This window comes from Nocardiopsis sp. NRRL B-16309 (assembly GCF_001279585.1).
Lineage (GTDB): Bacteria > Actinomycetota > Actinomycetes > Streptosporangiales > Streptosporangiaceae > Nocardiopsis.
In genome coordinates this window covers 1-44,115 of record NZ_LGEC01000086.1, presented here as the reverse complement: position 1 = coordinate 44,115, position 44,115 = coordinate 1, and the positions used below count along the sequence as shown (strand labels likewise).

Annotated in this window: 33 protein-coding genes and 2 pseudogenes; 26 read left to right on the top strand and 9 right to left on the bottom strand. The window is 72.4% G+C overall.

Going from position 1 to position 44,115, the window contains the following annotated elements:
* Positions 1-342 precede the first annotated feature (342 nt).
* The 4 genes from ADL05_RS19445 (at position 343) to ADL05_RS19430 (ending at position 8,194) form a co-directional block, all read left to right on the top strand.
* Entirely contained in the window at positions 343-2,793 is a 2,451-nt protein-coding gene (locus tag ADL05_RS19445; RefSeq protein WP_053618424.1) for an FAD-dependent oxidoreductase, read from the top strand.
* Positions 2,794-2,947: 154 nt separating this feature from the next.
* Positions 2,948-4,096: an aromatic ring-hydroxylating dioxygenase subunit alpha gene (locus ADL05_RS19440; RefSeq protein ID WP_156365928.1), complete on the top strand. Its 1,149-nt coding sequence runs from the start codon at positions 2,948-2,950 to the stop codon at positions 4,094-4,096.
* The gene (locus ADL05_RS19435; protein WP_053618422.1) at positions 4,097-5,866 is read left to right on the top strand and encodes a BCCT family transporter; all 1,770 of its coding nucleotides are present in this window, start codon (positions 4,097-4,099) and stop codon (positions 5,864-5,866) included.
* A gap of 3 nt (positions 5,867-5,869) precedes the next feature.
* Positions 5,870-8,194: an FdhF/YdeP family oxidoreductase gene (locus ADL05_RS19430; RefSeq protein ID WP_053618421.1), complete on the top strand. Its 2,325-nt coding sequence runs from the start codon at positions 5,870-5,872 to the stop codon at positions 8,192-8,194.
* Positions 8,195-8,211: 17 nt separating this feature from the next.
* Here ADL05_RS19430 and ADL05_RS19425 read toward each other — a convergent pair whose 3' ends face one another.
* Entirely contained in the window at positions 8,212-8,754 is a 543-nt protein-coding gene (locus tag ADL05_RS19425) for a class IV adenylate cyclase (protein WP_053618420.1), read from the bottom strand.
* A 549-nt stretch (positions 8,755-9,303) separates the two neighbouring features.
* Positions 9,304-9,810: pseudogene (locus ADL05_RS31870) on the bottom strand (radical SAM protein); the annotation flags it as partial.
* Positions 9,811-10,055: 245 nt separating this feature from the next.
* Between ADL05_RS31870 and ADL05_RS19415 the strand changes: the two are divergent.
* Positions 10,056-11,330, top strand: a complete 1,275-nt coding sequence (locus ADL05_RS19415) for a helix-turn-helix transcriptional regulator (RefSeq protein WP_053618419.1) — start codon at positions 10,056-10,058, stop codon at positions 11,328-11,330.
* Here ADL05_RS19415 and ADL05_RS19410 read toward each other — a convergent pair.
* From ADL05_RS19410 to ADL05_RS19405, 3 genes are all read right to left on the bottom strand, one after another.
* Positions 11,289-11,834, bottom strand: a complete 546-nt coding sequence (locus ADL05_RS19410) for an NUDIX hydrolase (protein WP_053618418.1) — start codon at positions 11,832-11,834, stop codon at positions 11,289-11,291. The two genes, ADL05_RS19415 and ADL05_RS19410, sit on opposite strands and share 42 nt — an antisense overlap.
* Positions 11,835-12,013: 179 nt before the next feature.
* On the bottom strand, positions 12,014-12,295 hold the full coding sequence (locus ADL05_RS30645) for a hypothetical protein (RefSeq protein ID WP_156365926.1): 282 nt from the start codon (positions 12,293-12,295) through the stop codon (positions 12,014-12,016).
* A gap of 116 nt (positions 12,296-12,411) precedes the next feature.
* Positions 12,412-12,957, bottom strand: a complete 546-nt coding sequence (locus ADL05_RS19405) for a carboxymuconolactone decarboxylase family protein (protein ID WP_053618417.1) — start codon at positions 12,955-12,957, stop codon at positions 12,412-12,414.
* Between the two features lie 139 nt (positions 12,958-13,096).
* Here ADL05_RS19405 and ADL05_RS19400 point away from each other — a divergent pair, with 139 nt between their 5' ends.
* The 6 genes from ADL05_RS19400 (at position 13,097) to ADL05_RS19375 (ending at position 21,130) form a co-directional block, all read left to right on the top strand.
* Entirely contained in the window at positions 13,097-13,948 is an 852-nt protein-coding gene (locus ADL05_RS19400) for an AraC family transcriptional regulator (RefSeq protein WP_053618416.1), read from the top strand.
* A 293-nt stretch (positions 13,949-14,241) separates the two neighbouring features.
* Positions 14,242-15,144, top strand: a complete 903-nt coding sequence (locus ADL05_RS19395; protein ID WP_053618415.1) for a LysR family transcriptional regulator — start codon at positions 14,242-14,244, stop codon at positions 15,142-15,144.
* Between the two features lie 205 nt (positions 15,145-15,349).
* Positions 15,350-16,261: an ABC transporter substrate-binding protein gene (locus tag ADL05_RS19390; protein ID WP_197285859.1), complete on the top strand. Its 912-nt coding sequence runs from the start codon at positions 15,350-15,352 to the stop codon at positions 16,259-16,261.
* A 289-nt stretch (positions 16,262-16,550) separates the two neighbouring features.
* Entirely contained in the window at positions 16,551-18,908 is a 2,358-nt protein-coding gene (locus ADL05_RS19385; RefSeq protein ID WP_053618413.1) for an arylsulfatase, read from the top strand.
* A 169-nt stretch (positions 18,909-19,077) separates the two neighbouring features.
* Positions 19,078-19,929, top strand: coding sequence for a formylglycine-generating enzyme family protein (locus tag ADL05_RS19380; RefSeq protein WP_369800972.1), 852 nt, complete (start codon positions 19,078-19,080; stop codon positions 19,927-19,929).
* A 247-nt stretch (positions 19,930-20,176) separates the two neighbouring features.
* Positions 20,177-21,130, top strand: coding sequence for a GNAT family N-acetyltransferase (locus ADL05_RS19375; protein ID WP_053618412.1), 954 nt, complete (start codon positions 20,177-20,179; stop codon positions 21,128-21,130).
* A 172-nt stretch (positions 21,131-21,302) separates the two neighbouring features.
* Here the strand turns inward: ADL05_RS19375 and ADL05_RS19370 are convergent, their stop codons facing one another.
* Positions 21,303-21,959, bottom strand: a complete 657-nt coding sequence (locus ADL05_RS19370) for a GntR family transcriptional regulator (RefSeq protein WP_053618411.1) — start codon at positions 21,957-21,959, stop codon at positions 21,303-21,305.
* Positions 21,960-22,041: 82 nt separating this feature from the next.
* On the opposite strand from ADL05_RS19370, the gene ADL05_RS19365 reads away from it, so the two are divergent.
* The 8 genes from ADL05_RS19365 (at position 22,042) to ADL05_RS19330 (ending at position 30,651) form a co-directional block, all read left to right on the top strand.
* Entirely contained in the window at positions 22,042-23,289 is a 1,248-nt protein-coding gene (locus ADL05_RS19365) for a sarcosine oxidase subunit beta family protein (RefSeq protein WP_156365925.1), read from the top strand.
* A 16-nt stretch (positions 23,290-23,305) separates the two neighbouring features.
* Positions 23,306-23,605, top strand: coding sequence for a sarcosine oxidase subunit delta (locus ADL05_RS19360; RefSeq protein WP_053618410.1), 300 nt, complete (start codon positions 23,306-23,308; stop codon positions 23,603-23,605).
* A complete protein-coding gene (locus tag ADL05_RS19355) occupies positions 23,602-26,496 on the top strand; it encodes a 2Fe-2S iron-sulfur cluster-binding protein (RefSeq protein WP_053618409.1) in 2,895 nt (964 codons plus the stop codon). The genes ADL05_RS19360 and ADL05_RS19355 overlap by 4 nt, the downstream gene beginning before the upstream one ends.
* On the top strand, positions 26,486-27,091 hold the full coding sequence (locus ADL05_RS19350; RefSeq protein WP_053618408.1) for a sarcosine oxidase subunit gamma: 606 nt from the start codon (positions 26,486-26,488) through the stop codon (positions 27,089-27,091). Before ADL05_RS19355 ends, ADL05_RS19350 begins: the two co-directional genes overlap by 11 nt.
* Positions 27,088-28,461, top strand: a complete 1,374-nt coding sequence (locus tag ADL05_RS19345) for an L-serine ammonia-lyase (protein ID WP_053618407.1) — start codon at positions 27,088-27,090, stop codon at positions 28,459-28,461. Before ADL05_RS19350 ends, ADL05_RS19345 begins: the two co-directional genes overlap by 4 nt.
* Before the next feature lie 55 nt (positions 28,462-28,516).
* Positions 28,517-29,368 carry a formyltetrahydrofolate deformylase gene (gene purU / locus ADL05_RS19340; protein ID WP_053618426.1) on the top strand — a complete coding sequence of 284 codons (852 nt, stop codon included), beginning with the start codon at positions 28,517-28,519 and terminating at the stop codon, positions 29,366-29,368.
* 135 nt (positions 29,369-29,503) lie between these two features.
* Positions 29,504-30,322, top strand: a complete 819-nt coding sequence (locus ADL05_RS19335) for a glucose 1-dehydrogenase (RefSeq protein WP_197285858.1) — start codon at positions 29,504-29,506, stop codon at positions 30,320-30,322.
* Positions 30,323-30,429: 107 nt separating this feature from the next.
* Complete coding sequence (locus ADL05_RS19330) at positions 30,430-30,651, top strand: hypothetical protein (RefSeq protein ID WP_053618406.1); 222 nt, start codon at positions 30,430-30,432, stop codon at positions 30,649-30,651.
* Positions 30,652-30,770: 119 nt separating this feature from the next.
* Here ADL05_RS19330 and ADL05_RS19325 read toward each other — a convergent pair whose 3' ends face one another.
* Together ADL05_RS19325 and ADL05_RS32485 are read right to left on the bottom strand one after the other, a co-directional pair.
* On the bottom strand, positions 30,771-31,475 hold the full coding sequence (locus tag ADL05_RS19325) for a DedA family protein (protein WP_231640820.1): 705 nt from the start codon (positions 31,473-31,475) through the stop codon (positions 30,771-30,773).
* A gap of 380 nt (positions 31,476-31,855) precedes the next feature.
* Positions 31,856-31,948 (bottom strand): annotated as a pseudogene (locus tag ADL05_RS32485) (DNA-binding response regulator); the annotation flags it as partial.
* 307 nt (positions 31,949-32,255) lie between these two features.
* Here ADL05_RS32485 and ADL05_RS32305 point away from each other — a divergent pair.
* Entirely contained in the window at positions 32,256-32,789 is a 534-nt protein-coding gene (locus ADL05_RS32305; RefSeq protein WP_197285857.1) for a metalloregulator ArsR/SmtB family transcription factor, read from the top strand.
* Positions 32,789-34,705, top strand: coding sequence for a heavy metal translocating P-type ATPase (locus ADL05_RS19310; protein WP_053618403.1), 1,917 nt, complete (start codon positions 32,789-32,791; stop codon positions 34,703-34,705). The genes ADL05_RS32305 and ADL05_RS19310 overlap by 1 nt, the downstream gene beginning before the upstream one ends.
* A gap of 207 nt (positions 34,706-34,912) precedes the next feature.
* Here the strand turns inward: ADL05_RS19310 and ADL05_RS19305 are convergent, their stop codons facing one another.
* Positions 34,913-35,479: a type I-E CRISPR-associated protein Cas6/Cse3/CasE gene (locus ADL05_RS19305; RefSeq protein WP_053618402.1), complete on the bottom strand. Its 567-nt coding sequence runs from the start codon at positions 35,477-35,479 to the stop codon at positions 34,913-34,915.
* 630 nt (positions 35,480-36,109) lie between these two features.
* Here ADL05_RS19305 and ilvA point away from each other — a divergent pair.
* The 5 genes from ilvA to ADL05_RS19280 all read left to right on the top strand — a co-directional run.
* Positions 36,110-37,375, top strand: coding sequence for a threonine ammonia-lyase IlvA (gene ilvA / locus ADL05_RS19300; RefSeq protein WP_231640819.1), 1,266 nt, complete (start codon positions 36,110-36,112; stop codon positions 37,373-37,375).
* A gap of 123 nt (positions 37,376-37,498) precedes the next feature.
* Complete coding sequence (locus tag ADL05_RS19295) at positions 37,499-37,918, top strand: YciI family protein (RefSeq protein WP_053618400.1); 420 nt, start codon at positions 37,499-37,501, stop codon at positions 37,916-37,918.
* A gap of 15 nt (positions 37,919-37,933) precedes the next feature.
* Entirely contained in the window at positions 37,934-39,226 is a 1,293-nt protein-coding gene (locus ADL05_RS19290; RefSeq protein WP_053618399.1) for an RNA polymerase sigma factor, read from the top strand.
* A gap of 31 nt (positions 39,227-39,257) precedes the next feature.
* Positions 39,258-39,482 carry a hypothetical protein gene (locus ADL05_RS19285; RefSeq protein WP_053618398.1) on the top strand — a complete coding sequence of 75 codons (225 nt, stop codon included), beginning with the start codon at positions 39,258-39,260 and terminating at the stop codon, positions 39,480-39,482.
* 285 nt (positions 39,483-39,767) lie between these two features.
* Positions 39,768-44,115: non-ribosomal peptide synthetase (locus tag ADL05_RS19280; RefSeq protein ID WP_053618397.1), on the top strand; the 4,348-nt coding region annotated here is incomplete at its 3' end.

Below are 44,115 nucleotides of genomic sequence, written 5' to 3'. Positions count from 1 at the left end.
ACGTCATCGCCCAGGCCCTCAAGCCCGACTTCGACGCCCAGGCGCTGAGCGCGCGCGTGCGCGCGCTGGCCGCCAAGCACCCGCTCTACCCCAACCTGTGACCCACCGCGGCCACCCGCGCGGGCCGGTGGTCCGACCCCCGGCGAGCCCCGGACCCGGCACAGCCACCGGACCCGGCCCAGCCACAGCCACAGCCACAGCCACAGCCACAGCCACAGCCACCAGCACCCCTACCTCCACCGGCAGCCGGCGCCCCACCGGGGGCGACCGGGCGCCGTGTCTCGACGACTGGCTCCAGCGCGGGTTCGGACGCGCTACGACCACATGATCAGGAGAGCTTCCATGCCGACCCAACCACGCGTTGTGCTCATCGGGGCGGGCATCGTCGGCTGCGCGCTGGCCGACGAGCTGACCGAGCGCGGGTGGACCAACGTCACCGTGCTCGAACAGGGGCCGCTGTTCGCCACCGGTGGGTCCAGTTCGCACGCACCCGGCCTGGTGTACCAGACCGTCGGGTGCAGGACCATGACGCGGCTGGCCACGTACACCGTCGAGAAGTACACGGCGCTGACGCTGGACGGCCAGTGGTGCTTCCAGCAGCTCGGCGGCCTGGAGGTGGCGACCACGCCCGAGCGCTGGGCGGACCTGAAGCGCAGGCACGGCTGGGCGACGTCGTGGGGCGTCGAGAGCCACCTGCGCGACCCCGGCGAGTGCGCGGAGCTGCACCCGCTGCTCGACCCCGCCAAGATCCTGGGCGGGTTCCACATCCCCGGCGACGGCCTGGCCAAGCCGGTACGCGCGGGCGAGGCCCAGGCCAGGCGGGCGATCGATCGCGGAGCCCGGTTCCTGGCCCACCACAAGGTCACCGGCATCGAGCGCCACGGCGGGCGGGTCCGTGCCGTGGTCACCGAGCACGACACCTTCGCGGCCGACATCGTCGTCTCCTGCGTCGGCATGTGGGGGCCGCGGATCGGCCGCATGGTCGACCTCGACATCCCGCTGGTCCCGATGGCGCACCAGTACGTCAGGACCACTCCGCTGCCGGTGCTCAGGGGCGTCAACGACGAACGGCGCGAGATGAGCAAACCGCTGCTGCGGCACCAGGAGGCCGGCCTCTACTTCCGCGAGCACGTCGACCGGATCGGGATCGGGGCCTACGAGCACCGCCCGATGCCGATCTCCGCCGACGACATCCTCGACCCCGGCGTCGCGCCGACCATGCCGTCCGAACTGCCGTTCACCCCCGAGGACTTCGGCCAGTCCTGGAAGGACGCCGTCGACCTGCTGCCGTGCCTGGCCGACGCCGGCGTCGACGAGGGGATCAACGGGCTGTTCTCCTTCACCCCGGACGGCAACCCCCTGCTCGGCGAGCACCCCGACCTCCAGGGCTTCTGGGTCGCCGAGGCGGTGTGGATCACGCACTCCGCGGGCGTGGCCAGGGCGATGGCGGAGTGGCTGGTGGACGGCCAGCCCGGCCTGGACCTGCACAACTGCGACCTCAACCGGTTCGAGGAGGTCGAGCGGGGACCGGAGTACGTCCACCTGCGCAGCTGCCAGGCCTTCGACGAGGTCTACGACGTACTGCACCCCCTGCAGCCCGCCGAACGCCCCCGCCCCCTGCGCACCAGCCCCTTCCACGAGCGCCAGGTGGAACTCGGGGCGGTGTTCCTCGAAGCGTCCGGCTGGGAGCGGCCGCAGTGGTACGAGGCCAACGCGGACCTGCCCGAGGTCGAGCAGATCCCCGAGCGGGGCGAGTGGGCCTCCCGGTACTGGTCGCCGATCGCGGGCGCGGAGGCCCTGGTGGCGCGCGAGCGGGTGGCGATGTTCGACATGACGCCCCTGAAGCGCCTGGAGGTCACCGGCCCGGAGGCGCTGACGTTCCTCCAGGCGATGACGACCAACCAGCTCGACCGCAGGGTCGGTTCGGTCGTCTACACCCTGATGCTCAACGAGGACGGCGGGATCCGCAGCGACCTCACCGTCGCCCGGCTCGCCGAGGACCGCTTCCAGGTGGGCGCCAACGGCCCGATCGACCTGGACTGGCTGCGCCGCCACCTGCCCCGCAGCGGCACCGTCCAGCTGCGCGACATCACCGCGGGCACGTGCTGCATCGGACTGTGGGGGCCGGCCGCGCGCGACCTCCTCCAGCCGCTGACCCGCGAGGACTTCTCACACCGGGCGCTGGGCTACTTCAAGGCGAAGCAGGCCTTCGTCGGCGACGTCCCGGTGACCGCGATGCGCCTGTCCTACGTCGGTGAGCTGGGCTGGGAGCTCTACACCACCGCCGACATGGGCCGCCGCCTGTGGGACACCCTCTGGGAGGCGGGACAGGAGCACGGCGTGATCGCCGCGGGCCGCGGCGCCTTCACCAGCATGCGGTTGGAGAAGGGCTACCGGGCCTGGGGCTCGGACATGAGCACCGAGCACGACCCCTACGAGGCCGGGGTCGGATTCGCGGTGCGCATGAACAAGGGCTTCTTCCACGGGAGGAACGCCCTGCGGGGCCGCTCCGCGGACACCGTCACTCGCAAGCTCACCTGCCTGACCATCGACGACCCCCGCCAGGTCGTCATGGGCTCCGAGCCGGTCCGCGTGGACGGTGTGCCGGCCGGCTACGTCACCAGCGCGGCGCGCGGCTACACCATCGGCAGGAACATCGCCTACGCGTGGCTGCCCGCGAGCGCCTCCGTGCCCGGGACGGCCGTCGAGATCGAGTACTTCGGCGAACGCGTCCCCGCGGTGGTGGCGGCCGAGCCGCTCTTCGACCCCGACATGGTACGGATCCGGTCGTGAGGCGCCCACCCGCCGCCTGATACCGGGGCGGTGCCCGCCGCGCACCGCCCCCACCGAAGACCCGCCCCGGCTCCCCCCGACCACCGGCGCCCCGCGCGCCGACCCTCGGAGACCGCTCAGCACAGAGACGGAGTCAGCTTTGACCGAGAACCTCATGACCCGCGCCGCCGGTTCCGCGCTGCCCGAGAGCCTGATCCCGACCCTGCCCGGACACAGCTACACCGACCCCGGCGTCTTCTCCCGCGAACAGGACAGGATCTTCGAGCGGATGTGGTTCTGCTCGGTCCGCGCCGCCGACCTGCCCGAGCCGGGCGACTTCCGCACGGTCCAGATCGGCCGCGAGAGCGTGCTGGTCACGCGGTCCAGGGACGGGTCGCTGCGCGCCTTCCTCAACATCTGCCGGCACCGGGGCGCCAGGCTCTGCACGGACGAGTCCGGCAGTGTGAAGCGCACCTTCCAGTGCCCCTACCACGCCTGGACCTACGGGCTGGACGGCAGGCTGGTCGCCGCGCCGAACCTGACGTCGATGCCCGACATCGACCGCACCGAGTACGGGCTCAAGGCGGTGCACCTGCGCGAGTGGCTGGGCTACGCGTGGCTGTGCCTGGCCCCGGACCCGCCCTCGTTCGCCGACACGGTGCAGGCCGACGTCGTCGAGCGGCTGGGGTCGCTGGAGGCCGTCGACAACTACGAGGTCGACGAGCTGGAGCTGGGACGCCGCATCACCTACGACGTCCGGGCCAACTGGAAGCTCATCATCGAGAACTTCATGGAGTGCTACCACTGCGCGACCATCCACCCCGAGCTGACCGAGGTCCTGCCCGAGTTCGCCGACGGCTACGCCGCGCAGTACTTCGTCGGGCACGGCGCGGCCTTCGGTGAGGACGTCTCGGGGTTCACCGTGGACGGCGGCGAGGGCTTCGACCGGCTGGCCGGGGTGGACTCCGAACAGGACCGCAAGTACTACGCGATCACCGTCCGACCGCAGGTCTTCATCAACCTCGTGCCCGACCACGTGATCGTGCACCGGATGTTCCCGCTGTCCGCCGACCGCACGGTCGTCGAGTGCGACTGGCTGTACAGCAAGGACGTCGTGGCCTCCGGCCGCGACGTCTCGCGCTCCGTCGAACTGTTCCACCGGGTCAACCAGCAGGACTTCGACGCCTGTGAGCGCTGCCAGCCCGCGATGTCCTCGCGGGCCTACGCCGGCGGTGGTGTCCTCGTCCCCTCGGAGCACCACATCGGCGCGTTCCACGAGTGGGTGCAGAAGGCACTCGCTCCTGACAAGGATGGTGACGAGTAGATGATCACTGCCCCCAGGGTCTTCTGGCCCTCAGTGATCCTGGTGACCGCGTTCGTCGCGGCCGCGGTGTTCTTCACCGAGGCCGTGTCGGCGGCGGTCACCGCCCTTCAGGACACCGTGATCGGCACGTTCGGGTGGTACTACATCCTGATCGTCTGCGCGTTCGTGGTGTTCTCGATCCGGGTCGGCCTCGGCCGGTTCGGTGACATCAAGCTCGGCCCCGACGACGAGGAGCCCGAGTTCCGGCTCAGCACGTGGTTCTCGATGCTGTTCGCCGCCGGAATGGGCATCGGACTGGTGTTCTGGGGCGTCGCGGAGCCGCTGAACCACTTCGCCGCCCCCAAGCCGGGCGTCGAGGGCACGCCGCACGACCTCGCCCAGCAGTCGCTGGTGCAGACGTTCCTGCACTGGGGCCTGCACCCGTGGGCGATCTACGTGGTCGTCGGCCTGGCCATCGCGTACGCGATCCACCGCAGGAACCGTCCGGTGTCGATCCGCTGGGCCCTGGAGCCGGTGCTGGGCAAGGAACGGGTGAACGGCTGGGCCGGCGACCTGATCGACATCATCGCGGTCGTGGGCACCCTGTTCGGCGTGGCCACCTCGCTCGGCCTCGGTGTCCTGCAGATCGCCTCCGGGCTCGACTTCCTCGGCGTGGTCAGCGACCCGGGCAACTGGACGTACATCGTCCTGATCGGCGCGATCACCGCGCTGGCGATCTTCTCGGTGACCACCGGCGTCAAGCGCGGGATCAAGTGGCTGTCGCAGATCAACATGGGCCTCGCCGCCGTGCTGCTGCTCATCGTGCTGGTCACGGGGCCGACGCTGTTCATCTTCCGGGAGTTCGTGCAGTCGCTCGGGCTCTACTTCCAGAACCTGCTCCGGCTGAGCTTCGACACCAGTGCGCTGGAGGGCGCGGACGGCGCCCAGTGGCAGGGCTGGTGGACGACCTTCTACTGGGGCTGGTGGATGTCCTGGGCGCCGTTCGTGGGCGTGTTCATCGCGCGCATCTCGCGCGGCCGCACGGTGCGCGAGTTCGTCACCGGCGTCCTGCTGGTGCCGACGGCGGTCACGTTCCTGTGGCTCACCGTGTTCGGCGGCAGCGCCCTGTACCGCGAGGTGTTCGGCTCCGGCGGCGGTGTCGCGGCGGACGGGTCCGTGGACACCGAGGCCGCCCTGTTCTCCCTGCTCGGTGACCTGCCGGGCGGAACCCTGCTGGTCGCGGGCGGGGTCGTGCTCATCGTGCTGTTCTTCGTGACCTCGTCGGACTCCGGTTCGCTGGTGGTCGACATGCTGGCCTCCGGGGGAGATCCGGAGACACCGGTGTGGAGCCGGGTGTTCTGGGCGACGGCCGAGGGGCTGGTGGCCATCGCGCTGCTGCTCGCGGGCGGCCTGAACGCCCTCCAGGTCGGCGCCATCCTCATCGCCCTGCCGTTCAGCGTCGTCATGCTGGTGATGTGCGTGGCGACGTGGAAACAGCTCGCCGCGGAGCGCGCCCGCCAGATCCGGGTGCAGCGCAGACTGGAGCGCGAGAAGCTCACCGAGCAGGTGTCGCAGCACCTGTTGGAGGGCGACGAGTTCACCGAACAGGTCTCCCAGCACCTGCTGGAGGGAGACGACTTCACCGACCAGGTCTCGCAGAGCCTGATCGAGGAGGGCTGGACCGAGCCGAACGGCGCGGAACCCGCCGGGACGGCGTCCGCCGGAGCGACACGCGCTGGGACGACGCCCGCCGCAGCGACGCCCTCCGACACCGTCGAGGACAAGGTGTGACGCATGGTCGAGCGCGCCCCTGAACAGGATGTCGACGAGGACGCGCTGCGCGTCGGTGAGCCCGGCCGGTCCGCGGCCGGGCTCACCGGGGTGCTGGTCTCCCTGCGGCGCGCCCGCGAGCAGATGGGCGTCGCCCGGACCGTGCGGACGCTGCCGCTGGTCAACCAGCGGGCGGGGTTCGACTGCCCCGGGTGCGCGTGGCCGGACCCGCGGGCGGCCGAGGGCGACCGGCGCAAGCGCGCCGAGTTCTGTGAGAACGGCGCCAAGGCGGTCGCGGAGGAGGCCACGACCCGCCGGGCCGGTCCTGGCTTCTTCGCCCGGCACGCGGTCGCCGACCTGGCCGGACACACCGACCACTGGCTGGGCGGGCAGGGGCGGCTGACCGAGCCGATGGTCCTGCGCGAGGGCGACACCCACTACCGGCCGATCGGGTGGGCGGAGGCCTTCGACGTCATCGCCGAGCACCTGCACGCGCTCGACTCCCCCGACCAGGCCGCCTTCTACACCTCAGGGCGCACCGGCAACGAGGCGGCGTTCGCCTACCAGCTGCTCGTGCGGTGCTTCGGCACCAACAACCTGCCGGACTGCTCGAACATGTGCCACGAGTCCTCCGGAATGGCCCTGAACGAGACGATCGGGATCGGTACCGGCTCGGTCTCGCTGTCCGACGTCGAGCACGCGGACCTGGTCCTGGTGCTCGGCCAGAACCCGGGCACGAACCACCCGCGCATGCTGGCGTCGCTGGAGAGGGTGAAGGAGCGCGGCGGGCGGATCGTGGCGGTCAACCCGCTGCCCGAGGCCGGGCTGCTCCGGTTCAGGAACCCGCAGAAGGCGAGCGGGATCGTCGGCCGGGGCACCGCGCTGGCGGACGAGTTCGCGCAGATCCGCATCGGCGGCGACCTGGCGCTGCTGCGCGCCCTGACCGGGCTGCTCGTGCTGGCCGAGGACGCGGCGCCGGGCACGGTGCTCGACCGGGCGTTCGTCGAGGCGCACACGCACGGCTTCGCGGAGTTCGCGCGCCGGGCACGGCACATCGACTGGGCCGCGACCGAGCGCGCGACCGGGCTCGGCAGGCCCCAGATCGAGCGGATCGCGCGCATGCTGGTCGACTCCGAGCGCACGGTCGTGTGCTGGGCGATGGGCCTGACCCAGCAGAGGCAGGGCGTGGCGACCATCCGCGAGGCCGTCAACCTGGTGCTGCTGCGCGGCATGATCGGCACGCCGGGGGCCGGGCTGTGCCCGGTGCGGGGGCACTCCAACGTGCAGGGCGACCGGACCATGGGCATCTACGAGAAGATGCCGGAGGCGTTCCTGCGCGCCTTGGAGGAGGAGTTCGGGGTCGACGTGCCGCGTGCGCACGGGATGGACACCGTCGAGACCCTGCACGGCATGCACGAGGGGCGCGTCAGGGCGCTGATCGCCATGGGCGGCAACTTCGCCGCCGCCACACCGGACACCGCGGCCACCGAGCGCGCGCTGCGCGGCTGCGACCTGACCGTGCACGTGTCGACCAAGCTCAACCGGTCGCACGTCGTACCGGGTCGGACCGCCCTGATCCTGCCAGCGCTCGGCCGCACCGAACGGGACGTCCAGGAGTCGGGGGAGCAGTTCGTCACCGTCGAGGACTCGATGTCGGTGGTGCACGCCTCCCGGGGCCGTCTGCGGCCCGCGGGCGAGCACCTGCTGTCGGAGGTCGCGATCGTCGCCCGCCTCGCCCGCCGGCTGCTGGGCACGGACCACCCTGTGCGCTGGGAGGAGTTCGAGCGCGACTACGACGCCGTCCGCGACCACATCGCGCGCGTGGTGCCGGGCTGCGCGGACTACAACCGGCGGGTGCGCGAGCCGGACGGGTTCGTCATGCCGCACCCGCCCCGCGACTCACGCACCTTCCCGACCGCCACCGGGCGCGCGAACTTCACGGTCAACGTCCCCGAGCCGATCGAGGTCCCCGACGGGCGGCTGCTCCTGCAGACGATGCGCAGCCACGACCAGTACAACACCACTGTCTACGGCCTGTCCGACCGCTACCGGGGCATCGAGAACGCGCGCCGCGTGGTGCTGGTCAACGACCACGACATCGCCGCGCTCGGCCTCGCCGACGGGGACCTGGTCGACCTCGTCTCGGAGTGGACCGACCCGCGCACCGGAGTCGAGGAGCGCCGGGCCCCGCGGTTCCGGGTCGTGTCCTATCCGACCGCACGGGGGTGCGCCGCCGCCTACTTCCCCGAGGCGAACGCGCTGGTTCCGCTCGGCGCTGTCGCGGAGGGCTCCAACACACCGGTGTCGAAGGCCGTCGTGGTCCGGCTGGAGGCGGCCTCCGGAACCTGAGCCACGGCGGACAGGACTCACTCCGCGCCGAAGCGCAGATCGGCGATGGCGGACAGGTCGATGCCGTAGCGGGTGTAGACCTTGGTCGTGTTCTCTCCCGTCAGGTCCGCCTCTGCATAGCCGAGCAGTGCCGCGATGCGGACAACCTCGGCACGGCTGTCCGCCTCGATCTCCAGATAGGCGGGGATGCGCGGCCAGGAGTCGATCTCCAGCTGGGCCCCGTCCAGGGTGAAGCTGTGCCTGCGGTTCTCCTGGTAGGCCTTGGGGGTGTAGCCGAGCTTGCCCAACAGCGCGTTGGCGGTCTCGAAGCCACCGACGGCTGTCTCCGTCTCGCGAGTGCCTCCGATGGCGTCGGAGTCGATCTCCTTGACCGTGAGCGTCACCTCGGTGCCGGTGTCGCGCAGACGTATCCATCGGGAGGCGTCGCCGGGTTCGATGTCGTAGACGTAGCGGCGCTGGAGCACCTCCCCCAGATCCGCGCCGCCCTTGTCGAGGATGAGCCGGGCGACCTGGTCGGGGTCGATGTCCACGACCTTGGCCTCGTACTCGATCGCGCTCATGTTGTCGGGCTTCCTTCCGTCGGGTTTCGTCGTGGGCGAAGTGGCGGGGGTGGCGTGGTTGGCTTCCAGCCTGTCACGGTCGACCTGGCGGAAGCGGAGGATCTCGGTACTCACAGGACCGTTGAGGAAGTCGTCGATCGGTTGGCACAGGTCCATGCGTTGCAGGCACACGCCGGCCAAGTAGTTCCCTGGGCGGTCCCGGTACAGGCGCAGTCCGTAGAAGCCTTCCTGGCAGTCAGTGTCGTTGTTGAACCGGCACCCCCGACAGATGGCGGGCAGGCGCACCGGGCGGATCCACTTGACGTGGACACGGCGCCGTCCGCCGTCGATGCGGTAGGCGGTGCGCGCCCCGGAGGCTCCTGCCGTGAGGTGGCGGGCCTCGGCGACGGCACCGCGCTGGGCCAGAACTTCGTGGATGGCGTCGATGGAGGCCTGGCCGTGGTCGAGTGAGTTGAGCAGACGGACGGACAACTCGGGCGCGTAGGTGTCCAAGAGCCGGTGGACGCGGTCGATGTGGGTGTGGTCGAGGATGACGATATTGGCGCTGGCGGAGACTCCGTGGTCGACGCAGGCCTGGATGGAGGCGTGTAGGGCCTCGATCTTGGCGGTGGCCTTGGCGGGGTCGCGGAAGCGGTCGTGCTGGACCTGGGCGAGTTCATCGGGGGTGGTGCCGAAGATGGAGAAGTTGACCCGGTCGAGCCCTACATTGGCGCAGGCGGGTATCTGCCGCGCTCCGTTCTCACCGTTGGAGGTCATACACACCCGATACCCCTGAGCGGTAGCGAGGCGGACCAGGTCGGACAGACGCGGGTGGAGTGTGGGTTCGCCCCCGGTGAGATGGAGTTCGGTGAGGCCCATGCGCTCACGCAATCGGTGCAGGGCGTGAGCGAAGCCCTCATCGGGTGGGATCGTGGCCGGAAGGAAGCGGGAGCCGTTGGTGGCGGCATAAATCGACGTTCTTCCGGAGCTTCCAGCGGTTAGAAAGGGTCCTGGTCCACGGCGGCGGTTGTCGACCACGACAGGCGTGCCCTCGTTGTGGCAGAAGGTGCAGGTCATACCGCAGGCATCGAGAATTTTGACGCGCAGCGTGGTGTCGATGTCGACGTGCGTCGGCAGTGACTCGACGGCCGGTGAAGTGTCCATGGACGGACTCCTGTGACAGCGCTCTCGGTGGAGCGGGAGGGTGTGTCACAGGCGACGATCCCGTTGCTGGTACCGCCCTTCCCATCCCTGGTGGATATCCCACCCGGGGATAATCGAGGCCGCGTCCACGTCGACCGATAAAGGAATGGAAGGAAGCCATGCCCGGTCATCCCTGGGAGAGGATCGACATTCCGGCCTGGGCATGGGAGCGACAGGACACTCAGCGGCTCCTACGAGAGCGCGACATCGCTGGTCTGCTTCGTCTGGCCCAGACCCATGGCGCGAGCCAGACCCGGATCGCCTCGACGACCGGCATCGCTCAGGGGCGAGTGAGCGAGATCCTGAGCGGAAGGCGGACGGTCAGCTCGCTGCAGCTGATCGAGCGGATCGCTGATGGGCTCGGCATGCCCGACCGCTCCCGGATGTTGTTCGGTCTGGCACCCCAACAGGCGCCTCTGGAGACGGGTCGTTCTGCTGCCGGCAGCGACGCCGCACGTGCCGCTCCATCGGGGGCATCGGCCATCGATCACCAGGTGCGCGAACGTCTGGAGGTCGCGTCCATCGATCAGGCGCTCGTCCGTCTTTTCGGGCAGCAAACGCAGAACCTGCGGTTGATCGACCGAAAGCTTGGAGCCCATTACCTCCTGGCCCAGAGTCAGGCGCACGTTCAACAGATGCACGAACTGCTGCGCCACTCGATCCCCGGGCCCGTGCGGCGGGGCCTCGCCCGAGCCCTGGCCGAGGCCGCCTCCCTGACCGGATGGCAGGCACTGGACGCGGGAGGTGTGGCAACGTCCTGGCGCTATGACGAAATCGCCAAATCGGCCGCACGTGAAAGTGAAGACCCCGTGGTCCTTGCCCACGTGAGCGCCGAGCAGATCTACGTGCTCTTGGACAGCGGTCGGGGAAACGAGGCGCTGGCGGTTATCAGAGCGGCGCACGACGAGGGAGGAAAGGCACTGCCGCCCTTGCTGTGCTCGTGGCTGTGGGCAGCCGAAGGAGAGGTGCGTGCGTCGCTCGGCCAGGAGCCGCAGTCCCAGAGGGCACTGGAACGGGCCTTCGCCCTTCTACCGCAGCAGCCGGACGACCCCTCGCTGCCGTTCCTGATGTTGGACCACACCCACCTCCTGCGCTGGCGCGGGCACTGCCTGGCCCGCTTGGGGCACAGCGAGGCGATCGAGGACCTCACCCGCGCGCTCGATGGCATCGCCCCGTTGGAGCTCGGACGCGCCGAGGCCGGACTGCGCACCGATCTGGCCGTGGCCTACTCCGTCCACGGCGACCTCGCTCAGGCCCGTCGCCAGGCACAGCGCGCCACTGAGCTCTCCGAGCGGTCCGGTTCTGTCCGTCAACGTGCCCGGTTGGCCCGGCTCCTGGAACCTCGGTCTCCGTCAGGAGGCGAGGAGGTGGAGCAGGGCGACGAGGGTGCCTGAGCTCTGTACCCGCCCCTCGGCGACCAAGCTGCGGACCTTAGCCAGGGGCACCCATTCGTAGACGCCCTCGTCGAACTCGGTCGGGTCCGCGACCAGCTCGGCGCCTCGACCGACGAAGACGTGGTGGGGGCTGCGGACCGTACCGATCATCGGCTCGAACGTGGCCACGTGCTCCACAGCGCCGACCTGATGCCCGGTCTCCTCCAGGGCTTCGCGGACAGCGGTCTGCTCCGGCGTCTCCGCAGGGTCCAGAAGCCCTCCGGGCAACTCCCACCCCCACACATCGGGCACGAACCGGTGCCGGTAGCTCATCAGGACATGCTCTTCGGTCCGGTCCAGAATCGCGATCACTGCGGCCGAGGGCAGGGTGACGGTGTGGTGCTCGAACCTGTTCCCGGAGGGAGTGGTGATGTCAGCCTTGCCCAACCGCACCCACGGGTTGTCGTACAGGGTGCGCTCACCGTGCACCACCCAGCGGCCCTGGCCGTCCTTGGTCCCATCCATGCCCTGAAACTACCGTGTCAAGGCCCGCGTGGAAGGAACTGGTCAAGTTCCACCACCCGCCCGAGGCAATCCCAGCGCGCGCCAGAATCTCCATCACGCCCGGTGCGAGGACCGTGGAATACCGAGAAGTAGACGCCAAATCGCCCGGATGCGGCGCGGCCCTCCGATTGGGGCTGAACCTACGTACGTGTACGACAGCCTCCGGGCTCCGGACGGGAAGGCCAGGCGTTCGTGGTCGAGCAGGTGCTCCGTCTCCATCTCTCCCCTGTGGCGCCGAGCTGGTCCAGGAAGCCGAGTTCCGCGCGGCCGGTGCGGACCAGCTCCCCCACCGCGGTGGCCTCCTCGGGCTGGGAGGTGGCGATCCGCACGCGCGGCAACCGGGTCCGGAAGTCGGCCAGGACCGGGGCGGAGGAGCGTGAGGGCGGGCAGCATGGCGAGTTGGCGCACACGAGGTCGCCCATGGGGCCACAGGGCCGACCGGCCGCGGCCCGCGGGAGGACACGGTGTGTGATGGGTGGCCCGGCGGGACCGTGCGGACCGCTCGGCGGCGCTGGCCGCACGGCCCCGCCGGCCTGTGTCAGCTCACGGGCCGCAGCCGCACCCCGGGGAAGTCGACCGGAACGTCGAGCGCGATGTTGATGTAGTTGGTGAACAGGTTCAGGGCCACCTGGGCGACGACCTCGACGATGTGCTCGTCGTCCCAGCCCTGGTCGCGGACGGCCCGCACGTCCTCGGGGGCCACCTGCCCGCGGTGTTCCACGAGCTGGAGGGCGAAGCGGAGGAGTGCCGCGGTGCGGGGGTCGTCGGAGGTGCCGTCCTGCGCGGCCGTCAGGGCGTCCCGGCTGACGCCGGCCTTGCGGCCCAGGGCGGTGTGCGCGGCCAGGCAGTACTCGCACGAGTTGCGATTGGCGACGGCGACGGCGACCTGCTCGCCAAACGCCGGGCCGAGCGCCCCGCCGGCGAAGGCCCCGAACGACGACCACATGCTGGTGAGCGCGGCCGGCGAGTTCGCGACGGCCCGGAACATCGCGGGGACGGTGCCGAACGCGGCGTGGATCTGGTCGAGCTGGTCCTTGACGCTGCCGGTGGCCGACTCGTGCTCGACGAGGTGAACGGTGGGCATGGGGCACTCCTTCGGTCGTGACGGAATCGCCCCCTCGTGGGAGTCCCCGAGGGGCGCACTCACAGACTGGCATCGAATCGTGGACGAAAAGCGGGAAAACGTCCGCGTTTCGTACCAGATCGTCTGGCATACTCGGTTCGTGACTTCCCTCGACCGGCTCTCGCCCCTCCTGGACAGGTTCCGGGTGCGCACGCGCGTCTTCCACACCGGACCGCTGTGCGGCGTCACGGCGTTCGCCGCGCAACCGGGTCGGGGCTTCCTCCACGTGCTGCGGCGCGGGGAGATGGAGGTGACCCACCGCGGTGCGGACGGGCGCCCGGAGCGCCGGGCGATCGATCGGCCGAGCCTGCTCTTCTACCCGAGGCCCCTGGAGCACTCCTTCCACAACGCGCCGACGGAGGACTCCGACTTCGCGTGCGCGACGCTCGACTTCGACGGCGGGGCCACGCACCCGCTCGTGCGCACCCTCCCGGCCGTGATCGTCCTGCCCCTGGCGGCGGTCGACAGCCTGGAGCCGTCGCTCGACCTGCTCTTCGCCGAGATCGACAACGTGCGCTGCGGCCGCCGGGTGCTGGCCGACCGGCTGTTCGAGGTGGTGCTCGTCCACCTCTTCCGGTGGCTCCTGGACCACACCGAGGAACTCGCCCTGCCCGCCGGTCTGCTGACGGGCCTCGCCGACGAGCGCATCGCCCGCACCCTGGTGGCGGTCCACGAGACCCCCGGCGGGCCGTGGACGCTCGCCACGATGGCCCGGGAGGCGCACATGTCGCGCAGCGCGTTCGCCGCCCGGTTCAAGTCGGTCGTCGGGCAGTCGCCGGCCGAGTACGTGACGGGGTGGCGGCTCACCGTCGCCCAGGAGCGGCTGCGGGGCGGGGCGTCCGTCGCCCGTACGGCGACGGAGCTCGGCTACGCCAACCCGCCGGCCTTCTCCCGCGCGTTCGCCCGCGAGCTGGGGCAGTCGCCCCGCGCCTGGCTGGCCGGCGCCCGCTGACCCCGGCCTGCCCCCACCTGGGATCCACCGAGGAGCGACAACACCCGTGACACGCGATGCGATGGCACTCCGACACGTGCCTTTCGAGGACCTCGGGCTCCTCGCGCCCCTGCTGGACGCCCGGGGCTACCGCACGTCGTACCTGGACGTCCCGATCGAGCCGATCACACCGGAGGCGGCGCTGCGGCCCGACCGCGTGACCCGCGGCATATTCGCATGCCGGGCCCCGAACACATCGATACGGCGATTCACGGGTACGGTGGGGGAATCGCGCGTCCGGAGCAGAGGTCATCGTGGAACGCAGGCATCTGGAGTGTTTTCTCGCGGTGGCGAGCCACGGCAGCTTCACGAGTGCCGCCCATTCTCTGCGTATCGCCCAGCCCTCGCTTTCACATACCATCCGGACCCTGGAAAGGGACCTCGGCGCTCCGGTGTTTCGCCGTCTCGGCCGGGGTGTGGTGCTGACACCGGTCGGTGAGGCCCTGATGGAACCGGCCCGGCAGGTGCTGCACGGCTTCACCAAGGTGCACAACGCGGCCGAACGGGTGACCGGGCTCGCGTCCGGGCGGCTGGAGATCGTCGCCGTCACGACCCTGGCCGTGGACCCGCTCGCGTCGTTCGTCGGGGCCTTCCGGAGCCGGTACCCCGGGATCGAGTTCAGCGTGGTCGACCCCGAGAACGCCGCCGCGGTGGTGGACCTGGTCCGCCGCGGCCGGTGCGAGCTCGGGCTCACCGAGCAGGGCGTCTCCACCACCGGCATGCGCGTGATCGAGCTTCCGCGGCAGGAGGTGCTGGCCGTGCTCCCGCCCACGGCCACCAGGCCGGCCTCCGGCGCGCTCACCGTGCGCGAGCTGGCCGCCCTCGACCTCATCACCACGCCCAAGGGCACCACGACGAGGATCGTCCTCGACGACGTGCTCGCGCTGGCGGGCGCGCCGCCGCGCATCGCCGTCGAGATCACCCACCGGGCCGCCATCGTGCCCCTGGTCCTGGCCGGGGCCGGCGCGGCCCTGCTCCCCAGCGGTCTGGCGCGCGACGCCGCGGCGCTCGGTGCCGTGGTCCTGCGCATCGATCCCCCGGTGGCGCGGCACGGCGTGCTCGTCCGGCCGACCGGGGAGCTGTCCCCCGCCGCCGGGGCGTTCGTGGACCTGGTGACCCGCTGGCCGTCCGTCGCCGAGGGCACCGCCCTGCCATAGAAGAGGTCTATGGGAGCCGTCCGGCTTCGCTCTAGCTGGTCACTGTTCATTCGTTGACCCCCGTGCACAGCCGTGCAATCGTTTATCGTGCCCGAGAATTGGACAAGCCGTCCGCAGCGCTGTTCGATGAATTCGAAAGTGCGGCCGACAGCCTGACGGAAAGGGTCACGAAATGCGTTCCAGAACGCATATGATCACCTCTGCATTGTGCATTTCGAGCCTGTTGTTCGCCACGGCGTGCGGCGGACCGCGGGGACTCGAGCAGGGCGGGTCCGGCGAGCTGGACGTCCAACTGGTGCAGCAGCCGTGGGAGGACCTGATCGTGGAGAACGAGATCGTCCGCCAGGTCCTGGACGACGCCGGCTACGAGGTGACCGTCCAGGAGGTGTCCGTCCCCATCGGCGCGCAGGCGCTCGCCGACGGCAGCGTGGACGCCTACCTCGGCAACTGGTGGCCCAGCCAGGAACCGGTCTTCGCCGAACACCTGGGCTCCGGGGACATCGAGGTCCTCAGCACGCTCATGACGGGCACGACGTACGCGCCCGCGGTCCCCCGGTACGTCGCCGAGGAGCACGGCGTGCGCTCGCTGGCGGACCTGTCCGAGAACCAGGACCTGTTCGGGAGCGAGTTCATCGGCATCGAGGCCGGGACCCCGGGCAACCAGTACATCCTCGACGCGATCGAGGACGACGCCTACGGGCTCGGCGACTGGGAACTCGTGCAGTCGAGCACGGCCGCCATGCTGGGCGAGGTCGAGCGCCGCGCGGACAGTGGGGAACCGGTCGTGTTCCTGGGCTGGGAACCGCACTGGATGAACGTGCAGTGGGACCTGGTCTACCTGGAGGATCCCGAGGACGTGTGGCCCGGCGCCGGCGAGATCCGCGTCCTGGCGCGTGAGGGCTTCGAGTCCGAGAATCCGAACGTCGCGCGGTTCCTCTCCCAGATGGAGGTCGACACCGCGACCGCGTCCGCGTGGATCAACCAGCTGAGCAAGGACGGCGAGCCCGTCGAGACGGTCGCGCGGGAGTGGATCGCGCAGAACACCGACGAGGTCGACGCGTGGCTCGACGGTGTCGAGACCCCCGACGGTCAGCCCGCGGAGCTGTCCGGTGCTTGACGTGCGAGGTCCGACCACGGTGTCGGCGCTCTCCCCTGCCCGGTCCCAGCGGCTCACCGGGGCCTTCGACAGGCCGAAGGAGCGCAGGGGCGGCGCGCCGCCGACGGCCGCCCCACCGCGTCGGCTCCGGCCGTCGCCTGCGCGCGAGGAGGTGGAGACGACCGCGGACTGAACGGCGACCGACCCGCCTCCGTCCCGCCTTCGCCGGGCCTGGGCCCGGTCCCCGCAGGGTCGGCCGTGCTCGGCCGGCCGAGAACACCCGAGACAGCCGACACCCAAGGAGTGCACGATGCCGGATCCGCGCGTCAGCCGGGAACAGCTGCCGATTCCGGACCCACAGCACGCCGCCGCCACGTCGACCGACGTGCGCGAGCAGAACCCCCCGTTCGCACCCGCGCAGCCCGTGCGCCCGCCCGAGGGCGCGCCGAACGTGGTCGTGGTGCTCATCGACGACATGGGGTTCGGCGCGCCGAGCGCGTTCGGCGGCCCCTGTGAGATGCCCACGGCCGACCGTCTGGCCGACGGCGGGCTGCGCTACTCCCGGTTCCACGTCACGGCGATCTGCTCCCCCACCAGGCAGTCGCTGCTCACCGGCCGCAACCACCACTCGGTCGGGATGGGCGTCACGACGGAGATGTCCAGCGCGGCACCCGGCTACAGCGGGATCCGTCCGCGCAGCGCGGCCACCCTGGCCCAGGTGCTGCGGGGGAACGGCTACAACACGGGCGCCTTCGGCAAGTGGCACCAGACGCCGGCCCGCGACGTCAGCCCGGCCGGCCCCTTCGACCGGTGGCCCACCGGTGAGGGCTTCGAGAAGTTCTACGGGTTCGTGTGCGCGGAGATGAACCACTGGTACCCGGTGCTCTTCGACGGGACCGCGCCGATCGAGCCGGCCCGGAGGCCGGAGGACGGCTACCACCTGTCCGAGGACCTGGTCGACCAGGCGATCGACTGGGTCCGCACCCAGCAGACCCTCCAACCCGACACCCCGTTCTTCGCCTACGTACCGTTCGGCGCCACCCACGCCCCCTACCACGTGCCCCGGGAGTACCGGGAGAAGTACCGGGGCGCGTTCGACCACGGGTGGGACCGGCAGCGGGAGATCACGCTCGCCCGGCAGAAGGAACTCGGGGTGGTCCCGCCGGACGCCGAGCTGGCGCCGTGGGCCGAGGGGGTGCCGCACTGGGACGAGCTGGACGAGGCCGAGCGCCGGTCGGCCGCGTCGCTGATGGAGCTCTACGCCGGTTTCGCCGAGCACACCGACGCGCAGGTCGGCCGCCTCGTCGACGCCATCGAGGAGACGGGCGCGCTGGAGAACACGCTGATCGTCTACATCCTCGGCGACAACGGCGCCTCGGCCGAGGGCGGTCTGGGCGGCACGCTCAACGAGCACCGCTTCGCCAGCGGCATCCCGGACAGCGCCGCGTACATCAACGACCACGACGAGGCGCTCGGCGATCCGACGACGCACGCCCACTACCCGGTCGGGTGGGCGCTGGCGATGAACACCCCCTACCAGTGGACGAAGCAGGTCGCCTCGCACTTCGGCGGGACCCGGGACGGCATGGTGGTGCACTGGCCGGCCGGGATCACCGAGCGCGGCGGCGTGCGCGACCAGTTCCACCACGTCATCGACGTGATGCCGACCGTCCTGGAGGCCGCCGGGCTGCCGGCTCCCACGACGGTGGACGGCGTCGCGCAGAAGCCGATCGAGGGCACCAGCATGCTCTACAGCTTCAACGGCGCCGACGAACCGGACCGGCACACACTGCAGTACTTCGAGATGGTCGGCCACCGGGGCATCTACCACGACGGCTGGATGGCGGTCACCCGGCACGGCGTGCCGTGGGAGATGGTGGAGACCGAGCGCCGCTCCTACGACGACGACGTCTGGGAGCTCTACGACACCAGCGTCGACTGGACGCAGTCCCATGACGTCTCCGCCGAGCACCCGGGCAAGCTGCGCGAACTCCAGCAGCTGTTCCTCATCGAGGCGGCGAAGTACAACGTGTTCCCGCTGGACGACCGGATGACCGAGCGGGAGAACCCCCGTGAGGCCGGCCGGCTGGACCTGCACGGCGACCGCGACACGATCACGTTCCACGGCCCGGGCCTGCGCCTGACCGAGGAGACGGCGCCGAACGTGAAGAACCGCTCGCACACCATCACGGCGGTGGTCGAGGTTCCGGCCGGCGGCGCGTCCGGGGTGCTCGTCGCGCAGGGCGGCAGGTTCGGCGGCTGGTCGCTGTACTGCCACGAGGGCAGGCCCAGCTACGCCTACAACTACTTCGGGCTCCGCGAGCACAAGGTTCGCGCGGGCGCACCGCTCTCCGAGGGCCGGCACGAGATCACCCTGGAGTTCGGCTACGACGGCGGCGGTGTGGGCAGGGGCGCGACCGTGGTGCTGGGCGTGGACGGTGAGAAGGTCGACGAGGGCAGGGTGGAGGCGACCATCCCCTACTACTTCGCCTTCGACGAGACCTTCGACCTCGGCGTCGACCGCGCCTCACCGGTGACCGACGACTACGCCTTCGTCGACAACGCGTTCACCGGCACGTTGGAGCGGGTCCGGCTCGACCTGGGCGACGTCTGGAGCGATGTGGCCAGCGATCGGGCACGTACCGAGTTCCGGGCCGCCCATGAGTGAGGGGTCCGGCGGCGGCCGGTGCTGCGCCCCCTCGCGCGGCGCGGGAAGCGCGGGGAGCGCGGGAGGCGCACAGGGCTCGGGAAGCGCGGGAAGCGCGGGAAGCGCACTGGGCGCGGGAGGCGCGGCGCGCCCCGGCGCGCGACCGGCGTTCGAGCGGGAGCCGGGCGACGTGAGCGGCCTGGTGCCGCTGGAGGGCGGAACCTTCCTCATGGGCAGCGACGACGCCCGCTCCTATCCCGGCGACGGCGAGGGACCGGTCCGCCGGGTGGAGGTGGAGCCGTTCTGGATCAGCCCGACGACGGTCAGCAACGCCGCGTTCGCCGCGTTCGCCGACGCGACGGGCCACCGCACGGCCGCCGAGCGGTTCGGCTGGTCCTTCGTGTTCGGCGGGCTCCTGCCGGACGACTTCCCGCCCACGCGGGCGGTGGCGAGCGCGCCGTGGTGGCGCCTGGTGGAGGGCGCGGACTGGCGGCGGCCGGAGGGTCCGGGGTCAGGGGTCGCCGACCGGGCGGACCATCCGGTGGTGCACGTGTCCTGGGACGACGCCCGGGCCTACTGTGACTGGGCCGGGCTGCGCCTGGCGACCGAGGCCGAATGGGAGTACGCGGCCCGGGGCGGGCTGGAGGGCTGCGCCTTCCCGTGGGGCGATGAGCTCGAACCCGGCGGCGAGCACCGGATGAACGTCTGGCAGGGGACCTTCCCGCAGGGCAACACCGTCGCAGACGGCTGGCTCGGGACCTGCCCCGTCACCGCGTTCGAGCCGAACGGCCTCGGACTGTACAACATGACGGGCAACGTGTGGGAGTGGTGCCAGGACCGGTTCGACACGGACCCGCACGCCGGACGGGGCCCCCGCGGGACGGGTGGTCCCGAGGACGGCGCCCGCCGGAGTTCGCGCGGCGGGTCCTACCTGTGCCACGCGTCCTACTGCCGGCGCTACCGCGTGAGCGCGCGCCAGGGGCTCACCCCGGACTCGTCGATGGGCAACGCCGGCTTCCGGTGCGCCCGCGACGCGGTCTGAGGGCACACGCCGCACGCGCACGGCACGGGGGTGCGTGACCGATCCCGCCTTCCTCCACGCGCGTGTCGGCGTTCGGGGTCGCGCGGCCCGGGGAGAGCGCCGCGACGCTCTCCCCGGGCCCGGCCGCGTATCCGCTCGGCCTACATGGTGACGGCGAGTCGACCGTCCACGGCGGCGCCCCAGGAGAGTGACCGGCGGCCGGAAAACCAGTCGACGGGCCCGCGGCTTCCTGGCACCGTGGGGCACTGTGACGACCTCAGAGCTTGTGACCGCCGCGGACGTGGAACTCATGCAGGGCCTGGCGCAGCGCATCGCCGCGACCCACCCGGAGCTGGTGAACAGCGACGCCTCGTTCGGCGAGCTGGCCTGGAACTGGGGCAGGGCGCACACCGCCCAGGGCTCCGCGTGGCGCCGCCGCCTGTGGTTCTCCGGCGGGGACCTGGTGGCGTGGGGGTGGGCCCAGCTGCCGCGCAGCGTTCGGGTCAGCGACGGGTCGGTCCATGACGTCACCGGCTCCTACCTGGCCCACCAGGTCCACCCCGACCACGCCGCGTTGGTCGACGAGGTGATCGACTGGTACGACGCCACGGCGCCGGGCCTGGAGCGCACCGCGCTGCCGGGCGCCTCCGACGGCTTCGCCCTGGAGCGGTGGGCGTCGCACGGGTACGTGCCCGACCCGTCCGGGCAGGGCGACACCGGGTCCTGGACCCAGCTCAACCAGCGCGACCTCACCGGCCTGGAGCCGCCGGCGCTCCCGGACGGGTACCGGTTCCGCACCGCCGACGAGGCCGGGGAGGAGGCCGCGGTCCGGGCCCACCTGAACGCCTGGGGACCTCGGGCGTACTCGGTCGAGGCCTACCGGGACGTGCGGGAGACGCGGGGCTACCACGACGACCTGCACGTGCTGGTGGAGGCGCCGGACGGGACGATGGCGTCCTCGGCGATCATGTGGCTGGACGAGGCGAACCGCACCGTCGAGTTCGAGCCGGTCGGGACGCACCCCGGCCACCGGCGCCTGGGACTGGGCCGGTCGGTGCTCCTGCACGGGATGCGCCTGGCCCGGGAGGCGGGGGCCGTGCACGCCACGGTCGCCTGCCTGGGAGCGCCCGGACACCCGTCGGCCCGCGAACTGTACTACGGCGTCGGGTTCCGCAAGCTGTCCCAGGACGTCCCGCTCCTCAAGCCCGCGGCCGCCGCCTGACGGGAGGCGGCCCGGCACACACCAGAGCCTCCGCCACACCCGGCACGGAACACCGGTACCCGGCCCGTGGACGCCCGCGGCCCGGCCATGGGCCGCGGTCGGGCCTCCCCGTCGTGGTCCGGGAGACGGCGGCCTCCGACCGGAGGAATCCTGCCGGGGTCGAAGCACACGCTCAGATGAGGGCTTTGATGGCTCGCTCGAAGCCGGCGACGTGCTCCAGGGCGAGTTCCGCGGCCTTGTCCGCGTCGCGCTCGATGATGGCGGTCAGCAGGGGGATGTGCTCCTCCACGTGGCCGGTCACCCCTGACAGCCGGGGGATGAAGACGCACCAGATCCGGGTGGCGAGGTCGTCGTAGGTGACCAGGGTGTCCTGGAGGAACGGGTTGTACACGCACCGGTAGATCGCCCGGTGCACGCTGACGTCGGCGCGGAGCAGCGCGGTGTTGTCCTCGGCCTGGTCCTCCTCCAGGCGGGACCGCAGCTCGGCGAGGTCGGCGCGGTCGGCGTCGGTGGCCCGCTCGGCCGCCGACGCGGCGGCCAGGGGCTCCAGGGTGCGCCGCACCTCGGAGATGTGCGCGAGGTCGGCGATGTGCACGTCGGTGGCGAAGGTGCCGCGGCGCGGGTAGGCGATGACCATGCGGTCGCGCGCCAGGCGTTTGAGCGCCTCCCGGATCGGGGTGCGCCCCATGCCGAGTTCGCTGCCGAGCCGGTCCTCGTTGATCGGTTCGCCCGGCTTGATGTCGAGCATCACCAGGCGGTCGCGGATCTCGGCGTAGGCCCGGTCCGCCATCGAGGTTTCCGAGGATGACTCATTGACCTGTGTTCCCATGTGACCTACAGTACAACGAAAGCTGATATATCAGTCGTCGACTAAGTGACGGCCACCCCGGACCCCCGCTGGAGGCATCGCGATGACCGACCCCGTGTCCCCGGCCCCGCCGCCCGGCGCACACCTGCCCGACCACCCCGGCTTCCTGTGGGAGGACCCGGAGCCGCGGCCCGCCTACGACGTGGTGGTCGTGGGCGGCGGCGGGCACGGCCTGGCCACCGCCTACTACCTCGCCAAGGTGCACGGCATCACGAACGTGGCGGTCCTGGAGAAGGGGTGGCTGGCGGGCGGCAACATGGCCCGCAACACCACGATCATCCGCTCCAACTACCTGTGGGACGAGAGCTCCGGCATCTACGAGCACTCGCTGAAGCTGTGGGAGGGCCTGGAGGAGGACCTCGGCTACCCGATCCTGTTCGACCAGCGCGGGGTGCTCAACCTCGCGCACAGCCTCCAGGACGTACGCGACAGCGTGCGGCGGGTCAACGCCAACCGGCTCAACGGCGTCGACGCCGAATGGCTGGACCCGCGGGGCGTCAAGGAGGTCTGCCCGATCGTCAACACCGCGCCGGACGTGCGCTACCCGGTGCTCGGGGCCACCTACCAGCCGCGCGCGGGCATCGCCAAGCACGACTACGTGGCCTGGGGGTACGCGCGGGCCGCGCACGCGATGGGCGTCGACCTCATCCAGAACTGCGAGGTCACCGGCATCGAGACGGTCGGCGACCGGGTCACCGCCGTGCGGACCACGCGCGGGCGCATCGCCGCGGGCCGGGTCGCGCTGTGCGCGGCCGGCCACAGCTCGGTGCTCGCGGAGATGGTCGGCCTCCGGCTCCCGCTCACCTCGCACCCGCTCCAGGCCCTGGTCTCCGAACTGCTCGAACCCGTCCACCCCACCGTGGTGATGTCCAACGCGGTGCACGTCTACGTCTCCCAGGCGCACAAGGGCGAACTGGTCATGGGCGCGGGCATCGACAGCTACAACGGCTACGGGCAGCGGGGATCGTTCCACATCATCGAGCGGCAGATGTCGGCCGCCCTGGAGCTGTTCCCGATCTTCGCCAGAGCCCATCTGCTGCGCACGTGGGCGGGCATCGTCGACGTGAGCCCCGACGCCTCCCCCATCGTCGGCCTCACCCCGGTCGAGGGCCTCTACCTCAACTGCGGTTGGGGCACCGGCGGCTTCAAGGCCACCCCCGGCGTCGGCGACTGCTTCGCGCACACCATCGCCCACGACAAACCGCACCGGTTCAACGAACCCTTCACCCTCGAACGGTTCACCACCGGCGCCCTGGTCGACGAGCACGGCGCCGCCGCCGTCGCGCACTGAGAGCGAGGAGCCAGCCATGCAACTCATCCCCTGCCCGTGGTGCGGGCCGCGCGAGGAAGCCGAGTTCCACTACGGCGGCCAGGCGCACGTGGCCTATCCCGAGGACCCCGGCGCGCTGACCGACCAGGAGTGGGCCCGGTTCGTGTTCTTCCGCGACAACCCGTGCGGTCCGTTCGCGGAGCGGTGGAGCCACAGCGCGGGCTGCCGCCGGTGGTTCAACGCCGTCCGCGACACCAGGACCTACGAACTGCTGTCCGTGTACCGCGTCGGCGAGCCGAGGCCCGACGCCAGTGAAAGGGACGAGGTGGTCTCGTGAGCGCGGCCTTCCGCCTGCCCACCGGCGGGCACGTCGACAGGGGCACCGAGCTGCGGTTCACCTTCAACGGCCGGTCGATGACCGGCTACCGCGGCGACACCCTCGCCTCCGCGCTGCTGGCCAACGGCGAGCACCGGATCGGCACCAGCGTCAAGTTCGGCCGACCGCGCGGCATCGTGGCGGCGGGCTCGGAGGACCCGACGTCGCTGGTGCAGATCGAACAGCCCTTCCCCGAGCCGATGCTGACCGCGACCACGGTCGAGCTCTACGACGGCCTCGTGGCCCACGGCCTGCCCGGGCGGGGCCGGCTGGCGGACGAGCCCGACCCGGCCCGCTACGACGCCAAGCACGCGCACTGCGACGTCCTCGTCGTCGGAACCGGGCCCGCGGGGCTGATGGCCGCGCTCACCGCGGCCCGCGGCGGTGCCCGCGTCGTCGTGGTCGACGAGCAGAGCCGGGCCGGGGGCGCGCTGCTGGGTACCAGGGAGTACCTCGACGAGCGCCCGTGGACGGAGTGGGTCGACGACACCGTGGCGGAGCTGCGGGGCACCCCCGGTGTCCTGCTCCTGGAGCGCACGACCGCGTTCGGCGTCTACCAGGACGGGTTCGTCCTCGCCCTGCAGCGCCGCACCGACCACCTGGGCTTCGACGCGCCCGCCCACGCGGCCCGCCAGCGGGTCTGGCGGATCAGGGCCGCGCAGACCGTCCTGGCCACCGGCGCCCACGAGCGGCCCGTCGTCTTCGCCGACAACGACCGCCCCGGGATCATGCTCGCCGGGTCGGCGCGCACCTACCTGCACCGCTACGGCGTGCTGCCCGGCACGCGGGCGGTCGTCTTCGCGACCGACGACAGCGCCTACGCGGCGGCGCTCGACCTCGCGAACGCCGGGATGGAGGTGGCGGCGGTCGTGGACGCCAGGCCGACCGCGCCCCGGCTGCTGCGCGCGCGGTGCTGCGCCCACGGGATCGATGTCCGCGCGGGCCACGTCGTCACCGGGACCGAGGGCGGGGACCGCGTCAGCGCGGTCCACGTGGCCCCGGCCGCCGGCTCCGACGGGTCGGCCGACGCCATCGGAACCGCCGGAGCCGCCGACACGATCGACTGCGACACCCTGCTCGTCGGCGGCGGGTGGAACCCCGTCGTGCACCTGTTCAGCCAGGCGGGGGGCACCCTGCGCTACGACTCCCGGCTCGGCGCCCACGTTCCGGGCCAGGCACCGGCGACCGTGCGGGTGGCCGGATCGGCGACCGGCGCCCACGACCTGTCCGCGTGCCTGCGGCAGGGGTGGGAGGCCGGCTGCGAGGCGGCGCTCGCCACCGGTTCGCGCCCCGACGAGGTCGCACTGCCGGCCTCGGAACCGCGGGCCGGGGAACAGCCCGGCCTGGTGCTCTGGCGCGTCCCGGGCGAAGCCCCGCGGGACGCGCCCGACACCCGCTTCGTCGACCTGCAGCGCGACGCGACGGTCTCCGACGTCCTGCGCGCCACCGGCGCGGGGCTGAGCTCCCTCGAACACGTCAAGCGGTACACGACCATCGGCACCGCGCACGACCAGGGCAAGACCTCCGGAACGATCACCGCGGGCATCGTCGCCGAGGCCCTGGGAGTCGAACTCTCCGACCAGCGGCCCACCACGTTCCGGCCCCCCTACACCCCGGTGCCCTTCGCCGCGCTGGCCGGGCGCGACCGCGGGGAACTGCACGACCCGGCGCGGGTGACCGCCGTCCACGCCTGGCACGTCGCGCGCGGCGCGCTGTTCGAGGACGTGGGGCAGTGGAAGCGGCCCTGGTACTTCCCCCTGCCGGGCGAGGACATGGACACCGCCGTGCTGCGCGAGTGCCGTGCCGCGCGCGAGGGCGTCGCGCTGATGGACGGCTCGACCCTGGGCAAGATCGACGTCCAGGGCCGGGACGCCGGACGGTTCCTCGACATGCTCTACACGAACAAGATGAGCGGCCTGCGGGTCGGCAGGATCCGCTACGGGCTCATGTGCGGTGTCGACGGCATGGTCATCGACGACGGCACCGTCATCCGGCTGGCCGAGGACCGCTTCCTGGTGACCACGACGACCGGCAACGCAGCCATGGTCCTGGACTGGATGGAGGAGTGGCTGCAGACCGAGTGGCCGCACCTGGACGTGTACGCCGCCTCGGTCACCGAGCACTGGGCCACGTTCCCGCTGGTCGGGCCGCGTTCGCGCGACGTGCTCGCCGCGCTGGCCCCCGGCCTGGACGTGGGCAACGACGCCTTCGAGTTCATGGCGTGGCGGGACACCGTCCTGGACGTGGGCCCGGGCGTCACCGCGCGGGTGTGCCGGATCAGCTTCTCCGGGGAGCTGGCCTACGAGATCAACGTGACCGCCTGGCACGGCCCGGCCGTGTGGGAGGCCCTCATGGCGGCGGGCGAGGCGTACGGGATCACGCCCTACGGCACCGAGACCATGCACGTGCTGCGCGCCGAGAAGGGCTACCCGATCATCGGCCAGGAGACCGACGCCACGGTCACGCCCCAGGACCTGGGGATGGCGTGGGCCGTGTCGAAGAAGAAGGCCGACTTCCTCGGCAAGCGGTCCTTCGACCGGGCGGAGAACAACCGCCCGGACCGCAAGCAGCTCGTCGGGCTGCTGCCGCTGGACCGGGACGTCCGGCTGCCGGAGGGCGCGCAGGTGGTCGACACCGACGACCTGCCCGAGCCCCCGGTCCGGATGCTCGGCCACGTCACGTCCAGCTACCGCAGCGCCGCCCTGGACCGGACGTTCGCGCTCGCGGTGGTGCGCTCGGGCCGCGAGCGCGTCGGGGAGATCCTCCACGTCCCGGTCGGGGACGGCCTGGTACCGGTCACCGTGACCGAGTCCGTGCTCTACGACAAGGAAGGAGCCCGCCGTGACGGCTGACACCAGCGTTCGGACCAGCCCGCTGGCCGCGTGGACCGACCGACTCGCCGCCCTCGCCCCCGCCCTCGACGTGGCCGAGCGGCCGTTCCTGACCCAGCTCACCGTGCGGGCCCGCGACGCGGTCGCGGTGGCCAGGATGGGCGAGGCCCTGGGCGTCGCCTTCCCGGCCGACCCGTGCACGTCCACCCGGGGCGGCGGCCCCTTCGGCGACGTCGAGGTGCTGTGGATGGGGCCGGACGAGTTCCTCGTGGTGGCCGGACCCGACCGGCGCGCACTGGTCGAGGACGCCCTCCGCGCGGCCGTGCGCCCCGCGCGCGGCGCGGTCGTGGACACCTCGGCCCAGCGCACGACGCTGGCGCTGTCGGGCCCCCACGCGCGGGACGTCCTCGCCCACGGCTGCGCGATCGACCTGCACCCGTCGGCGGCGCCCACCGGGACCTGCGTACAGACCCTGCTCGCGCGGGCCGGAGTCGTACTGCGCGTGGACGACGCCGAGTGCGACGCGTTCACCCTGCTGGTCAGGTCCTCCTTCGCCGAGTACCTCGCCGCGTGGCTGTGCGACGCGAGTGTCGAGTACCGGGCGGCCCTGTCATGAGCCTGAGCGTGTTCGACCTGTTCACGGTCGGCATCGGACCGTCGAGCTCGCACACCGTCGGTCCGATGCGCGCGGCGAAGGCGTTCGCGGACGGCCTGCGGGCGGAGGGGGCGTCGTCGCGGGTCGCGTCGGTGCGGGTCGAGCTGTTCGGGTCGCTGGGCGCGACCGGCCACGGGCACGGCAGCGTCGGCGCCGTCGTGCTGGGGCTGGCGGGCCACGCTCCCGACACGGTCGACCCGGTCGCGGCCCGGCCGGTGGTGGACGACGTGGCGGCGGCCGGGAAGCTTGAGCTGGCCGGGGGCCGCGTGATCGGGTTCTCGGCCGACGACGACGTCGTGCTGCACCGCACACGGCGGCTCGACTTCCACAGCAACGGCATGGTGTTCCACGCGTTCGACCGCGAGCGGGCCACCGTCGCGGTCCGGACCTACTACTCGGTCGGCGGCGGCTTCGTCGTGGACGAGGACGCCGCCGGGGCCGCGGTCCTGGTCGAGGACCCCACGCCCGTGGAGTTCCCGTTCTCCACCGCCGGGGAACTGCTGGACCGGGCCGGACGCGCGGGCCTGCCCCTCAGCGCGGTGATGCTGGCCAACGAGCGCTCCCGCCGCACGGAGCGGGAGACCAGGGACGGGCTGCTGCGGATCTGGTCGGTGATGCGCGAGTGCGTGGACCGCGGGTCCACGACCCGGGGCGTGCTGCCCGGCGGGCTCAGGGTCCGAAGGCGCGCCGCGGCGCTGCGGGCGGACCTGGAGGCCGCGGGCGAGACCGGTGACCCGCTGCGCGCCATGGAGTGGGTCACGATGTTCGCGCTGGCGGTCAACGAGGAGAACGCGGCGGGCGGACGGGTCGTGACCGCGCCGACCAACGGCGCGGCCGGGATCATCCCTGCGGTCCTGTCCTACTACGACCGCTTCGTGCCCGGCGCCGACGAGGACGGCATCGTGCGGTTCCTGCTCACCGCGGGCGCGGTCGGCATGCTGTTCAAACAGAACGCCTCGATCTCCGGCGCGGAGGTCGGATGCCAGGGCGAGGTCGGTTCCGCCTGCTCCATGGCCGCCGCCGGCCTGGCCGAGGTGCTCGGCGGCGCCCCCGCCCAGGTGGAGAACGCAGCGGAGATCGGCATCGAGCACAACCTGGGCCTGACCTGCGATCCGGTGGGCGGCCTGGTCCAGATCCCCTGCATCGAGCGCAACGCGATCGCCGCCGTCAAGGCCATCACCGCGGCGCGGATGTCGGTCCGCGGCGACGGCGCCCACCACGTGTCCCTGGACAAGGCCATCAAGACCATGCGGGAGACCGGCGCTGACATGAAGGACAAGTACAAGGAGACCGCCCGCGGCGGGCTCGCGCTCAACGTCGTCGAGTGCTGACCGGCGCGTGGGCGGTTCCGGCACCCAGAACTCTCACCCCATCGAGGAGACCACCGTGGCGCGCGACTTCACCCTGACCCTACGGTGCCCGGAACGGGCGGGCATCGTCCACGCGGTGACCGAGTTCCTGGTCGACCGCGGCTGCGACATCGTCGAGCACCAGCAGTTCGACGACAACGTGCGCGGCCAGCTGTTCCTGCGGACGGCGTTCTCGTCCGGGGACGCCGGGCACGACGCCGACACCCTCAGGGGCGAGTTCGCGCCCGTGGCACGGGAGTTCGACATGGACTTCCACCTGTGGGACGAGCGGCGCCCGCGCATCCTGGTGATGGTGTCCAAGACCGCCCACTGCCTGAACGACCTGCTGTTCCGGTGGCGCGCGGGCAACCTCGACGGGGAGCTGGTCGGGGTGGTGTCCAACCACGAGAACCTGCGTCCGATGGCCGAGGCGGCGGGCCTGGACTTCGTGCACGTGCCGGTGACCGACGGGTCCAAGGCCGCCGCCGAGGCGCGCCTGCTCGAACTCGTCGAGGAGTACGGCGCCGACCTCGTGGTGCTGGCGCGGTACATGCAGGTGCTCTCGGACGAGCTGTGCGCCAAGCTCGAAGGCCGCGTGATCAACATCCACCACTCCTTCCTGCCCGGTTTCAAGGGCGCCAGGCCCTACCACCAGGCCTACGAGCGCGGGGTGAAGTACGTCGGCGCGACCGCGCACTACGTCACGCCCGACCTCGACGAGGGCCCGATCATCGAGCAGGAGGTGCTGCGGGTGGACCACTCCTTCGACCCTCGGGCGCTGGCGACCGTGGGGCGCGACGCCGAGGCACTGGCGCTGTCCCGTGCGGTGCGCTGGCACTGCCAGCACCGGGTCCTGCTGTACGGGCGCAGTACCGTGGTCTTCCGCTGACTCCCGTGCCCTTCGATCCCCTCGACCCCCGAGTCGGCCTCGGAGGGCGCGCCGGACACGGTGTGGTGGTCTCCCCGCGCGGGGCGGCCGTGATGTAGACAGGCTCTCGTACCTGCCACCGGACCGGGAGATGCTGTGGACGGCGAGCCCACGACCGACACGTTCACGATCGAGCCGCCCGGGGAGCGGCTCCTGGACGGCCGCAAGGCGCTGGTGACCGGCGCCGACTCCGGGATCGGGCGCGGCATCGCCTACCGGCTCGCCGCGCACGGGGCCGCCGTGGCGATCAACCACCTGGACGACTCAACGTCCGCCGACGCGATGGCCGAGCAGATCCGGGACGCGGGCGGCAGAGCCGTCACCGTGCGGATGGACGTCTCTCAGGAGGACCAGGTCCAGCGGGCGTTCGCCCGGGCCGCCGACGCGTTCGACGGCCTCGACCTGCTGGTCAACAACGCCGGGATCGAACGCCCCTCCCCGCTGGTGGACATGGAGCTGGAGTGGTGGCGCAAGGTCATCGACGTCAACCTCACCGGCACGTTCCTGTGCTCACGGGAAGCGGCGCGGATCATGCTGGACCGCGGCTCGCGCGGCGCGATCATCAACATCAGCAGCGTCCACGAGGAGATCCCCTGGAAGGAGTTCTCCCACTACTGCGCGTCCAAGGGCGGGCAGCGCATGTTCACCCGCAGCATCGCGCGCGAACTCGCTCCGCACGGCATCCGCGTGCTGGCGGTGGCGCCGGGGGCGATCGCGACCTCCATCAACGAGGACGTGCTCGCCGACTCGCGCCGCCGGGAGGCGGTGGAGGAGCAGATCCCGCTGGGGCGGTGGGGCCAGGTGTCCGACGTCGCCGGTGTGGTGGCCTTCCTGGCCTCCGACCGGGCGGAGTACGTCGTCGGCTCGACGGTGTTCGTCGACGGCGGCATGATGCTCTACCCGAAGTTCGTCTGACCGCGTCCGCCCTGCCGGGGATTTACCCTCATCCCCGTTTGGTCCCACCCTGCTCGGGCAGGCGAGCGAATGACGGCCCACGACCACCGGACGCACAGGGAGGGGACATGGGCGACTCCACCGAGCAGGCTCTGCACACACGTGACGAGCACTACGACATGGTGAGCGTGCTGTACCACGTGCTCCAGGAGGGCGACACGATCGAGCGCTACATCCGTGACGCCAAGGACTCCGGCGACGAGGAACTCGTGGAGTTCTTCGAGCAGGTCCAGAAGCAGGACCGCGAGCGCGCCGCACGTGCCAAGGAACTGATCAAGGCACGTCTGTAGTCCGACAGCACCCGCACACGGCCGGAGGAGCGCCCGCGCTCCCCCGGCCGTCGCCGTGTCCGCCGCCACGCCGCAGGTGGCGTGGGCGCGGCACGGCGCTCACAGCCTGTGGGCGCCGATCAGGTCGTGGTGCTCTCGACGGCGGGAGCCTCCTCGGCCGCGGCCCTGCGCGCGCGGACGATCCTGAGCGAGCGAGAGACCACGAACCAGGCCACCAGCAGTCCGATGACGACTAGCACGGCGTTGCTCAACAGGCTGCTGTACTGGGCCAGGAGGGGGTGGATCTGTGGACCGAAGGCGAATCCCAATCCGATCCAGACCGAGTTCCACACCCCGCTGCCGATCAGCGTGTAGAGCGAGAACTTCCAGAGCGGCATGCGCTCGATACCGGCCGGAACGGAGATCGCGCTACGCACCAGCGGAACGCAGCGGCCGACCATGACGGCGATGAAGCCCCACCGCGCGAAGACGCGCTCGGCCCGGTGGAAGTCCTCCACCTCGAACAGCGGCATCTTCTCGAACAGCCACCGCGTGCGCTCCCGCCCGAACAGCGCACCGGCGGCGTAGAAGATCCAGGCACCGACCATCGCACCCACCGTGGCGCAGAACAGGGCGAGCGCGAAGTTCATCTCCCCCGCGTAGGCGAGATAGCCGGCGACCGGAAGAACGAGTTCACTGGGCACCGGCGGAAACAGCGTTTCGATGGCGAGGGCGAGGCCGACGCCGACCTCTCCGAGGGTGGAGATCAGGCTGATGACCCAGCCGATGAATCCCTCGTATTCCGCATTGGGGGGATGCGTGGCCGTAGCGGACAGTGTCGCCACCGGAGAATGGGAGATCATGTGTGTCCTTGCCCATATGGTTCGATGAATTCCGGAACAGCGTTTCGAGGGTCCGCGGCCGGAGCGCTCTGCCTCGGGGGGAGGGTGTTCGATGGAAGGCCGGGCCCATGGCCAACGGCCGACGTCCACGTGGGGGATTCGGGTGGAACGGAGACGAGAACCCGCAGTGGGCACATCCGGTGACCGGTGTGCGACGGACTTTCGTCGGGTGCTCCCTGGGCGAATCGCCACTCGGCGCGAAAGACCGTTCCGCGCCGTCCGGCACAGCCGATCGCTTACCCGGAATCATACGCCAGAACGGCGCCCGTGCGCCCGTTCGACTTCTCCGCCGGTTCGGCGCCGTCCAGGAGCGATATCCCGGTCTCCAGGTCGGGTTGGGCGTCGATGACGGTGGCCAGGCCCGTGCGGATCAGCACCTGGTCGTCGCAGACCGGGGCCCGGATCGGCTCGCTCACGCGCGGTCGCCCACCGGGGGCGGGGATGCGCGCGTGCACGGTGAAGCCGCCGCCCTCGCGCGCGCCCGCGGTGAAGCCGCCGCCCAGCACCGCGACGCCTTCGCGCAGGCCGAGCAGACCGCGCCCGCCACCGCCGGGGGCGGCGTCCGAGGGCGGTCGGTGCCGACGGTCACGGTGATCTCCTCGGGGCGGTGGCCGAGCCCACCAGCACGGCGGTGCGCCGGTACCGGTGGAGGTGGGCGCCGGCGCTCCGCGCCGACCGGGCGCGGGCTTGCCCCTCCGCCCCCGAGATGTCTACTATCTGCGTATGAACGCAGATAGTAAGAGATGCGGGCTCGACGAGAACAGCCCCTACGTCGAGTACGCCGTGGAGATCCTGACGCTGCTCGCCGACGCCACCCGGGTCCGCATCATCCTCGCCCTGCGCGGCGGCGAACTCTCCGTCAACGAGCTGGCCGAACGCCTCGACAAGCCCGGCCCCTCGGTCTCCCAGCACCTGGCCAAGCTCCGGATGGGCCGCGTCGTGGCGTGCCGGAGGGAGGGCAACCGGATGTACTACAGCCTGGCCAACGAGCACGCCCGCCAGCTCGTCGCCGACGCCGTCTACCAGGCCGAGCACGCCCTGGAGGTCGAACCCGCCCACCACCGCGCCCGGGTCGCGCCGACCGGAGGCCGGGCACCGGGCCCGGTCGGACGGGCCGACGGAGACGCCGCCGAGGGCGGCACCGGGCGGCCCCCGGAACGTGCGGTCGAGGGCGCCGCCGCCGATGCCGGCGCGACCACCGGCGAAGACGCCGCCGCGGGCGCCACCGGCACCGCGCGTGCCGAGGACCAGGTCTGATGCACCCCTCCGCCACCGCCCCGCCGCGCACTCCCTCCTCCCGCGGCGCCGTACGACCGCCCTCCCTGCTCCGGACCGGCCTGCGCCTGGCCGAGGTCCGCTGGGCGCTGACCGCGCTGCTGCTGTTCCTGGCCGGCTGGACCGCCCAGCTCCTCGGCGCTCCCGGCTGGCTCTGGTGGGGCCTGTTCCTCGCCTGCTACGGCACCGGCGGCTGGGAACCCGCCCTCGCCGGACTGCGCGCCGCACGCGAGCGCACGCTGGACGTGGACCTGCTCATGATCGTCGCCGCGATCGCCGCGGCCTCCATCGGCCAGGTCTTCGACGGCGCCCTGCTCATCGTCATCTTCGCCACCTCCGGCGCCCTGGAGGCCGTGGTCACCCAGCGCACGGCCGACTCCGTGAGCGCGCTGCTGACCCTGGCCCCCGAACGCGCCGTCCGGCTGCGCGCCACCCCCGGCGGCGACCACGAGGAGACCGTCGACACCAGCGAACTCCGGGTCGGCGACACGGTGCTGGTCCGCCCGGGCGAACGCGTGGGGGCCGACGGCACGGTCCTGGACGGCCGCAGCGAGGTCGACCAGCAGGCCATCACCGGGGAGTCGGTCCCGGTCCCCCGGTGCGAGGGCGACGAGGTGCTCTCGGGCACCATCAACGGCACCGGCGCGCTGCGCGTGCGCGTGGACCGCCCGGCCGGGGAGTCGGTGATCGCGCGGATCGTGACCCTGGTCGAGGAGGCCTCGGCCACCAAGGCCGAGACCCAGCTGTTCATCGAGCGGATCGAGCGACGCTACTCCGTCCTCGTGGTGGCGGCCACCCTGCTCGTCCTGGCCGTCCCCCTGCTGCTGGGCGAGGACTTCGAGTCGGCACTGCTGCGCGCGATCGTGTTCATGATCGTGGCCTCCCCCTGCGCGGTGGTCCTGTCGACCATGCCGCCGCTGCTGGCCGCCATCGCCAACGCCGGACGCCACGGGGTGCTGGTCAAGTCCGCCACCGTGATGGAACAGATCGGCCGGACCGGCGTGGTGGCCTTCGACAAGACCGGCACGCTCACGCGCGGCGAGCCCCGGGTCACCGAGGTGGTCCCCGAACCGGGCCGGACCGTGGCGGAGGTCCTGGGTCTGGCCGCGGCCGTGGAGCGCTACAGCGAGCACCCGCTGGCCGACGCCGTCCGCGCCCGCGCCGAGGAGGACGGCGCCGACCGGCTCGACGCACGGGACTTCGCGTCCCTGCCCGGGGTCGGGGTGAGCGCGACCGTGGACGGGGCCCTGGTCCGGGTCGAGCGGGCCCCCACGGAACCCGACGCACCGGCGAGCACCCGGATCGCCGTCACCGTGGACGGTCGGACGGCGGGACGGATCGTCCTCGCCGACGCCCTGCGCCCCGAGGCGCCCCGGACGGTGGCGGAGGTCGGCGCGCTCACGGGCGGGCCGGTCCACCTGCTCACCGGGGACAACCGCGCCACCGCGGCCGACATCGCCCGGGCCACGGGCATCGGCCACGTGCGCGCCGACCTCCTGCCCCAGGACAAGGCCGCGGCGGTCAAGGAGATGGAGGACGCGGGTACCCGGGTCCTCCTGGTGGGCGACGGGGTCAACGACGCGCCCGCGATGGCCGCCGCGACCACCGGTGTGGCCATGGGGCGGCGCGGCTCGGACCTGGCGCTGGACACCGCCGACGCGATCATCGTGCGCGACGACCTGTCGACCCTGCCCCGGCTGATCGCGCTGTCCCGGCGGGCGCGCCGGTTCGTGGTCGCCAACCTGTGCGTGGCGGGCACGTTCATCGCGGTACTGGTGACCTGGGACCTGGTCGGCACACTGCCGCTCGCGCTGGCGGTGGCCGGGCACGAGGGGTCGACGGTCGTGGTGGCCCTCAACGGCCTGCGCCTGCTGCGCGCACGCGCCTGGGACCGGTGAGGACCGCCCCACGTCCGCCCCGCGCCCGGCGAGGCGTTGCGCACCCACCGGCCGGAGGGGGCCGCTCGTCCACCGCACCCGACCGGGAGCGACGGGGACATGAACGTCGGAGTCGGCCGACCGGAGGGAGTCCGCCGACCGGAGGGGGCCCGCCGACCGGAGGGGGCCCGCCGACCGGAGGGGGCCCGCCGACCGGAGGGAGTCCGGCTACTCCGCGGCCAGCGGGGCGGTGAGGAGCAGCCCGGCTCCGGTGGCCGTGCCCGCGCCGATGCCGGACAGGCACAGTTCCTGGAGGGCGTCGCTGTCACGCACCTCGGCCGTCCCGGTGAAGTGGTACCGGGCGGGCCTGCCGCCCAGGTGCTTCCACTTGGCCGAGGTCACGTACAGGGCGTCCCCGAACTTGTCGTCCAGCCAGCCCTCGAACTCCTCCTCCGGCAGCGGGACGCGCTTGCCGCGCGAGCGGGCGCCCTCCTCGGCGGACTCCGGGGCACGCTGCCCCGTGGGCGCCGAGATGAGCTCCCACCGGATCGTCTCGCCCTCGGGGTGCCGCGGCATCGGGTTGATCGTGGCGGCGACCGCGCCGGGGACCTTGCCCCAGGCGGGAGCGGTGTCGGAGCTGACCACCAGTGTGGCGGGCGAGGTGCGCGCCCACAGGACGCGGGCGTCGGAGGCGGGGTCGGGGTCGACCGCCCTGCGCACGGCCTTCCCCATGGCCGCCCACTGGTCCATGCCGGTGCTGCGCTTGGGGTCGAGCTTGATACGGGCCAGGTACAAGGAGTTCCTCTCCGGGGCGCGTCCGCCTGAGCGGGGCCCTGCGTTCGGTCACGGGCCGTCGAGGATCCCCTCCGCCCGAGCTGGAGTTCTCACTGTACGAGGCACCGGCCCCTGGTCGGTCGACAGGAGCGCCGCCCCACGGGCCGCGGTCCGGGGCGCGGCAGGGGGTGTTCTCGCCGACGTGCCGGTCCCGCGAGGTTCCGCCCCAGAATGGCAAGCGCTTTCCGATACCAACGACGGGGACGAGCGAATCACACACCGAAGGCCGCCTTCTCATCGCACAGCGACGGCCGGGGTTCGGGACACGGTCACCGGACAGCGGCCGCGGCCGTGTGCGGCCGCCACCGGGGGGTCGGGTCCCAGCCGTGGCCTGTACGGCCATGGCCGTGTGCGGTGTCCGGGCCCGGCCGAGTCCGACCGGCCCCACCCGCTCCCCCGGCGGCGCTGTACGGTGGCGACAGGCCCCTCGCCCGTCGCGTCCGACCCGGCGGCGGAGACGGCCCGTCCCACGTGGGGGCACCGAGGGCCCGGCGATCCCACCCGGCACCGGCCCGGGGCCGCGGATCCGGCCGACGGCCTCCCGCGCTTCTCATGAGGCCCCACCGCACCACCAGCCAGGAGACCGAGTCCGTGACGACAAGCCCAGTTCCGACCCCGGTGACCGCCGCCGACGTGGCCGAGGCGGCCGAACGGCTCGCCGGTGTGCTGCCGCCCACGCCCCTGCAGCGCAACGAGCGCCTGTCCGAGCGGCACGGGCTCGACGTGTGGCTCAAACGCGAGGACCTGACCCCGGTGCGGTCCTACAAGGTGCGCGGAGCCTACAACGTCATCAGTCGGCTGCCCGCCGGGCAGCGGGAGCGGGGCGTGGTCTGCGCGAGCGCGGGCAACCACGCGCAGGGCGTGGCCTTCGCCTGCGCGGCGCTCGGTGTCGCGGCCCGCGTCTACCTGCCGCGGACCACGCCCCGGCAGAAGCGCGAGCGCGTGGCCCGGCTGGGCGGACGGTACGTCGAGGTCGTCTCGCACGGCGACACCTACGACGAGGCGGCCGCGGCGGCGCGCGAGTACGCGGCCCGGAGCGGCACGACCCTGATCCCCGCGTTCGACGATCCGCGCACGATCGCCGGGCAGGGGACCGTGGTCCGCGAGGCCGTCGACCAGCTCGGGCGGGCGCCCGACGCCGTCGTCGTGCCGGTGGGCGGCGGCGGCCTGCTGGCCGGAACGCTCACCTGGCTCCGGGAGGAGCACCCCGGCGTCCTGGTCGTCGGCGCGGAGCCCCGGGGCGCCGCGAGCATGGCGCTGGCACTCGACCACGGCCGCCCGGTCCCGCTGGAGGAGGTCGACCCGTTCGTGGACGGCGCCGCCGTCCGCCTGGTCGGCGAGCACACCTTCGCGGTCGCCGACCGGTGGCGCCCGCGGCTGACCGCCGTCCCCGAGGGGCGGATCTGTGTGGAGATGCTGGACCTGTACCAGAGCGACGGGATCATCAGCGAGCCCGCGGGCGCACTGGCCCCCGCCGCGCTCAACCCCGCCCTGGGCCTGCCCGACGGCGCGACCGTGGTGTGCCTGCTCTCCGGCGGCAACAACGACGTCAGCCGGTACGCCGACATCGTCGAGCGGGCGCTGCTGTTCGAGGACCGCAAGCACTACTTCCTCGTCGAGTTCCCGCAGGAGCCGGGCGCGCTGCGCCGGTTCCTCGACGACGTGCTGGGGCCGGACGACGACATCACGCTGTTCGAGTACGTCAAGCGCAGCAACCGCGAGACCGGCCCGGCCCTGGTCGGTGTCGAACTGGGGTCCCCGGAGGACCTGGAACCGCTGCTCAAACGGATGGCGACGGCCCCGCACCGGATCGAACGGGTCTCCCCGGACAGCCCCCTGTTCAGCTTCCTGCTGTGAGCGCACGGGACCTCCCGAGGATCGCCGGAAGGAATTTAGGCGGCCGTGTCGATCCGCTTCGTCGCCGTTCGACCTAGGGGTGAGAAGGTCCCACTGAGGGGATCGAGACGGGAAGGCAGTTCCATGAAGTTCATGCTGATCATGCGCGCGACCGACGAGGCCTTCGCCGCGATGGCGGACACCGACTTCAACAAGATGATCGAGACGATGGGCCGCTTCAACGAGGAGCTGATCCGGGCCGGTGTGCTGGTGGCGGCGGAAGGGCTCGACGACGCCGCCGAGGGTGTGGTCGTCGACTACTCCTCCGAGCCGCCCGTGGTGACCGACGGACCCTACGGCGAGGTCAAGGAGCTGTTCGGCGGCTTCTACATCCTCAACGTGGCCTCCAAGGAGGAGGCCGTGGAGTGGGCCAAGCGGCAGCCGATCACGGGCCCCGGCTTCAAGACCGAGATCCGCCGGGTCACCACGATCGACGAGTTCCCGCAGGACAACGAGTGGATCCAGAAGGAGCGGGCGTGGCGCGAGGCCACCGGCCAGCTCTGAGCGGGGTCCGTGACGATGGCTGATCCGACCGGCCGGGAGGCCGTGGCCGCCGTCTGGCGGATCGAGTCGGCGCGGATCGTCGGGGCGCTCGCGCGCTACACCGGCGATTTCGCGCTGGCCGAGGACCTGGCGCAGGAGGCACTGGCGGAGGCGCTGGTGACCTGGCCGCGTGAGGGGGTTCCCGCCCACCCGGCGGGCTGGCTGCTCACCGTGGGCCGGCGCCGCGCGATCGACGCGTTCCGCCGGCGCTCCGCCCGCGACGAGCGCTACGCCGTCCTCGCCCGTGACCTGGGCGAGGGCGGCGTGGCCGCGGGGAGCGCGCCGACCGACCCGGCCCGGGAGGCCGCCGACGTGCTGTGGGATCCGGACCAGATCGCCGACGACGTGCTCGCCCTGATGTTCACCGCCTGCCATCCCGTGCTGTCGCGGGAGGCGAGGGTGGCTCTCACCCTGCGCGTGGTCGGCGGTCTGACCAGTGACGAGATCGCCCGGGCCTGCCTCGTCCCGACCGCGACCGTGCAGGCGCGCATCACGCGGGCGAAGAAGACCCTGGGAGCGGCGCGGGTGCCCTTCGAGGTGCCCTCGGCCGCCGAACGGGCCGAGCGGCTCGGCTCGGTGCTGAACGTGGTGTACGTGATCTTCACGGAGGGGTCCACGGCCAGTTCCGGCAGGGACCTGCTCCGGCTGGACCTGGCCACCGAGGCGCAGCGGTTGGCGCGGGTGCTGGCCCGCCTGGTGCCGGACGAACCCGAGGTCCACGGGCTGCTGGCGCTGCTCGAACTGACCGCGGCACGCTTTCCCGCCCGCACGGGGCGGGACGGGCGGCCGGTCCTGTTGGCGGACCAGGACCGGAGGCGCTGGGACCGTTCCGCGATCCGCCGTGGGAGGGCCGCGCTGGCCCGCGCGAGCGGGTCCGGACGCGGTCTGGGCGCCTTCGGCCTCCAGGCGGCGATCGCCGAGTGCCACGCGCTGGCCCCGTCGGTCGAGGCGACGGACTGGGAGCGGATCGTGGTCCTGTACGAGGCGCTCGGCCGCCTGGCGCCGTCGCCGGTGGTCGACCTCAACCGCGCGGTGGCGGTCTCCATGGCCCAGGGGCCGGCGGCGGCGCTGGAGGTCGTGGACGCCCTGGCGGCCGACGGCGCGCTGGCCGGATCGTATCTGCTGCCGAGCGTGCGCGGGGAGCTCCTCACCCGGTTGGGTCGCACGAAGGAGGCCCGAGCCGAACTGGAGCGCGCCGTGGAACTGTGCGGCAACGAGAGCCAGCGGGCCCTGCTGGAGGGCAAGCTCGCCGCCCTGGGCCCACCGTGACCGACCGCGACCGTGCGGCGACGGGCGAGGATTGGGGCCGTTCCGTCGGCGCCGACCCGCGGGGATCCGCGCGAACCGCGGGCCGCCGGTCTGGCCGCTCGGCCTCTTCGTCGTCCTCCTGCCCACCGCGACCGACGCGTCCGTCATCGCGGGTGTGCCGCCCCTGATCGCCACCGGCCTGGGCGTGTCCGTCGCCGCCTCCGGCCGGCTGATCAGGGTGTTCGCCCCCGTCGACGCCCTGGGCCGTCCGGTGTGAGCTCCCAACCGCCATCGCGGGTCAGAGCGGGTCCGCACCGCTCGAAGGGGTCGAAGTGCGGTCCGGGCGGCGGTGACCGTGTCCTCGCCGGATTCCACCTGGGCAGATCCTCGATCACGCTGCGACGGTCCCCGGCCGAGCCCGCCCCGGGCCCCGTGGCGATCGATGAACATCCCGGGCATCTGTGGACACATGGGTTGAAAATGATTACCATTATCATGTGCGAGCCCGGCGGACCCCACCCGTGCTCGCGCCCCCACAACGCGCCCCGACGGATGGAGATCCATGCGTGAGGTATCCGCCCCCGCGTCCACCCCGGTCACGGAGATCGCCGCGATCATCGCCGAAGTCCTCGACCTCGACACAGCGGACGTCGATCCGGGCACATCCCTCACCTCCCTGGGCCTGGAGTCCTTCACCGCCGTCCGCCTGCGCCGCCGCCTGCGTGACGACCTGGACCTGGACCTCCCGCTGACCGCGTTCCTGGGCGGCGCCACCGCCGCCACCGTCGCGGCCGGGGTGAGCGATCCCGGCGGTGAGGCGTCCTTCCCGCTCACGCCCCTGCAGACCGCCTACTGGATCGGCCGGGACCCGGCCTTCCCCCTGGGCGGAGTGGCCACGTTCTACTACCGCGAGTACGACCGCCACCCCAAGGCCGACGATCCCGAGGCGGACGTCGAGCGCCTGGCCGCCGCCTGGAACCGCCTGGTCGCCCGCCACCCGATGCTGCGCATGGTCGTGGAGCGCGACGGTCGCCAGCGGGTCCTGCCGGAGGTGGACGAGTACCGGATCGCCCGCACCGACCTGCGCGCGGCCGCTCCGCAGGACGCGGAGAACACGCTCACCGAACTGCGCCGGGCGCGCTCGCACCAGGTCCGGCCGACCGACCGCTGGCCCCTGTTCGACATCCACGCGATCCTGCTGCCCGACGGGCGCACGCGCATCCAGCTCGGTGTGGACGTCCTAGCCCTCGACCTCGCCGGGTGGATGCAGGTGCTGACCGAGTGGGGGACACTCGTCGACGACCCGGACGCGGAGCTGCCGCGGGCACCGGTCACCTTCGCCGAGGTGCTGCGCCGCAGGAGCGAGGACCCCGCCGAACAGCGGCGGCGCGAACTCGACCTGGAGTACTGGCGCGCACGGGTGCCCACTCTGCCCGACGGCCCGCGCCTGCCCTGGAGCACCGACCTGGCCGGGGTCCACGGCCACCGGTTCACCCGGCAGACCGAGCGCCTCTCCCCCGAGGTCTGGCAGGAGCTGCGTACCCGCGCGGCCGCCGAAGGGCTCAGTCCCACGGGCCTGCTGCTCGCCGCGTTCGGGCTGACACTGGCGCGCTGGGGCGCCGCCGAACCGTTCACGCTCAACACCACGCTCTTCGACCGGCCGGACGACCCCGGCCTGCGCCACCTCGTCGGCGACTTCACCTCGACCCTGCTCGTCGAGATGCCGCAGGGCAGCCCGGAGTCCGGCTTCCTCGCGTTCGCGACCCGGGTGAACCAGCGCTTCTGGACCGACCTGGAGCACCGCTCGGTCTCCGGGGTCGAGGTCCTGCGGGAGGCGGGCGCCGGGGGCGGCACCGACCTGACGCCCACCCATCCGGTCGTCTTCACCAGCGGGATCGGGCTGTCCGAACCCGGCGAGGTCCCGGCGGGCTGGCTCGGTGAGGAGGTCTTCGGGATCTCCCAGACCCCGCAGGTCGCGCTGGACCACATCGTGCACGAAGAGGGCGGTGCGCTGCGGATCTGCTGGGACACCGTCGACGGCGCGCTGCCGCCCGGATTCGCGGCCGGGATGGCCGCCGCGCACGCCCGGCTCCTGCGCAGGCTCGCCCATGAGCCGCGGGCGTGGACCGACCCCGCCCTGGCATGGGACCCGGCCTTCCTTCCCGCGGAGCCCCTGGACTGCCGCCCGTTCGACGGCGCGGGCCCGCTGCTGGACGACCCGCTGCGCGCCGCCGCGGAGCGCACGCCCGACCGTCCCGCGCTGGTGGACTCGTCGCGCTCGGTGACGCACGGGGTGCTGGCGGAGCGGACCCGCCGCACGGGCGCGCTGCTGGCCGCGGCCGGGATCGGCGCGGGGGACCTCGTCGCGGTCTGCCTGGACAAGGGGGTGGACCAGGTGGCCGCGCTCCTAGGCGTCTCGGCCTCCGGAGCCGGTTACGTGCCGGTGGAACCCTCCTGGCCCGCCGAGCGGATCGCGTCGGTGTGCGCGCAGGCGGGTGTGCGCCGGGCCCTGGTCGCCGCCGGGAGCACGGTCGTCTGGCCCGTCGGGGTGGCCGTCCACGAGGTCGCCCCCACCGGAGAACTCTCCCCCGTACCCGCCGAGTCCGACGCCGCCGGTGGGACCGACGGAGCCAGCGCGGCCGACGGGACCAGCACGGCCGACGGGACCGCTGTGACCGATGGACCCAGTACGTCCGTCGGGGTCGAGACCACCCGTGGCGACGGACCGCGCACGCCCGCGCCGGACGACCTCGCCTACGTCATCTTCACGTCCGGGTCCACCGGCCGCCCGAAGGGTGTGGCCATCGAGCACCGGGCCGCGCGTACGACGATCGACGACCTCATCGACCGCTTCCCGGTCGGCCCGGACGACCGGATGCTGGCGCTGTCTGCGTTCAGCTTCGACCTGTCGGTGCACGACGTCTTCGGCGTCATGGGCACCGGTGCGGCCCTGGTCCTGCCCGACGCCGCACGCCAGCGCGACCCCGGCCACTGGCTGGAGCTGATGGCCCGCCACCGCGTCACCCTGTGGAACACCGCGCCCGCGCTGATGGAGATGCTCGTCGAGTACGCGGAGATCGACCCGGACCTGGCGCGCACCGCGCTCGCCGACCTGCGCCTGGTCTTCCTGTCCGCCGACTGGATCCCGGTGACGCTGCCCGACCGGCTGCGCGCCCTGGCGCCCAACGCACGGGTGGTGAGCCTGGGCGGCGCGACGGAGGGCTCCATCTGGTCGATCTGCTATCCCGTGGAGGAGGTCGACCCGGAGTGGCCCAGCATTCCCTACGGCCGGGCCCTGCGCGGCCAGAGCTTCCACATCATCGACGCCGCGACCGGGGCGCCGAGCCCCGTGGGCGTGCCCGGTGAGCTCTTCATCGGCGGCGACGGCCTGGCGCGCGGGTACATCGGCGACCCGGCACAGACCGCGGAGCGCTTCATCGACCACCCCGTGCTCGGACGGCTCTACCACACCGGTGACATGGGACGCTGGCGCACCGACGGCAACATCGAGTTCCTGGGCCGCCTCGACCGGCAGGTGAAGATCCGCGGCCACCGGATCGAACTCGGCGAGGTGGAGTCCGCCCTGGACCGGGTGCCGGGCGTGCGCCAGGCCGTGGCCATGTCGATGCGCGGACCGGACGACCGGCCGCGGCTGGTCGCGTTCCTCATCGAGAGCGAGACCTCTCCCGCCCCCGAGGACGAGCGCCTGATCGGCCTGCTCCGCGAGCGGGTGCCCGACTACATGGTGCCGAGCCGGATCGTGCGCATGGCGCGGTTCCCGGTGACGAACAACGGCAAGATCGACTACAAGGCGCTGGAGAACCCCTACACGCGGCCCCGGGGCGGCGCGCGGGCGACGGAGGGCGGGGCGTCCCAGGAACGCGACCGCACCGCCGCACCGCCGCCGGAACACCCTGCCTCCACGGAGGAGGCACCCGCCGCGGAACCCGCTCCCACGGCGGAGCGCGCGCCCATAGCGGAGACCGCCGCCACCGGCACTGCGGGTGACGCGGGGCTGGAGGGGCTGGTCCGCCAGGCCCTCGCGTCGGGGCTGGCCGTGTCCCTGCGCGTGGAGGCGGGCTCGCTCCCGCCCGCACGGGCGCTGTCGGCGGCGGGCGCGTGGGCCGCCGGGCTGGAGGACGCGGCGCTGCCCGGGCTCGCCACCGCGCACCGGTTCTGCTCCGACGGGCTCGTGGCCATCGACCTCGTTCCCGCCGGGGCCGCCCAGGCCGGGACCACCGGCGTCCACGGCTCGTCCGAAGCCCCGCCCCAGCCCTCACCGGGAGGTGTTCCGTCCTCGGGCGTCGGCGCGGCCCCGGCCGGGACGCCCGACCGGCCATCCCCGTCCCCGCCCGGCGGAGCGCCCGCCCCGTCCGGCCCCGCGCCTGCTCCCGTGCCCACCGCCGGGGAGCGCCTGACGGCTCCGAACACCGCTGCCAACGGCTCGGTCGCGCCCGCGGCCTCCACCGGGGCACCGCCCGCGGCCGCGCCGCGCGGGGAGCACCGCGACCCGGAGGCCGAACGCGTCATCACCCGCGTCCTCGGCGAACTCCTGCACACCGACATCGACCCGACGACCCCCTTCTTCCGCCTGGGAGCCACCTCGCTGACCCTCGTCCTGGCCCACCGCAGACTGGTCGAGGAACTCGACCCCGACCTGTCCGTCGTCGACCTGTTCACCTACCCCACGGCCCGCGGACTCGCCGGGCACGTCGCCGCCGGCCGCACGCCGTCCGACACCACGGCCCCCGGCTCTTCCGGAAACCCGCATACGGCCGCCACCTCCGTCGCCCCCACCGCTCCGACCGCTCCTGCCACGTCCGCCGCCCTCACCGCTGCGGCCGCTCCGACCGCCGCTGTCGCCCCCACCGCTCCGACCGCTCCAGCCGCCCCCACCTCCCCCGGCCCCC

Coding starts and splice junctions, on each gene's coding strand:
- ADL05_RS19435 (WP_053618422.1), top strand. CDS start 4,097: ATGATCACTGCCCCCAGGGTCTTCTGGCCCTCAGTGATCCTGGTGACC.
- ADL05_RS19440 (WP_156365928.1), top strand. CDS start 2,948: ATGACCCGCGCCGCCGGTTCCGCGCTGCCCGAGAGCCTGATCCCGACC.
- ADL05_RS19345 (WP_053618407.1), top strand. CDS start 27,088: ATGAGCCTGAGCGTGTTCGACCTGTTCACGGTCGGCATCGGACCGTCG.
- ADL05_RS19310 (WP_053618403.1), top strand. CDS start 32,789: ATGCACCCCTCCGCCACCGCCCCGCCGCGCACTCCCTCCTCCCGCGGC.
- ADL05_RS19360 (WP_053618410.1), top strand. CDS start 23,306: ATGCAACTCATCCCCTGCCCGTGGTGCGGGCCGCGCGAGGAAGCCGAG.
- ADL05_RS19370 (WP_053618411.1), bottom strand. CDS start 21,959: ATGGGAACACAGGTCAATGAGTCATCCTCGGAAACCTCGATGGCGGAC.
- ADL05_RS19445 (WP_053618424.1), top strand. CDS start 343: ATGCCGACCCAACCACGCGTTGTGCTCATCGGGGCGGGCATCGTCGGC.
- ADL05_RS19295 (WP_053618400.1), top strand. CDS start 37,499: ATGAAGTTCATGCTGATCATGCGCGCGACCGACGAGGCCTTCGCCGCG.
- ADL05_RS19430 (WP_053618421.1), top strand. CDS start 5,870: ATGGTCGAGCGCGCCCCTGAACAGGATGTCGACGAGGACGCGCTGCGC.
- ADL05_RS19365 (WP_156365925.1), top strand. CDS start 22,042: ATGACCGACCCCGTGTCCCCGGCCCCGCCGCCCGGCGCACACCTGCCC.
- ADL05_RS32305 (WP_197285857.1), top strand. CDS start 32,256: ATGAACGCAGATAGTAAGAGATGCGGGCTCGACGAGAACAGCCCCTAC.
- ADL05_RS19330 (WP_053618406.1), top strand. CDS start 30,430: ATGGGCGACTCCACCGAGCAGGCTCTGCACACACGTGACGAGCACTAC.
- ADL05_RS19290 (WP_053618399.1), top strand. CDS start 37,934: ATGGCTGATCCGACCGGCCGGGAGGCCGTGGCCGCCGTCTGGCGGATC.
- ADL05_RS19405 (WP_053618417.1), bottom strand. CDS start 12,957: ATGCCCACCGTTCACCTCGTCGAGCACGAGTCGGCCACCGGCAGCGTC.
- ADL05_RS19415 (WP_053618419.1), top strand. CDS start 10,056: ATGCCCGGTCATCCCTGGGAGAGGATCGACATTCCGGCCTGGGCATGG.
- ADL05_RS30645 (WP_156365926.1), bottom strand. CDS start 12,295: ATGGGCGACCTCGTGTGCGCCAACTCGCCATGCTGCCCGCCCTCACGC.
- ADL05_RS19410 (WP_053618418.1), bottom strand. CDS start 11,834: ATGGATGGGACCAAGGACGGCCAGGGCCGCTGGGTGGTGCACGGTGAG.
- ADL05_RS19385 (WP_053618413.1), top strand. CDS start 16,551: ATGCCGGATCCGCGCGTCAGCCGGGAACAGCTGCCGATTCCGGACCCA.
- ADL05_RS19425 (WP_053618420.1), bottom strand. CDS start 8,754: ATGAGCGCGATCGAGTACGAGGCCAAGGTCGTGGACATCGACCCCGAC.